The organism is Allobosea sp. 01N443 (assembly GCF_056399325.1).
The window spans coordinates 1-57,671 of the sequence record NZ_JBFTRC010000010.1 but is presented as its reverse complement, the minus strand read 5'-3'; the positions used below and the strand labels follow the sequence as shown (position 1 = coordinate 57,671).

Here is a 57,671-nt window from a genome sequence, read left to right as displayed (position 1 = left end):
GCTTCTGGATGGTGCGCGGTGAAGCGCGTCTTGCGAGCCGGACTGATTCTGGTGCTTGGAGTTTTTGCGATGGCGGCGATGGGGCAGAACGGACAGGCGAGCCTCCTCGACGCGGCCGCCGCCGGCAGGACTGCCGAGGTCTCCCGGCTGATCGCGGCCGGGGCCGATCTCGAGGCTCGCGATGCGCAGGGGCGCTCGCCGTTGTTGCTCGCTGTGGCCGGCAATCATGTAGCGATCGCCAAGGCGCTGCTCGCGGCGGGCGCCAACATCAATGCGCAGGCCGCCAATCGCGACACGCCCTGGCTGCTCGCCGGTGCCGCCGGTCGCGCCGAGATCGTCGCTGCGATGATCCCGCTGAAGCCCGACCTGGCGATCCGCAACCGCTATGGCGGCAACGCCCTGATCCCGGCCTGCGAGCGCGCCCATGTCGAGACGGTCAAGCTGCTCCTGGGCAGCGGCATCGACCTGGACCACGTCAACGATCTCGGTTGGACCTGCCTGCTCGAGATCGTCATCCTGGGCGATGGCGGGCCACGGCATCAGGAGGTTGCAAAGCTTGTGCTCGAGGCAGGCGCCGATCCGAGTCTGGCCGACAAGGATGGTGTCTCGCCGCTGGCCCATGCCCGCCAGCGCGGGCAGCGGGCCGTCGCGGCCTTGATCGAGAAGGCCGGCGGCCGCTGAACGATTCCAGCCAGCGGGCCATGACCTGCTCGCTGGCGTGAAGGTCGTTCGCTTCGGGTTGCCCCGGACCGAGACTGCTCTGTCGCTCGATCAGGTGGACCGCCAGCCCGCGCTCCATGACGTCGCCGGCCCCGAATTTCGCAGTGGCCGGGAGGCCGCTCAAGCATCCCGATTTGGCATCGACGCATTCTGGCGTTACCTCTGCCGCCAAAGCGACCCAGGTGCGCTCCAGACCACAAGGCCAAAGACATGACCGACACGCTCCCCGATCGTCTCTCCGTCAACCCGGACAGCCCCTTTTACGACGCCGAGGTGCTGGCGAAGGATATCGGCATCCGCTTCAAGGGCACTGAGAAGACCAATGTCGAGGAGTATTGCGTCAGCGAAGGCTGGATCAAGGTGGCGGCCGGCGCCGCCAAGGACCGCTTCGGCCGGCCGATGACGATCACGCTCAAGGGGCCGGTCGAGCCTTACTATCGCAAGGCGGAGTAAGGCTCAGGGCTTCACGGACGCCGCGACAGCGCCCAGCTGAAGCTGAGGACGGCGAATAGCCCGAGCCCGGCGCGGATGGCGTGAAGCTCGCCCCAGCGCTGAATGAGATGGCGGCTCGCGGCGCTGGCTTGCGCCGCGGCCATGGCCTGCAGTTCCGTGTTGATCGGTGCGATGACCAGTAGCGTGAACGGCAGATTGGCCAGGATCGCGAACATTCCGACCAGCCAGGCGGGGTTACGGGTGGAGCGCCAGGAGAGACCGGCGCAGAGCGTCGTGATCACGACCAGCGTCGCCTGCATCCGCGTCGCCGGGCCGATGGCCGCTTGCCATTGCCGCAGAAGCGCCCCGTCGTCGAGCGACAGCCGCGCCGGCTGCTCGGCCGCGAGGATGTAGATCGCTGCGCCACTGAACAGCGCCGCCAGTGCCAATGTGATCGGTCCCATGCGCCGGGCGATCGCGGATTGCAAAATGAGGTCGGTCCCTTGGGGCATCGTCACCTCCCGATTTTGAATAGCATGCTATATATCATTGCATAGTATGCTGTTCAACTGGTATCTCGACCCGGCGGGGGGATGCGATCGTGACGACCTTCAAGACTCATTCGGCCGGCTATCTCGCCAACCACATGGCGCGGCTTTTCGCCAAGGCCCTGGCTGAATCCATCCGGCCGCTCGGGCTTGCGCCGGCGCAGTTCATGGTCCTGCTCGAGCTCTGGCGAGAAGATGGCGTCACCCAGAAGCACCTGGTCGAGCGGCTCGATGTCGAGCAGGCGACGATGGCCAGCACGCTTGCGCGCATGGAGCGCGACGGTCTGATCGAGCGCAGGCCCGACGCCGCCGATGCCCGCGCCCGTATCATTCATCTGACAGGGCGGGCCCGGGAACTGGAGCAGTCTGCGCTTGCGGAGGCGCGGCAGGTCAACCGGCGGGCGCTGGCCGGCTTCCCTGAGGAGGAGGCGGAGCAACTGCTCGCCGGCATGCGCCGCATCATTTCCTCACTCTCCGGCAAACCGGCCAAGCCCGATCTGCCGGTCAGCCCCAATCCGCTGGATTAGGCGAGTGACTTGAAGAAGAAGGTCGAGCCGCAATCGCTGCCATCGGGCATCAGCGCATAGCGCGGGATGGTGCCGATCTCGGTCCAGCCGAGCCGGTTATAGAGCCGCCGCGCCGGGCCGGCCTCGTCCGTGTCGAGGCAGAGCAGCGTCCGTCCGGCCGCCGACGCCTCGGCCTCCGCTGCCAGCATCAGCGCTTCACCGATACCCTGCCGGCGCGCGGAGGAATGCACCAGGACCTTGGCAATATCGGCGCGGTGCGGCTGGTTTGGCTTGCCGGCGGGGTGGACCTGCGCGGTGCCGACGATCTCGTCGCCCTGCCGCGCGACCAGAAGCAGGATCTGTCCTGCTTCGACGCCGGCCGCGACACCTGTCCAATAGGCCTTGAAATCGGCCTCGGTATTCTCCGCCATGAAGCCGACAGAGGCGCCGTTCGCGACGGAATCCCGAAGGATACCGGTAAGCGCAGGGATGGCGTTGCGCGCGCCAGTGGCATTGAGACGCGTGATCGAGGCCGTATCAACGAGCTGCGTCGTCATCGGGGTCTTTCCTGGGATAGGCCGTCTGCCGTCATCAGCACGACGGCATAGCGGGCCGGCTCCGAGCCGGGATTGTGATAGGTGATCGGCCCGTCGAGCAGCATGTGGATGCAGTCGCCGCTCCGCAGTCGATGGCTGGCGCCGCCAAAGCTGAGCTCGATCTCTCCGGCGAGCAGCCAGACCTGCTGGTCGAGGCGGTGCAGCATGCGCGGTMCGTCGAGCAGGACGCGTGCTCCGGGGGGCAGCGTCACGTCGACGATTTCGACAGGTGAGCCGATGCCCGACGGCGAGACATTGCGCCGCACATAGCCGCTGCCAGGGTCGAGCCAGACCGGCTGGTCGGCCAGGCGCGCGACCGGGCCGACATGGCGCTCCTCATGGAACAGCGATGACAAGGTCACGCCGAGCCCGGCGGTCAGCCGGTCCAGCAACGCCGCGGTCGGGCTCGATTCGCCCCGTTCGATTCGCGAGATCATCGCGCGGCTGACGCCGGTGCGCTCGGCAAGCACGTCGAGCGTCAGATCGCGCCGTTGGCGCGCTGACTTCAGGCGCGTCGCGAGGCGCCTGTCGATGTCTCTCTCGGGAGGATTCTCCATTTTAGTAGAGGAAATCTAATATAATGGAATGTCAAGCGCCTGCCATGCTTCAGAGAAGCAAGGCGCCTGCCACAAACCCTTGGCCCCGTGCGGCTTCACTGCTATTGCGCGCCCATGAGCACGCGCAGTTTCGACAACATCCGCAATTTCTCGATTGTGGCCCATATCGACCACGGCAAGTCGACCCTTGCCGACCGGCTGATCCAGCAGACCGGCACGGTCGCGGCCCGCGACATGAGCGAGCAGATCCTCGACTCGATGGATATCGAGAAGGAGCGCGGCATCACCATCAAGGCACAGACCGTCCGGCTCGATTATCGTGCCCAGGACGGCAAGGATTACATCCTCAACCTGATGGACACGCCCGGTCACGTCGACTTCGCTTATGAGGTCTCCCGTTCGCTGGCTGCCTGCGAAGGCTCGCTGCTGGTTGTCGACGCCTCTCAGGGGGTCGAGGCGCAGACACTCGCCAACGTCTATCAGGCGCTCGACGCGGGCCACGAGATCGTCACGGTCCTCAACAAGATCGACCTGCCGGCAGCCGAGCCCGAGCGTATCAAGCAGCAGATCGAGGACGTGATCGGCCTTGATGCCTCGGAAGCCGTGCCGATTTCGGCCAAGACCGGTCTCAACATCGAAGGCGTGCTGGAAGCGATCGTCCAGAAACTGCCGGCGCCTAAGGGCAATCTCGAAGCGCCGCTGAAGGCGCTGCTGGTCGATTCCTGGTACGACGCCTATCTCGGCGTCGTCGTGCTCGTGCGCATCATCGACGGCGTGCTCAAGAAGGGCATGACCATCCGCATGATGCGGGCGAACGCCGCCTATGGCGTCGACCGCGTCGGCGTTTTCAAGCCGAAGATGCTGGAAGTGAAGGAACTCGGCCCCGGCGAGGTCGGCTTCTTCACCGCCTCGATCAAGGAAGTCGCCGATACCGCCGTCGGCGACACCATCACCGACGATCGCAAGCCGGTCGCCGAGGCGCTGCCGGGCTTCAAGCCGGTGCAGCCGGTGGTGTTCTGCGGCATTTTCCCGGTCGATGCGGCCGATTTCGAGGTGCTCCGCTCGGCGATGTCGAAGCTGCGTCTGAACGACGCCTCGTTCTCCTACGAGATGGAGACCTCGGCAGCGCTCGGCTTCGGTTTCCGCTGCGGCTTCCTCGGACTGCTGCATCTCGAGATCATCCAGGAGCGGCTCGAGCGCGAGTTCAACCTCAACCTGATCTCGACCGCGCCGTCCGTGGTCTATCATCTCAGGCTGCGGGACGGGACGACGCTCGAGTTGCACAATCCGGCGGACATGCCGGATGTGATGAAGATCGAGGCGATCGAGGAACCCTGGATCCGCGCCACTATCTTCACGCCGGACGAATATCTCGGCTCGGTGCTGAAGCTCTGCCAGGATCGCCGCGGCCTGCAGATCGACCTGAGCTATGTCGGCTCGCGGGCCAAGGTCGTCTATGACCTGCCGCTGAACGAGGTAGTGTTCGATTTCTACGACCGTTTGAAGTCGATCTCGAAGGGCTACGCCTCCTTCGACTACGCCATCACCGACTATCGCGAGGGTGACCTCGTGCGCATGTCGATCCTGGTCAATGCCGAGCCGGTCGACGCGCTCTCGATGCTGGTCCACCGGACCCGCGCCGAGGCTCGCGGTCGCGCCATGTGCGAGAAGCTCAAGGAACTGATCCCGCCGCACATGTTCCAGATTCCGGTCCAGGCCGCGATCGGCGGCAAGATCATTGCTCGCGAGACCATCCGGGCGCTGCGCAAGGACGTGAYCGCCAAGTGCTATGGCGGCGACGCCACCCGCAAGCGCAAGCTTCTGGAGAAGCAGAAGGAAGGCAAGAAGAAGATGCGGCAGTTCGGCAAGGTCGAGATCCCGCAGGAAGCCTTCATCGCTGCGCTAAAGATGGATTCCTGAGCGGAGCTCAGGTTCCGCTCTCCCTCGCTAAGGTCATCCCGGGGCTGGCTTCGTGCGCCCGGGATGACGCGAGCCCAGCCGGTCCGACTACGCCAGAACGGCCTGACGCGTCTCGGCGTCGATCAGGAAGGCTGCAACCGCTGCAACCAGCAGCAGGGCTGCGAACAGGGCGATCGCAGTGGCAAAACTCTGCGCAATCACGAGCGCCACCGCCGATGGCGCGAGCAGGCCGCCGAGCCGCGCCATGGCGCCGGCAACCCCCATGCCCGTGCCGCGGAGTTCCGTCGGATAGAGCTCGGGCGTAAAGGCGTAGAGTGCACCCCAGGTGCCGAGCAGCGCAAAGCTCATCAGCAGGATCGACGCGCCGATCACTGTTGCGCTGCCAGCGCCGACAAACAGGGCGCAGCCTGCCGCGCTGAGCAGCAGGAAGCCGATCAGGGTCGGACGCCGGCCCCATGTCTCGACGCCATAGGCGGCCAGCGCATAGCCAGGCAGCTGGGCCAGCGCGACGATGACGAGGAAGCCATAGCCACGGACGAAGCCGAACCCTTCGCCGGCGAGCTTGGCCGGCATCCAGGTGAAGACGCCGTAATAGGACACCGAGACAAGGAACCAGATTCCGAGAATCAGCAGGGTGCGCCGGCGCAGATCAGGCGCGAGCAATCCGGAAGACGTCGCGGCCGGGGGCAGGGTGATCGCCGAATCGGACGAGAGTTCCGCTTTCCCGTTGGTGCGCAGCATCTGGTTGAGCACGCGCTTGGCATCGTCCGCTCGCCCTTCCTTCAGCAGGTACAGGGGTGATTCCGGCACCCAGAAGCGCAGCCAGATGCCGATCAGCGCGGGCAGCGCCGTCGCAGCAAAAATCCAGCGCCACGCGTCAGCGATCCCGGCGATGCTTGCTGCCCAGGCGGCCAGGGCGACTGCGATCGTGCCGACCGCCCAGAAACCCTCCAGCATGACCAGCCAAYGCCCGCGGTTCTTCGGCGGCAGGAATTCCGCCATCATCGCGTAATCGACGGGCAACGTGCCGCCGACTGCGATGCCGGTCAGGAAGCGTAGCGCGAGAAGGGCTGCGAAGGACGGGGCGAAGACCGAGAGCAGCCCGAATACCGCATCGCAGGCGACCGTGATCAGGAGCACGCGACGGCGGCCATAGCGATCGGCGAGGCGCCCAAACAACGCGGCGCCGATCAACATGCCGAGGAAGAACAGCGTTCCGGTCTGCAGGGCCTGTGGCACGCTGAGCCCGAAGGTCGCAGCGATGGAGGCGGCGGTGAAACCGACCGCCAGCACCTGCATGGCATCAGCCGCCCAGACGAGGCCGAAGATGCCGAGCAGCCGACGCTGGAACGGGCCGGTGCCGGCGGTGGACAGAACGCTCTCGACAGGAATGCTCATGGCGTGGCGAACTTTCTCCGAGGCGCCTTCTGGCCGTTCTGGTCTTCGTAGCGTGGTACGTTCGGGACGGGCTCGGCGCTAGATCTGGACGCCGAGACCACGCAGTGTCGCCCGCAGGTCGATCGGCTCGACGAAATGCACGGCTTGCATGCCGACATGACGCGCGCTCTCGATATTCTTGGCGCTGTCGTCGATGAAGACGCAGGAACCTGCGGTGAGGCCGTAGCGCTCCAGCAGCACGTGATAGATCGCAGGATCCGGCTTGATCAGCCGTTCATGTGCCGAGACCACGACGCCGTCGAACGAACCGAGGAAAGGAAAGCGGACAACGCTCTCGTCCCATTTCTCGCGCGAGAAATTGGTGATCGCATAGACCTTCTCGCCCCTGGCCTTCAGGTCCGTGAGGACCTCGACGCTTTCTGCGATCTCGCCGGTTACCGTCTCGTGCCAGCGCTCGTCGAAGGCCCTGATCTCACGCTCCCATTCGGGATGAGCGGAGACGCGTTCGGCGACGGCGTCGGCCCAGCTCGGTAAAGATGGCGCGGATCCCAGCGGATCAGGACGTTGCCGACATCGAAAACGACGGTGGGGCTAGTCGAAGGCATGGCCGGTCCATTCTGAATACGGGGCAGATCGCAGAAGGCTCACGTCCTTGTGTGCAGACGTGCGAGACAGAGGCAAGGCCTCTCGCGTATTCGGGACATGCGATGGTGGAGATCGGCATGAAGGCATGGTTGCCGTGGCTGGACCGGCAGGGGCGCTTCTCGGGGCTGCGCGCTGCGACATTTGCGCTCTTACTGGTGCCGGCGCTCTGGCTCGCCTTCGACGCCTGGACCGGCCAGCTCGGTTCGAAGCCCTGGACGCGGGCGGTGCATGATACCGGCACCTGGGCGCTCAGGCTGCTGCTGGTTACCCTTGCCGTCTCGCCGCTGCGCCGGCTTCTCGACTGGGGCAAGCTCATCGGCATCCGCCGCATGCTGGGCCTCTCCGTGCTGGCTTATGYGCTCGCCCATCTCGCGCTTTACTGCATCGATCTCGGTTTCGACGCCGGGCTGATCGTTTCTGAAATCGTCAAACGGTTCTATCTCGTCGTCGGCATCACGGGGCTGACCGGTCTGGTCGCACTCGGTGCAACCTCGACCGACGGCATGATCCGCAGGCTGGGTTCCGCCCGCTGGCAACTGCTGCATAACCTCGTCTATGCCATCGCTGCCCTGGGGCTGCTGCACTTTGCCCTGCAGTCGAAGATCGACGTCACCCAGCCGGCGCTGATGACCGGGCTCTTCTGCCTTCTGATGCTTTACCGGCTGCTGCCGCGATCCGGCGTGACGCTCGATACGCCCCGGCTGGTCCTGACGGCGCTTGCGGCCGGCCTTCTGACTGCGCTTTGCGAGACGGCCTGGTATGCGTTGGCGACCGGTGCCTCGGCCTGGCTGGTGTTCCAGGCCAATGCCGATGTCGTCGTCTATGGTGATCTCGAGGCCCTCAGGCCCGGGCATTGGGTCGCGCTGGCCGGGCTTCTCGTCGCCTTCGCCCATTACTGGCGTGCGCCTGCGGCGCGGCAGGTCGAGCGGCGTGCGCGTCGCAGGGAAGGGCTTTCCGCGCAAACGGGTGCCTAAGAGCAAATCATTCCAAACTGATGGTTGGCAGCCCGCGGGCGAGGCTCTAACCCTATGGCATGCCTGACGATCCGAACGCCCAACCCACCGCCGACGTAGCCGCAGCCGATGTTGCCGCGACGGGGGATGGGGCGGTCGATGAGGGGCTGTCTTCGCCATTCGTGCCTCTGCGCCAGCCGATCTTCCGGGCTGTGTGGTTCGCGAGCCTTGCCTCCAATTTCGGCGGGATGATCCAGTCGGTCGGCGCAGCCTGGCTGATGACCTCGATCGCCAGTTCTGCCGACATGGTTGCGCTGGTGCAGGCCTCGACGACCTTGCCGATCATGATGTTCTCGCTGGCGGCGGGGGCGATCTCCGACAATTTCGACCGGCGCAAGATCATGCTGACGGCGCAGGGCTTCATGTTCACGGTCTCCGTGGCTCTCGCCGTCTCGGCCTGGTTCGGCGTAATCACCCCGTGGCTGCTGCTCGGCCTGACTTTCCTGATTGGCTGCGGCACGGCCTTGAACGGGCCCGCCTGGCAATCCTCGGTCGGCGAGATGGTGCCGCGTCGCGATCTGCCGGCCGCGATCACACTGAACAGCGTCGGTTTCAACATTGCCCGCAGCGTCGGGCCGGCGCTGGGCGGCTTCATCGTTGCGGCGGCGGGCGTCGTCGCCTCCTTCACGGTGAATGCACTGAGCTATATCGGGCTCGTCACCGTACTCGCGCGCTGGAACCCTCCAAAGATCGAGCGCGTGCTGCCACGCGAGACGCTCGGCATCGCGATGAGCGCCGGCATCCGCTATGTCGCGATGTCGCCAAATATCCGCTCGGTGCTGCTGCGTGGTGCGGCCTTCGGATTCGGCGCCATTGCGGTTCAGGCGCTGCTGCCGCTGGTGGCGCGCGATCTCGTCAAGGGCGGGCCTTTGACCTTCGGCCTGCTGCTCGGTGCTTTCGGTGCGGGAGCGGTCGGGGGAGCCCTTCTGAGCGCGCGGGTACGTCGCGCGCTCACGACAGAGACGCTGGTGCGCGCCTCCTTTGCCGCCTTCTCGGCTGCGGTCATCCTGGCGGGGCTGAGCGTCTATACCGTGACGACCATGGCGGCCCTGCTCATCGCCGGAGCGAGCTGGGTCCTTGCACTCTCGACCTTCAACGCGACCGTGCAGCTTTCGGCGCCGCGCTGGGTCGTCGGCCGGGCGCTTGCGCTCTACCAGATGGCGACCTTCGGTGGGATGGCGCTCGGCAGCTGGGTCTGGGGTTACATCGCCCTGCATTTCGGCACCGACCGTGCCCTGTACTGTGCGGGTGCTGTTCTGCTTGTCGGAGCCGCACTGGGCCTGCGCTATGCGCTGCCGCCGCTCGAGCAGCTCAATCTCGACCCGCTCAGCCGCTGGCAGGTTCCGAAAGTGGCCGTCGACATCGAGCCACGCAGCGGCCCGATCATCGTCACCATCGAGTATATCATTCGCGAGGAGGACATCGTCCCCTTCCTGAATGTGATGGCCGAGCGCCGCCGCATCCGCCGCCGCGACGGTGCCAGGCACTGGGCCTTGCTGCGCGACCTGACCGATCCGCAGCTCTGGATCGAGCGCTATGACAGCCCGACCTGGGTCGAATATATCCGCCAGAACCAGCGCGTCACCCAGGCAGATGCCATGATCGGTGACAGGGTAAGGGCCCTGCATCAGGGGCCCAACCCGCCCGTGGTGCACCGCGTCATCGAACGACAGACCGGCTCGCTGCCCTTCGCCCAGCCACAGCCCGTGCCGGATGCGGCGACGCCTGCGACCGATCCCAGGATCGGCTAGGGCACGGGGTTCGCCTGTCCTTACAGCCAGCCGAAACGCTTGAAGCGCATGTAGAGCGCGGTGCAGAACGCCGCGATGAGCCCGAGCACGACGAAATAGCCGTACTGGGTCTTGAGTTCCGGCATGTGCTCGAAGTTCATGCCATAGATCCCGGCAACCGCGGTCGGGACCGCGAGGATGGCTGCCCAGGCCGCGAGCTGCCTGGTGATGACGCCCTGGCGCTGCTGTTCCAGCAGATGACTCGCCTCGAAGACGGAGGTCAGGATGTCGCGGAGGCTCCCGACCATGGCTTCGGCACGCCGCGCATGGTCCCAGACGTCATTGAAATAGGGCTTCGCCTCGGCATCGATGCAGGGCAGATCGAGATGCACCAGCTTGCGGCAGAGCTCGGACATCGGTCCGAGCACCCGCTGGAAGCGGATGAGCTGGCGGCGCAGTCCGAAGATGCGTGGCACGTCGACGCGGCCGAACTCGCTGGCGAGCATCTCCCGCTCCATCTCCAGGACGTCCTCCTCGATCGTCTCCACAATCGGGAAATAGCCGTCGACGATGAAGTCCAGCACGCCGTGCAGGACATAATCGACGCCGTAGCGCATCTGGGCGGTCGCGGCCTCGAGTTGGCTGCGCAGCTCCGTATGGGCCCGTGCGGAGCCGTGGCGAACCGTGATGATGTGGTGCTTGCCGACGAAGATCGCCGTCTCGCCATACGCGATCTGGTCATCCTCGAGATGCGCCGTGCGCGCCACGATGAAGAGTTGGTCGCCATAGATGTCGACCTTGGGCATCTGATGCGCCTTGAGCGCATCCTCGACCGCAAGTGGATGCAGGCCGTAGCTGCTCTGGAGCGTGCGCAACTCCTCTTCGGAGGGTTCCAGCAGGCCGATCCAGACGAAATCGGATTGGTCCTGGGCACAGGTCGAAGGCTGGTCGAGCGCAACGGTCCCGACACGCTTCCCATCGACATAGTGACAGGCGGCAATGACACTCACGGCAGGCACGCTCCTGGCATCTCGGKGCCGGTCGAAAACACCCGGTCACCCCATAGCGGCGCTTGCAGGCTAGCACGGCAGCGCCGGAAAAGCCGCGGCGCCACATGGCAGGCCGCGATGGACAGCGCCTTCAGTCGGAACTGCTGGGATCCCAGTTCTCGACGGGCCTTCCGATCAGCCGAACACCCACAGACCCGCCAAACCCGCTGCGCCGACGATGATGCGCCACCAGGCGAAGAGCGCGAAGCCACGGCGCGAGACGTAGTCGAGGAAGGTCTTGACCACGAGGAGCGCCGCGAAGAAGGCCGCGACGAAGCCGACCACGATCAGCATCGTGTCGTCGAAGGTCAGGGTCTTGTAATTCTTAAGGAGGTCATAGGCGAAGGCGCCCGCCATGGTCGGCATGGCGAGGAAGAACGAGAACTCCGCCGCCGCGCGTTTGCTCGCGCCGAGCAGCATGGCGCCGACAATCGTCGAACCCGAACGGGAGACGCCCGGAATCATCGCCAGGCACTGGATGAAGCCGATCTTGAGATACATCGGCAGCGGGAAGGTGGTGGCGTCGGTGTGCTTCACCTCCAGCTCGAGCTCGTCGACGACGAGCAGCACGAGCCCGCCCGCGATCAGGGCGCAGCAGACCAGGAACGGGTTGAACAGCACGCCCTTGATGAAGCCATGCAGCAAGGCGCCGATCACCGCTGCCGGCAGGAAGGCGACGAGCACGCCGATCACGAAGCGCCGTGCCGCCGGATCGGTCCGCAGCCGCAGCGCGATGTCGAGTAGCCGCCGGAAATAGACCAGCAGGATGGCAAGGATCGCGCCGAGCTGGATCAGGACCTCGAAGGTCTTGCCGTTCGATTCAAAGCCGAGAAAGTGACCGAGCAGCAGGAGATGGCCAGTGGAGGAGACCGGCAGGAACTCGGTCAGACCCTCGACGATGCCGAGCACGATCGCTTCGAACAGGTTTTGCATGGCTGTTTCCCAGGAAGCCTCAGATCGCCGCCGCGGCAGAGGTAAACCGTACCCCTCTATGGAACCAAGCTCTTTGCCAATTGGTTACCACTTCGCCAAGCCAATGCCGTGGATTCGTGGCTTCCCATGGGCAGCGGGTTGTGAGGGGGCGTAGCCGAGACTATAGCAAATGTGCGGCGCATAGCCCGATGCCTCCCCCCTTCGACAGCCCTGCTTCGGCCGCATCCATCTGTTTCAAGAGTGCAATGGCGTCCCTTCATCATTATCCGTTATGCCCGCATTCGCGCTTCATCCGGCTCGTCCTTGGCGAGTTCGGGCAGGAGGCGGAGCTGATCGAGGAGCGTGTCTGGGAGCGCCGGCGCGAGTTTCTGGAACTCAACACAGCTGGCACGACACCGGTTTTTCGCGAGGAGAACGGCTTTGCCGTCCCGGGCGCCGGACCGATCTCGGAGTATCTCGACGAGACCCGCGGGCTGGCGCTGGGCCCCCGGCGCCTGTTGCCGGAGGGGATGGCAGAGCGCGTCGAGGTTCGTCGCCTGCTCGACTGGTTCAACCTCAAATTCGATAGCGAGATCACCAACCCGCTGGTGCTCGAGAAGGTCATGAAGCGCTTCATGAGCCGGGATGAGGGCGGTGGCCCGCCGGAAATGAGCGCCATCCGCGCCGCCCGCGCCAATGTGCGCTATCATTTGCGCTATATCGCCTGGCTGACGGCCAAACGGAACTGGCTCGCAGGCAGTGCGCTGAGCTATGCCGATCTCGCCGCGGCCGCGCATCTCTCTTGCGTCGACTATCTCGGCGATGTGCCCTGGGAAGAGGACGAGGCCGCGCGCGCATGGTACGCGAGGATCAAATCCCGGCCGAGCTTCCGGCCGCTGTTGAGCGACCGGGTGCCGGGCATGGCGCCGAGCGCCCATTACGACAATCTGGACTTCTGAACGGCGAGAAGCTCAAGCGCGCGGTGCTGGAGCGCGCGAGCGCCGAAGGCTTCGTGGTCGCTCGCATCGCCTCCGCCAGTGCGATCCCCGAGGCGCCCGAACGGCTGAGCGCCTGGCTGGCGGCCGGACACCATGGCGATATGGATTGGCTGACCGAGCGCAGGGACGAACGCGCTGATCCGCGCCGGCTCTGGAGCGAGGTGCGCAGCGTCGTGATGCTCGGTGTGAGCTATGCGGGCGAGGGCGATCCGCTCGCCATCCTCGGTCAACCCGACAAGGCTGCGATTTCGCTCTATGCCCGCAGGCGCGACTATCACGATGTCATCAAGGGCCGGCTGAAGAGCGTCGCCGGGTTGCTGGCGGCTCGCGGCGGCGCAGATGTGAAGGTCTTCGTCGATACCGCGCCGGTGATGGAGAAGCCGCTGGCGCAGGCCGCGGGGCTTGGTTGGCAGGGCAAGCATACCGTACTGGTCTCGCGCGAACACGGCTCCTGGCTCTTTCTCGGCGCGATCTACACAACGGCCGAACTACCGGTCGATGGGCCGGAGCGCGACCATTGCGGTTCCTGCCGGCGTTGTCTCGATATCTGTCCGACCGACGCCTTCCCCGCGCCCTATCAGCTCGATGCGCGCCGCTGCATCGCCTATCTCACCATCGAGCATCAGGGCCATATCGACGCCGCCTTGCGGCCCGGCATCGGCAACCGCGTCTTCGGTTGCGATGATTGCCTGGCCGTATGTCCCTGGAACAAGTTCGCCGAGGCGGCGCACGAGACCCGGCTTGCGCTGAAGGACGAGCTTGAGGCATTGCCCCTGGCCGATCTCGCGGCGCTCGACGACCCATCCTTCCGCCAGCTCTTTGCCGGCACGCCGGTCAAGCGCACCGGCCGCGATCGCTTCATCCGCAATGTGCTGATCGCCATCGGCAATAGCGGCCGGCCGGATCTTGCCGCGAGCGCCGAGCGGCTGATTGCGGACGCTTCGCCGCTGGTGCGCGCCATGGCCGCCTGGGCCTTGATCAGGCTCGCGCCCGAGCGCGCGCGCGGCCTTGCCGAAGCCGCGCTGTCTGGCGAAGCAGATCCTGACGTCCGCCAGGAATGGCTTGCCTTTCTCTCCGCCCCGGAACCCGTCGCATGAAGCTTGTCATTCTTGGTCTCGGCTACTCCGCCGGGTTTTTCGCGCGTGCAGCGCAAGCGGAGGGCTGGGAGGTCACCGGTACGGTCCGATCGGCCGAGAAGGCGGGGCGTCTTAGTCGCGAGGGCTTGCATACGCTGGTCTATGACGGTTTTGCGGTATCGCGCCCCTTGGCCCAGGCCGTTGCCGAGGCTGACGCGGTCCTCGTCTCGGTCCAGCCCGATGACGAGGGCGATCCGGTTCTGAACGGACTCGGCGAGGCGCTGGCTGCTGCGCCGAACCTGCGCTGGATCGGCTATCTCTCGACCATTGGAGTTTACGGCGACCACGGCGGTGCCTGGATCGATGAAGGGGCCGAATGCCGGCCGACGAGCCGACGCTCGAAGCAGCGCCTCGAAATCGACGAAGCCTGGCTTGCCCTGGGCGAGCGCAGTGGCAAGCCGGTGCAGATATTCCGGCTCTCCGGCATTTACGGTCCCGGGCGCAATGCCATCACCAAGCTCCGCGCCGGCACCGCCAACCGCCTGATCAAGCCTGGCCAGGTCTTCAATCGCATCCATGTCGACGATATCGCCGGCATCCTGCTGGCTTCGCTGGCCAGGCCGCGAGCGGGCGCGGTCTACAACGTCACCGACAACGAGCCGGCCCCGCCACAGGACGTGATCACGCTTGCCGCCGAACTGACGGGTCTGACTCCGCCCCCCGAAGTGCCGTTCGATCCGGCAAAGCTCTCGCCCATGGCTGCGAGCTTCTACGGGGAGAACAAGCGGGTCTCGAACGCCCTGGTGACGCGCGAACTGCGCTATGAGCTGCGCTACCCCACTTACAGGGAGGCGCTGCGGGCGCTGGCGTCAGCAGGCGAGTGAGCGTTGCTCAAGCCGCGTAGCGCTGCCCTTCGTCGCCGAGATAGTCGAGATAGCGCCTGTCGATCGCCGAGACCGGCACGATGACCAGCACATCGGTGGTGCCGAACTGCTTGTCGACGACCGCACCGGAGCCGAAGCGGGCGCCGAGCCGGAGGTAGCCCTTGATCAGCGGCGGCAGCAGCTTCAGCGCCGCCTTGGCATCGACCTCTTCGATCGGCAGCCGGTCCATCGCAATATGACGCTCCGGGCGCGCCGTGGCGGACCACTCGCCCTCGGCGCGGGCATGGTGATGCAGGAAGCTCAATGGCAGCGCCAGCGCATCCGGGTCGGTGCCGTCAAAACTCGCGCAGCCGAACATCGCATCGATGCGATGGTGCCGGACATAGGCCCAGATGCCGTGCCAGAGCAGTTCCACCGTCTTCTTGGTGCGATAGGGCTTGAGCACGCAGGAGCGGCCGAGTTCGAGGAAGCGCAGGCCGCGGTGGCGTTCGATCATTCCAGAAAGATCGAATTCCGATTGGGAGTAGAAGCCGCCAAGCCGCAGAGCCGACCCTTCGCGCATCAAGCGATAGGTGCCGACGACCTTCGGTTTCAGACCGCCGAACCGGCCGCGCGCCGCATGGTCGATGACGAGGAGATGGTCGCACGCCGCGTCATAGCGATCCGCATCGCGGCGGAACATGCGGGCGACGACATCCGGCTTTGCGGACATCTCCTGGTAGAACACCCGATAGCGCAGTCGCTGCGCGCGCCAGATCTCGCGCGGGCCGCGCGCCAGCCGCACTTCCAGAGAGYCGGAGCGGCSGAGCGTTTCGCCCAGGTGATCCTGCTTCCGACTGAGGCGGCGCATGGTGTCGCCGGTGATCAGCATGAGTGGGGAGAAGCGCGACAAGAGAGGGTGGCCCGCTGGCAGCTGATTTGCCGGCTGTCGTAGGCCGCGCAACATGTCGAAGGCCATTGTCCGTCTCGTCCCTGTGCCGTCGAATCTGCAGTTCGCCAGGCTAGTACCGATGTTCCTACGGGATCGCGACAGAACTGCGTCAGAGTTGTGACTGTCCGTCAAGCGCGGAGTGTGACGCGCGGCGTTCCGGTGACACGCGCGATCCAGGCGCGAAGCGCCTCTCGGGCCAGTGGTTTAGCCAGGCAATCATTCATTCCGGCGGCCAGCGCGGCTTGCCGATCCTCCTCGGCGACATTGGCGGTGACCGCGACAATGGGTAGCAAATTTGGCCGCCCGAGCGAGGCCTCCAGGGCGCGAATCCGACGAGCGGCTTCCAATCCGTCAAGCTCAGGCATCCGGATGTCGAGCAGAATGAGATCGAAGGGCGCGCGCTTGCCCGTGAGCCCGGCCTCGATGAGAGCGACCGCTTCACGCCCGTCCCGAGCCCAGACGGCCGTGCAGCCGAGGCGTTCAAGGGTCCGTGTCACGAGCAGACCGTTGATATCGTTATCCTCCGCGATCAACACCGTCAGTTGAGGCGGACCGGGGTCCTTGGCCTGGATCGGGGTCACCCCCCGGGGCGGCAGAGTCTCCTGCCGCGGCCGGGCAGGCGGTGCAAGCCGCTCATAGAGCGAGCGGGCGCGGACCGGCTTGACGAGAAAGCCGGTGAACCCGCCAGCGAGCGGTGAACCGAATTGGCGGCGCTCAAAGGGAGACATCAGGATCAGGCACTCGCCGACACCGGCCTGCCGGGCGGCAGCAGCGACGGCGCGCGCTTCATCGACCCCGATGGCCTGGTCGATCAGGGCGGCATCGAAGCGCCGCGCGCCCGCGAGCAGCGCGAGCGCTTCTGTCACATTCCGGGCGCGCATGATCGATGCGCCGGCGATCTCCATGGTCTCAGCGAGATAGTCCGGTCCGAACGGCGCGGCAGATGCGATCAAGATCAGCTTGCCGCGCCACTCCGGCAGTACCGTAACCCGCACCCCCGCGCCGCCCTCCGGAAGCGGCAATGTAACGCGGAAGATCGCGCCCGATCCCGGCGCATTTTCTGCCGTGACCGAGCCACCCATCAAGGTCACGAGCCGGCGCACGATCGCGAGCCCGAGACCGGTGCCGTCATGACGACGGGCCGCAGAGCTGTCGGCCTGTTCGAATTCCTCGAAGATCGCCTGCAATCGCCCTGGCGGAACGCCTGGACCGGTATCGGAAACGCTGATGGCGATGGCGTCGCCCGCGCGGGCGACGCGAATGCCGACACCGCCGCTCWCGGTGAACTTGATCGCATTGCCGACGAGGTTGAGCAGGATCTGGCGCAGCCGGTCGCGGTCTCCGATCCAGTGCGAGGCGAGATCCGGTGCGAGGAAGGTCGCAATCTCGAGCCCCTTGGCCTGGGCTCGTGGCGCCATCAATTCGCTGACCGTCTCGACCAACTGGCCGAGATCGAAGCGCTCTTCGGCGAGTTCGAGTCTGCCCGCTTCGACCTTGGCGAAGTCGAGAATGTCGTCGACGAGGCCGAGCAGGGCTTCGCCCGACGTCCTGAGTGCCCGGACATAGGTGGTCTGCTCAGGGTCGAGCCTGGTGTCGTTCAGGAGGTCGGCCATGCCGAGAATCCCGTTGAGCGGCGTCCGGAACTCGTGGCTGACGGTTGCAAGGAACCGCGACTTTGCCTCGTTGGCGCTCTCGGCGCGGCTGCGCGCCTCTTCCAGCGCCTGCTCGCCGGCGATCCGGGCGGAGATATCGCGGCCGACACGCTGCAGCACGGTCTTGCCGAGGGCGACCGGCACGATGGTCTCGACCCAGGAGATCCAGCGCTCGCCTCCCTCGGGCGAAGCGATGCATTCGTCGAAGATCCGCGTGCCGTCGGTCAGTGCCTGCGCAGGTCGGCTCTCGATGACGCGCGGTGCCGTGCGGCTGCCGATGATCTCGGCCTCGGTCGCTCCGAGAAGCGCCGCATAGGCGGCATTGGCGTAGACGATGCTGCTTTCGTTCCGGCGGACGATCAGATCGCCCTGGGCCTCGATCAGGCTGCGATAGCGCTCTTCGCTATCTGCTAACGCCCAGAGACGATCGGTCAGCTTCTCCAGATCCTGGGTCATGTCCAGCGCTTGCTCCACGACGCGGTTGCGTGCGCGTAGCTGCATCACGGCGGCGACGCCGGCCAGAACGGTCAGCAGGCTGGCGAGAACAGCCCAGACCACTGGGAAAGATGGAAGCTCCATGATGCCAGCCTAGTATTCGTCCCCTTGAGAAAGCGTTCGCGCGCGAACGCTGCTTTCGCGATCGTTTGAATGAATTTGTTAACCTGGCGGCACGGATGCCGCACGCTCCGACATCAGGCGGCCTGCGCCACCTGATCGATGCGTGAACGGTAGGATAGCGCCTCCGCGAGATGGACCCGGCCGATCTTCATCTCGCCGTCGAGATCGGCAAGTGTGCGCGCGACTTTCAGAACACGATGGTAGCCGCGCGCTGTCAGCCTCAGGGCCTCGGCGGCGTCGCGCAGGAGCGAAATGCCGGCATTGTCCGGCCGGGCGATCTGGTCGAGCACGGGCGCCGGGCACGCGGCGTTGGTCGCGATCTCGGAGAGGCCGAGCGCCTCGAAGCGCGCCGTCTGCACCTGGCGCGCCACGGCGACCCGGGCCGCGACCTCCGCCGAGCCTTCGCTGTCGGCCGGCAGAAACAGGTCCGTTGCGGTTACGGCCGGCACATCGATGACGATGTCGATGCGGTCGAGCATCGGACCTGAGATCCGGGTCTGATACTGGGCCATGCAACGCTCGTTCGGCTGCCGCCGGCAGGCATAGCCCGGTTCGGTTGCCTTGCCGCATCGGCACGGGTTCATTGCGGCGACAAGCTGGAATCGCGCGGGGTAGATGGCGCGGTGGTTGGCGCGCGAGATCAGCACCTCGCCGGTCTCCATCGGCTGGCGCAGCGCGTCGAGGGCCTGAGCCTGGAACTCCGGCAATTCATCGAGGAAAAGCACGCCGTGATGGGCGAGCGAAACCTCGCCGGGCTTGGCCTGCAGGCCGCCACCGACGAGTGCCGCCATCGAGGCCGAGTGATGCGGCGCGCGAAAGGGGCGGCGATCGGTCAGCGCTCCCTCGGCGAGATGCCCGGCGACGGAATGCACCATCGAGACCTCGAGCAGTTCGCGCGGCGAAAGCGGCGGCAGGATCGAGGGCAGGCGGCTCGCCAGCATCGACTTGCCGGCACCGGGAGGCCCGTTCATCAGGAGATTATGGCCGCCGGCGGCGGCGATCTCCAGCACGCGGCGCGCGCTTTCCTGGCCGCGAATATCGGCGAGATCGGGCAGGGGCCCGGATTGCCGGGCCACGGACGGCACTGGCCGGGCCATCACCTGCGTACCCTTGAAATGGTTCGCGAGCTGGATCAGCGAGCGCGGATTAAGGATATCGACATCGGCGGCAGCCCAGGCGGCCTCCGGGCCGCAGGCGGCGGGGCAGATAAGCCCTTGTCCGCGGGCATAGGCGGCCATCGCTGCTGGCAGGACGCCTGCGACGGAGGTGATGGAGCCGTCGAGCGCAAGTTCGCCGAGGACTGTATAGCCGGCGAGCGCATCGGCAGGGATCGCGCCGATGGCGGCCATGACCGCTAGTGCGATCGGGAGATCGTAATGGCTGCTTTTGACCTTTTCGCAATCCGGTATGCGAAGAGCCATAACTAACTGCTCCAGCCTCTCGTTGGATCTCTCAGCAGTTAGGGGTGTGCGCGGGCTGGCACGGCGCGCCCTCAATAGCGCCGTAGCCGTGCCAGCCCGTGTGCAGCCCGGATCCAGTGGATCTTAGATTCTTCATTCGTACCCCTACGCGCGCGGAGAGTTAGAGATCTCCCGGCATCTTGGGTGTGGTCTAGGCTCAAAGTTTGGATCCTCCCTGCCTCGACGCGAGATCGACCTCGCAGTTGGGCTCGCAGGTTTCGGGCGGCCGTGCCGCTATCCAGGTAACGATCGCGCGCTTTGACATCGCTCCCCGCCCGAGCCGACCGTGCGCGTCAAAGCAATGAACGTCAGTTGGTTAATCCGCTCCGTTGGCTTCAGTCGCTTCTGGTTTCACCAGCTCAAGGAAATTTACACCGAGTGCATTTGCTAGTTCGGATAACGTGCCAATCGTGGGATTTCGCATCCCATTTTCTAGCCCGCTAAGGTATTGCTGACTAAAGCCGGAGAGCCGCTCAACGTCCTCTTGAGTGAGCCCTTTCTCGCGGCGGATACGGGCGAAATTTCGTCCCACCGTTTTGCGCATGTCCATGCACGCGACAATCGGGATTTCCGTCCTTCGAGTTTATCTACTATAGTATGTTAATTGGCTTCTTTTAGTTTAACGAGAAAGCAATGCAGTGAAGGTTTTCGTTCGAAAGGCACCCAGATTCCCGGACCTCAGCCTCGAAGTCGGGATAGCGCGCGTTCCAGGCTACCGGCATCTTTTCGATCTGACAGTTAGGGCGTGGGGAGATGTTCGCATTCGCGACGCCTGGCAATCGGAGTTCGACCGGTGGTGTGCGATTCACGGCCAATGTCCCGTGTTCGTTCGCGGAAATGTTCGGACGGAGCGCACTCAAGCCAAAGTCGTGTTGGCTGGCGACCTTCCAGTCGTCGACTTTGTTACACAATGGGTGGGGCTCGAAGCACTCGAAATCGGGGGCGAACGGGAATCTAGGATCTCACAACTCGAGACGCAGATCGCGATCCTGAGAAAGCAGAATGCTGAGCTAACTCGCTTCGTGAGCCGGACGCAGCCACCTCGATCCGTAAGTGGCGGAGGCTGACATGAGGCGGCCTATCAATTTTGCGCGTGGGCGTATGGAAGTTGAATTACTGATTTCGCCACCTGCCCTCTCGTTCCCCGCAAAGCTGGAATGTGATCATGCGCGCGCCACGCAGCCTTGAGGAGTGGCGACGCTTACGCTTTCCGAGCCTTGGAGATTTTTTGCGGGTAGCCGATCGTTGGCGACTGTCGGAGGATGATCAGGTTCGCATTCTTCGGTGCAGTTCCGTTGAGCAGTTGCGACGCTGGCTCGCGATCAATCAGACCAATGAGGCGTTGGTTATGAGCAGCGATACAGGGGAACGGATTGCTGCCGTCGTCGGAGCGGCCGAGGCTGCAGGATATCTTTACACCTCCGAGGACGAACCACTCTGGCTCCGTGGTYCAATCACGGGACAACCGTATCAAGGCCAGACGCCCTTGAACATCATGAAGGAGGGTTCCGTCGAGGACATCATGAACGTCCGTCGGTATCTCATGGGCCTCACCCAGGGCGGCCCTGGCCCAAATGACGTCGATCGGGATTTCACTCCCTACACCGACGATAACTTGAAGTGGGAGTGACGGGTTCCGATGTGGGAAATCCAGGCAATCTGCTTCGATGCGTTTGGGACGCTTGTTGAAATAGGAGACAAGCGTCGTCCATTCCGAAAGCTGATGAACGAAAAGGGGACGGATCACCGTGCTGTCGATGCTCTAACCCGCCCGTTGAGCCTTAGAGAGGTTGCCAAAGAACTCGCCATCGTCATCGGCGAGGCGCGTTTGCGGGAACTGGAACTCGATCTTGATGCCGAGCGGGCTTCTATCCAGTTGCGCCCCGGAATGGCGGTGTTTTGGGCAGCGCTCCGACGGGCGGACTTGCGCATCGGAGTCTGCTCGAATCTGGCCCAGCCTTATGCTGAACCGCTGCTAGCTATCCTCCCAGGCATTCCTGACGCGCTCGTCCTTTCGTTTGAGGTCGGCTTCATCAAGCCACAGCCCGAAATCTTTCATTGCGTCTGCGAGGAACTCGGCCTTCGCGCCGAGCAGATCTTGTTCATCGGTGACACCCCAGAAGCAGATATCCTGGGGCCGAGGACCGTCGGCATGCACGCCATGACTATCGATGCGTTCGAAGCAGCCGTGAACGGACGTGAAGAGCGCCGGATATCCGCTGAGGAAGTGCGGTCGCCTGAGATTCATCAGTTGCTCGAGCGGGTGCGCGAGTGCGTCTGCTCGTGATCTCGGACCTTCATCTGGAGTTCGGGCCATTTGAGTTCCCGACGCCCATGCCAGAATTCGAAGTGGCCGTTTTTGCTGGCGATATTGGTCAGCCTATTGTCGATGCGATTGAGTGGATGGCCGGCCAGAGGGAGGGCGGTCCTCTAATGGGGCGCCCTGTCGTCTACGTCGCAGGAAACCACGAGTTTTACCGCAGCGAGATGAAGTCGAACCTGGCCGAGGCCGGAAGGGTCTCCGACGACGCCGGCATTCACTTTTTGCATCGACGAGCGGTCACCATCAATGGCGTCCGTTTCATTGGTTGCACGCTTTGGACCGACTATCGACTGCTCGGAACTCCCAAACCCTCTATGATCACGGCTGGCCAGGAACTGAATGACCATCGCCTGATCCGGTATCGCGAGGAGAGCGGACACTTCAGTCGCTTCATGCCATGGCACGCGGCGGCAGAGCACCGGCTCGATCTCGCGTTCATTCGCGGCGAACTGGCAACTTCGCATGACGGGCCGACCGTCGTGGTGACGCACCATGCGCCACACCCGCAATCCGTTCAGCCGAGGCACCAGGGCAGCGCACTGTCGCCGGCCTTCGTGTCAGACCTCAGTCCTGTGATCGAACAGTTTCAGCCTGAGCTTTGGATCCATGGCCATGACCATGGATCGCACGATTATCGGATCGGCAAGACGCGCATTTTTGCAAATCAGGCTGGCTACCCAAACCTTCACCGGGATCGCGAGAACAGAGGGTTCGATCCGCGCTGCGTCATTTGCGTCGATGGAGCGGGGAAATGAGCGGCTACGATGAAGTTCGTTGTGAGATGCCGATGCTCGCCTCCGACCTCGAGGCCGAAGCGGTTTTTCACACGCGAGCATTCATTGCGGTCTTCGGGGAGCAGGATTTCATCGGCTCGGCAAGTTTCTAGTTGAAGCGCGTGACGAAGTACTCGCGGAAGGCCGTTGCGTCCTTTGCGTCGAGGAAACTCACGCGCATGCACCTGCGCTCAGGCTGCATCAATATGCGGGCTTTATGCGAAATCTCGTGGTCACCCAGCCATATTCCGATGTCGAACAGGCGCTCGTTCAGCGTGATCGGTTCGAGGGGAAGGTCGATCGAGAATGTCCCCGCGATGCCGTCACGGGTAGTCGCGGCGATCCCGGATTTCTGCATGTCGCCCTCCTGCCGCTCAGGATGAGGTTGTATAGATTAGTCCTCTCTGCAGGATCTGTTCAATCGCGAAGCCCAGGCCGCGTAAGGCGTATTCTTGGTCAAGTGTCGATTGAAGTCCGGAGCGCCGTCGTCCCACCAGACAGGGCCCCGCTCACCAAGGGCAACCTTGGCTGCTTCGACGGCGGCGCGGGCGACATGGGGTTCGCCGCTTCCGCGTTTGACGTCCTTCACAGCACGGCGAGCATCTATCAGCTCGGTGACAAGCTCGTGACGGCGCGCAGCCGGAAGGGCGGGATTTGTTGCTCGCCACAGCCTGCCAGCGACCATGAAATATCTGCCGTCCGGTGTTGTCGGATGATCGCGCCGGTCGCTCAATCCGGATACTCGCGAGCGAGCCGATCATAAGCGTCCTCGGCAGCGGCGTCGCCCGCCATGGCATTTTCGATTTCATTCTCGTCGACGAGCACCCCGCCGAAATGTGCGACGAAGGCGCGCGCCAAGCCCCGGTCTTCGAATGCGATGCGGACCGTCTCTGAACCGGGGAAACGGTCGAGAACGCGGAACCCGATTTGCCAGTCGCCACACCAACTCTCGATTCTGCGCAGGCGTTCCGGTGCAGCGACGGGGTCCAATTTCATTTCGACCTGATGACTGAAGCCTGGCATCACGCCCTCCCTACGACCGGCACCTCGTCGAGCCGCGTCGTGTAACGCGGCGAACGCATCTCGAACTTCGTGACCCACGCCTTCTGCTGGCGGGCGATGCCGGCCGCTGCAGGGTACACAACGCCACGACCGTGTTGCTTGTTGCACGCGTCCAGCGCTTCCATGAGCCGGCCGCTCTTCTTGCGATCGAGGGCGCCGATCAGGGCTCGCTGCGACATCTCGGGCGCCACCAGGTCGACCGTCATCAAGCCGGCCTTGGCGTAGCGGTAACCCGGCTTCCAGATCCGCCGCGCTCCCCATTTGGCGGCGCGGACGAGGACGAGGGTGTCGTTGCTCGCCTCGGGAAAGTCGACCGTGGTCGAAACCGAGCGGGAAGGGCCGCTGTCGAACGGCGATGTGTGGAAGAAGACAGTGACGTGATCCGTCGCCAATCCATGGTGCCGGAGCTTCTCGCCCAGGCGGGTGGCATGGGCGGCGATCGCCTCCTGCATCATCTCGAGGCTTTCGACCCGGCCGGAAAACGACCTGGTCACGGCACAGCCTTTTCGCGTGGGGGCGACGCTATCCAGATCGAGGCAGGGCTGGCCGCGCAGTTCCTGGATAATCCGCTCGCCAACGACGGTCAGCGACTTGCGAGCACGCTTGGGATCGAGGGCGGCGACATCGGCTGCCGTCTTGCAGCCGAAAGCGCCCAGCTTGGTCTGGCTGGCACGGCCGATACCCCAGACGTCCTCCAGCGGCATCAGCGACAGCCATTCCCGACGCGCTTCCTCACTCGTCAGGTCGCAGGTGCCGCCGAGCTGAGGCGTGGTCTTCGCAATCTTGTTTGCGAGCTTCGCCAGTGTTTTCGTTGGGCCGATGCCGACGCAGGTGGGGACACCGGTCCATTTCGAAACCGTGGAGCGCAGGTCGTGGCCCAGTTCCTCACGATGCTCAGGCGCCACCGGGGTCAGGTCGAGGAAGCTCTCGTCGATCGAGTAGATCTCGATATCGGGGGAGAACCGCTCATAGACGGTGTTCATCCGGCGGCTCATGTCGCCGTAGAGCGAATAATTCGACGAGAAGACGACGACGCCCTCGCGTTTGCACAGGTCGCGGATCTGGAACATCGGCGCGCCTATCTTGATGCCGAGCGCCTTTGCCTCAGCCGTCYTGGCGACTGCGCAGCCGTCATTGTTCGACAGCACGATCACCGGTCGGCGTCGCAATTTCGGGTCGAACACGCGCTCGCAGGAGCAGTAGAAGCTGTTCCCGTCGATCAGGGCGAACGAGCGCTTCATCGCCGGAAGCGCCGCACCGCGTTGGTGACCACGCCGAAGATATCGATTTCGGCGTCTGGACCGGGGTCGTAGTCGGGGTAGCGCCGGTTGCCGAACGCGAGACTTGAACGGCCGCCGGCGATCTTGAAAACCTTGACGCTGCGCTCGCCGTTGACGTCGACCACGACGGCATCGCCATCCCGCGGGACCAGGCTGCGGTCGACCGTGATCAAGCTGCCGTCGAAAATTCCGACGTCGATCGCGCTGTCGCCGGCGACGGTCATGATGTAGGTCGCGGGAGCGTTTTTGATCAGCGCCCGCGACAGGTCGATCGGTGTGTCGAGGTAGTCGTCGGCCGGCGAAGGAAAACCCGCGCGCACGGCCTTCAGGTAGACCGGAAGAAAGATCGGCGGTCCGAGGTCGGCGGGGGACATGTGCATCGCGATGCGCTCCGATGGTTGGAACATAACAAGAACATCAGAAGCCCAACTCGAGTCAATAAGGGGAATTCGTGGCCCGCCGCTCATCACCCATCCCGACCGCTGCGCTCGTCCTACGAAGAGCCGTCAGCGGTGCGCCAGTAGCAGACGTTGGGGTCTCGCCAGGAAGCGGGCATTCCTGTTTTCAGCCGCCGGCCCCCCATTTTAACCCACGCTGAGACTGCTGGCGCCCGCCTCTGGTGTCATGGTTGAAAGAGTCGTGCCAGAGCATCAAAATGCACCAGAAATATGCGAATCGTCCAATTTGGCTTATAGTTCGCACTTCCCTCAGAAGTCCTTTGCGTCGCGGTCGTTGTAGGAGTCGTTGAGGCCAACTGAAGCTTTTGGATGCGCAGATCATGTTTGGTCACGAACGCTTGCAAGCCGTGCGAAGGCTCGTTGCCGAATACGTCCGAAGCCCTTCGCTTCGTCATCTCCGCGAACCAAGCTCAGTTGATCGCCTTGCCGAGCAGATTGTTAAGGTTGTTGACCGGGAGCCAACCGTTTGGCGCAAATGGGAAGGGCAACGCGAGGACGTTCTGCGGGCTGCTGCCCCGTGTTGGATACCCTCGGAAGACCTGCGCAGTTTTCTGAACGATCTGCCGGGGCCGAAGCTCACCTCGACCGACCTTGCTCAGCGACTTAGGGCGATCCACGAGGAGCCATATAGTTCGTATCCTGACGAGGCGCTGCGGGAAGAATGTCTCGCGCTCTACGCTCGCGAACGAGCCGCTGGAACCGAGCTGCCAGCGATCATCGGGGCCTTGCAAGAATTTGTTGAAACAGAAACAGAGCGGCTCCGTCTTGCTTCGGTGGCGGCTTGGCGCCAGCGCCAAAAGGAGGAGCTGGAAGCGCTCCAGCAACGCTTCATCGCTGGGGCTGATTGCAAGTGGGTAGCTGTCGGCACCTCAAAAGACGTGTTTTCTCGCAAGAACGGCCGAGCCTATCGACTGTCGCCGACTAAAAACAAGCGATGGGACCTGTTCCGTATTCAAGCAGCTGAGGACCCCGGCAAGCTCATCGGCACTTATGGTTCTAGAGGCGAGGCAAACAAAGCACTTGCGAAGCTGGCTTACGATTCTGAGCCTCGCTGGTAGACAGGTAGTTGCGCCGGCCTTGCGATATCGGCTCGTGAACCTCTCGCGCAATTTGAAAGTGGATGCCGGGCATCTTTAAATGCTCGCCGCAACTGCGAGGGCAGGCCCGCTATCTGGCTGGCTCAGCTAAAGGCGAAGTGTCCACTTCTCGTGGGTCTAACACGGAGTGAATATTTCCCGGAGAATGGTTGAGCGGGGGGTGTATCCACTTCACGCCAGGATCGGAAGTTAGGGCATCGCAGAGAACTGGCCATTCATCTGCCGCAGAGAAGGGTCCGGAGGGCAACGCGAGATAGATGTYGGCAGCGTTCGCTCATTGTGGTCGATGTCAGGCACAGCCGAAGCCGGCTGCTGCGATCGTTAGACCGCCTAAGCTCAACTCGACTAACTGAGCCCAGCCTCCGTCATTCGATCTCCCTCAGCTCCACCAGGCAAATCGCGCAAGCGATTGATCTCCCAATGAAATCTTCGATCTACGTGGAGCCGGCCCTAGGTTGTTTGTCGGTTACACGCGGTCTGCAGCGAGCAGTTACGGACGAATAGCCGCGCCACGAACTCGATCAGAACGTGATCCTGATCAAATTCGATGTGCGGCCGGAGCCCGAGCTGTCTGTCAGCACCGGCCCGGATGAACAACCTTCATAGCTTCGACAGCTAGCCAACGTTCAGCATTGCAATTGCAGATCGCGAGATTGAATGCTTTAGCAGTAGCGGGCTTGGGGTAGGCGCTGACGGGCGCCGCTTGCCTCAAGAGTAGCATAACGTCCGCCTGAATAGCGTCTGCAATCCAGCGCAAACCCGGACTTCACCAGTTCCGCGCCAATGTCCCTTCCGTCGGGCGTTGTGCAGACCCCGACGACGCGGTCATGCGTTCGCGTACCGTCGAGCCGACAGCTGAGTTGTTGCCCCCCTATAATGCCAATGATGGCGGCCCGGGCTCGCCGCCCTTCGGCGGAACCGAGTTCTGGCGCATCAATGCCGTTCAAACGCAGGGGGTGGCCGTTCACGACAATAGTATCACCGTCACGAACATGATCGACGAAACCGACGAGGGTGCGGCCATTGGGAAAGGTAGAGCGCGCGGTCGTGACCGGACTAGCTGCTGCCGGTTTGGCGCGCCTGGCGATGGCGCCGATCCGGCCATAGGCTCGGTCGAAATGGGCATTACCATCTTGAAACGCAGTCGCCACCGCTTGCCGAGTGAACTTCGCGAAATTGGGGCAGTAGGGCATCGCCAGTTCAAGCGTAGCCGCCAGATTGTTGCGGGTTTCGCGAAACAGGGCGCGCATCGGCTTGACCAACGGCTCGGTATCAACGATCCGCTCGCTGGCATCGCCGTTGCGCTCAAGGATTTCCGCGATCGCGTTGGTCTCGCGGATCAACGCTTTCATCTGCTGCACCGCGTTATCGAATTCTCCGATCTCTGCGAGCAGACGCGGCGCGACCGGGCCGCAGGTGCCGACGATGCCCTTCACTGCGACGTCCGTCTTGGCCGGGGAGGTCTTGTCGAGAACCGACGTTTGCGCGTTGTCCTTCGCCAGATTGTCGCGCTTTGCGATGGTGATACCCGAAGCGGCGGCAAGTGCCACAGTGCCGAAGAATGCAAGCTTGAGTAACGGCTTCATTTGGCCTCTTCCGGTGCGGAACCGGACATTTTCACGCGCCCGTTCATTACGTGGCTGGGGTCATATGGGCAGAGCGCGCGGCCATGCCGACCCCGACAATTGCTGGCGCCCTCCACGCTGAAATAGGTTGCCGCGGCATTCGCCACTTGTTATTTTCTGCCAAAGAATTGTGCGTCCCAGACATGTGCGGGGAGTTCGACGGCTTTGCCACGCGACCTGGTCTCCCTTCCGACGACCCGAGCGGGTATCTCGCGATTGGTCGTCAGTCGCTTGGCCAGCGCCGGCGTGCAGGTTGCGCCACTCCTGCGGGACGTTGGCCTGAGCGAGGAGATGCTCGCCGATCACGATCAAAGAGTGTCTTCCCGGCGTCAGGTCGCATTCTTGGACCGCGCCGCGACCGCGCTTGACGATGACTGCCTCGGCTTCACCCTGGCGCAAGAATTCGAACCCCGGGCGCTCGGGCTGCTGTTCTACGTGATGGCGTCATCGCAAACGCTCGGCGAGGCATTGCACCGCATTGCCCGGTACAGTTCGATCACCAATGAAGCGCTGGTCTTCAGCGTTGCGGAGGGAAGCGCGCTCACCATTCGGCTAACCTATGCCGGCCTTTCTCGCCATTCCGACAGGCATCAGGCCGAGTTCTGCATTTTTGGAGCAATCCGGATCTGCCGCATCCTGACTGGATCGAACCTTGTCCCGCAGAAGATCTCGATCGCGCACCACCGATCGGGAGATAACTCTGCGATGACACGGTTTGCCGGAACGAAAGTGGAGTTCGGCGCCGAGAGCGATGCCTTCGTTCTGCACGCTGACGCGCGCGAACGCCCTCTTGTGAATGCCGACCCTTACCTCAATGAACTCATGCTGACTGATTGCGAGGCGGCATTGTCATCCCGCGCCACCAATGGGAGCCCCCTTCGGATCAGTGTCGAGAACGCGATCGCTCCGCTGCTGCCTCACGGCAAAGTTCGCGCGGACGTCATCGCCCGTCAGCTTGGCTTGAGCGAACGGACGTTCGCGCGAAGGCTCGCCGAGGAGGGCTTGAGCTTCTCGGAAATCCTCCAGCAGATGCGGCGCGATTTGGCTGTGCGCTATCTTAGCGACGGCAACCTCCATGTCTCGAAGATTGCCTGGCTACTGGGATTTCACGAGGTCAGCGCGTTCTCGCACGCATTCAAGCAATGGACCGGGCTGGCACCGAGCCAGATGCGTATTGCCGGCGTTCAGAATTGAGCGATGTCGGTTCGCCAGGCCGGAGAGCCGAATGGCGCGCCAGGGCACCGGAACACGTGCCGCGCCCTCGCAATCCTGCTTCGACGTAAACGGAACTAGATCGCCTAGATGCTAGACGCCCCGACCGCAATCCGGTGCTGAAGGCCAAGCCGGGCCATACGCTGGCCGAGAGCAACCGAGCATTGGCGGAGAGCGCGATGCTGAGATTGAGCCTGTCCTGCGTGAACTGTCGCACCTGTTGTCCGCAGAAGGCAGAAGGTCGCAGGCGAGCTGAAACGTATACGCCCGCGTGCACGTGGGGCGGAATGAATGAGGATTGCGCTGCGGCTGCCGAAGGCAGAGGCGAACAAGTCTTTGGCAGAAAATAACAAGCATCTGGTGCAGCGGCAACGTACTTCGGGGAGGTCAAATCCGCGATCGCGCCCGGTCACGCCTTAAGGAAAGGCCCCGGACGCGAGAAATGGAGCCTGTTGATTATCGGGGGATCGTTCCAGCCGACGCTGAATGTGACCGAAGTCAGCTATTTCGTCCCCGTCGGCGTCCGACTGGATAGCTGTTGACACTGCTGTGGATTCACTCGTTTTAACCTTAAGATTTTGGTCACAGCCATGCGCTCAGGGGTCGTTGCTTTGGAATCGCTGCGGAATGTTGGCCTCGTCGTTAAGGACTTCGTCCTCAGCGTAGCAGCGCTTCTTAGGGACGAGGCGTCGCCAGGACTCGTGACACTCCTGCTGTTACTGGCATTGCTCGTGTGCGTACTCCTGTTCATGGCGCTGATTTCGCGCCGAAAAGCGGCGCTTCACTGGTTGAGCAAAGAGGTTGTTGCTGGACTGCAGGTCGGTCCGTCGGGGCAATCGTTTATTGGCCTCGACAATGCCATCAACAGTTCCGCGACTAGTCGTTCCCGGCAGCTGGTAGCAACGGCGTGGAAAGAATACCGGGAGACTCTCGTTGCGCATGAAGAAGGGGATCAGGTAACCCTAAGAAATTCGGTTCGACCCCAAACATTTTTTAATATCGAGGATCTTCACTTCGCGCCCGGGTTCTGGCGAGTCGTTCCTGGTCTCTTCGTCACGATCGGCCTGTTTCTGACTTTCCTTGGTTTGATTTCTGCGCTCAACTCGATGGCGGCCCCTGCGACTTCAGGGCCAGCGGCGCTCAACATCGATATCAACGCACTTCTGACGATCGCATCTGCGAAGTTCATCATGTCCCTGACCGGGCTGCTGTGCTCGATTCTATTCACGATTGTCCTCCGAATCGGCATCGGCAGAATCGATGGGGCGATCCATGGGCTCTGTGGAAAAATCGAGCAACGCCTCACTTTCATCAGCCTGGAAGAGCTTGCGGTCGAACAACTGGCCGCGACCCGGGAACAGCGTGAGCACTTCCGAAAAATCGGCTTCGAGCTTGTCGCGGAACTGGGGCGGCCGCTGCGCGAGGAATTGCCTACGGCCATATCGAGTTCCATCAGTTCAGCGATGACGCCGCTGCTGCAGCAGGTCGGACAGATCGGCGCAGACGGTATGGGTACGATGGTGAGGGACCTTTCATCGCGGTTCTCAGACGATGTCGGCAAGGCGTTGTCGCAGGCCAGCGACAGGCTTGTCTTGGCGGGGGATAAAATATCCGAACTGTCGGGTCGTATGGATCAGAGCTCGGGCCGCATGGGAACCGAGATGGATGCGGCGGTTACTCGACTGGCACAGACCGTGGATGATCTTCGTCAGGCGATGGGAGCGACCGCCGCGACAGCAAGTGGTGCATTGACGCAGGGCGCTGAGCAGCTTCTGGCGGTCATGAATGAGACCTTGCAGGGTATTCGCGACAATACCGGCGAAGGTGCGCGAGCCATCAGCTCGGCCGCTAGTGAAATGCGCCAGGCGGCCGAGGGCTTCCGGACGGAACTCGAAGAGGCCGCCAGTACCGGATCCGGCGCTGCTCGCGATCAAATGGCCGCTGCGAGCGCTGCGGCGAGCAGCGCGATAGACGTCGCAGGGCGGGGCATTCTCGATGCATTCGGACGTAATGCAGCCGACATCGCGACGGCGACGGAGGCTTTTTCGGCAAAGGCGTCGGCAAATCTCCTCGCCCCGCTAGATGCGATCTCACAAAGGCTCGGGGGCATGGTCGATGGTCTCTCCGAGGGCACGACGAACCTGCGGCGCCTGTCGGACGGTGTGCGCGCTGGAGCGGAGGCGACGGAGCAGGCAGCAAGCCAATTCCGAGCGGCCTCGGAGGGGCTCGCCGACGCTGCTGCTCCCATCCGCGCGACCACGGCGAGTATCGAAAGCTCGATCAAGCAATTGGCCGACTCCACGCGCAATGTCTCCGAAACGGTAATTCGCTCGGCAGAAGCGACAGCTAAGAATGCGGCATCGGCTCTAGCGAGTGCAGAGCAGATCCTCGGCAACGAAGCCAACGCCATCCAGGCTTCGCTTGCCGGTGTCACGGCCATGCTGGAAAAACTCCAAGGGCAGGGCGATCGCCTCGACGACATGGACGAGAAACTCGGCAAGGCGTTCGAGACTTATGCCGCGCATGTCGCTGCCGCCGTCGAGGGTATGTTCGGCCACGTACGAGATCTTCAGTCGGCCTTGAATCCGGCGCTCGACACTCTGCAAGCAGTGGTCGAGCAGGCTGAGCAGTTCGCTCCTGAATCCAGGAGGCGTTGATGCGCGTGAGCTCTAGAAGGCGTCATCACGAAGACGAAGAAGAATCCGCCTTCGTCTCGATGACCGATCTGACGGTAAGCTTTCTCTTCATCATCATGATTCTGCTGGCCTACTCGGCTTCCCGTATTTCGAAAGAAGAAACCGTCCCCAAGAAAGACTATGACGTTATCGTTCTTGAAAAAAGTGAGTTGGAGGGCGAGCTTGCTCAGGTAAGGCATGATTATGACGTCATCGTTTGGAAAAAAGTGGAGTTGGAGGACGAACTTGCTCATGTAAGCCATGACTATGATGTCCTCGTTCGGGAAAAAAGGAAGTTGGAGGTCGAGCTTACTCTTGTAAGGCAGCTAGCCCGTGACCAGGGGCAGCGCATTACGGATCTTGAAAGCGAGATCGCCCGCCTGAAAGAGCAGCTCCAACAGAAAAACCCGCTCGAAAACTACATGTCTCAGGTCGCAGATTTGCGGCGTCAGGTTCTTGCTAAATTACAAAGACAGATTCAGATCGATTTTCCCGATTTGCAGGTCGTCATTAGTGAAGAAATGGATGCTTTGCGTTTCAAGGGGGACGGCTTGTTCAAAAGTGCGCAATTCGAGCTCGAGATGGATAAGCGACGAATTGTTGAACGTCTTGCGATGCGGCTGAACGAATTGCTGCCCTGTTATACGCTCGGTTCCAGTGCGGCTTGGCGATTGGACTGCAATGGGGCCGGCGCCATTATCGAGGCAGTGCAAATCGAGGGGCACACCGACTCCAAGGGGACGGAGAACGACAACATGACCCTGGCTACCAACCGGGCCAATGCGACGTTCTTTGCGATGAAGAACCGTGAGCCCGAGTTGCTACGTCATCTCAACTCGCGCCAGCAGCCGGTCATGTCGGTTGCCGGATATGGCGCCATGCGGCCTATTGCGAGCAACGCGACTGAGGATGGCCGCGCGACCAACCGTAGGATCGACCTACGGATCATAATGTATACGCCACAGTCATCCGACGAGATTGAGATCATTCGAAATCGATTGCGCTCGGGCGTTGCAGCGGCATCATCCCGATGAGCCTCAGGTCACTGCTGAAGCAGTCCCCACGGTTCGATGCGCCGGCCTTGCCGGGATTGAACAGCCTCCGCGGGGCGGCAAGCCGCATCTTGGCACGATGGCCGGATGTCGTCGCCGAGCCTCCTGAGAATGACCGCGACAGGCTGGTCGGCGAGATGCGGCGGCGTCTGGAAGCTGATGATTGGGGCAATTTGCCGATCTCGTACGTGACTGCAGCCGCACGTGCTCTTTTTGATTCCGTCCGTCGTAGCCGTCCTGATCTCGAGGGTGTGAGGAATTTCTATTTCGAGGAACTTCGCGTTTCGACACGCAGGAGCTTTCTCAATGCGATGGCCTCCATTTATGTCGGCAGCTATGTCCCTGACGCGCTGCATACGCGCGCACTTGCTGAAGCGCTGCGCTTCTCACGCTCACGCCTCGGCCCGCGTTGGGCGAAGCTGGAGGACGCAGTGCCTGAGTGGCTTGACCCAGTCGATGCACCGGGCGCTATCGCCGCCTGCATGGTCGGGGTGGATGATGCCTGGAGTGAATTGAAAACCATTGGCTTTAGCTCGCCTCACGCGCCGGGGTTGATGGACCATGCCCATCTTTCCTACGTCACTCGGCTCGGTCCCAAGCTGCGCCAACGAAGCGAGTTAGAGCGCCTGTTTGGCTGGCTTCGACCCGAACGACAGGCGGCACGCATGTCTGGCGCGGCAGAGGCGATCAGCGCCGTGCTCGATCATTGGCGCGACGGTGATCCCGAGGACGAGGACCAGCGTTACATCACAGAGACGCTCGTCGGATGCTATGGCGACCCGCGTGTGTCTGGTGGCGGCGCCTGGGCGGGCGTCGCCGCTCCGTACCAGGCGGTAATCCTGCGCTGGCTCACCAAGGAAAACATCCTCTTCTTTCTCGACGTCGTCTCGGAGGTCGAGACAAGTCATATGTGGGAGCCACGCCGCGAGTTCTGGCTCTCCCTGTACGACCAGGGACGCATCAAAAACGCCTGGGTCGCCTTCAGCTCTGAGGCCGCTCGGCATGCCCGCCGGCGAGCAGCCGCCCGAAGTGGGCAGAACACGCTGAGTTTCGGATTGCAGACGGCAGGAGGCTCCCGAGTGAACACGTCTCTGCTGATCCTCGAGATCGGCAACAAGATCCTGGTCGAAGGCTCGCACAGTTACAAGATTCACCTATTCCGGGCTGGTGTTCCCAAGACGCCGCCGCTCTATCTGCCCAGATACGACTGCGAGGTGATACGCCTCACGGCTGGGGCAGAGGCAAAATCGCACAACGGCAACTGGCAGGGCTGGGTCCTGGAACGCATCTGAACGAGGCGCGCACTTGAATTTCGATTTCGTATCGTCGCCCGAAACCATCACGCTGATGTTGCGGCCGGACAAGACCGGACTCCTGAGCCGGTTATTTAGCAATACCGCGCCTCGCGATCTCGAGCGCCTGCCGCCGCAGGAACGCGACCTGCTGCTGGCGCTGGGCGACCTGCGTGCGCTCGGCGACGAGATGCCCGGCTCGCTTCGGATCGGCCGCCGCGAAATCGTCATGTCGCACCGGCTTGCGGCCTCCCTGGAGGCAGAAAGTGCGGCGGCACTTGGACTTCCTCCGCTGGTCGATTTGACGCTGAGGACCGACGTGGAGGGCGTACTGGGCTCTCCGTCCTTCCGCCTGCGCTACGAATGGCATCGTCATGGTCAGCGTCAGATTGTTGAGCGCCAGGGAGCAATCCTACGGACTTCGACAGGTCCGCGCCGGCTGCCTCTATGGGTGATGGAAGCGGTTCAGGTCGCCGATGACTTCACTCGTGGAGTTGGAGACGCCGCACATTGGGAAGCTCTCGCGCGGTTTCGCCAGGCCCTCGACCCTGGCGTGACTGTGACAGGGGCGACACCGGCGGCAAGAATTTCAATGACCGACTTCTTGTCAGGTCTGGAGGTCCGCCTTGCCGATCGTTTTTCCATTGCACCGGCTGAGACAGGTGACGATTTCGAGGTGGTGCCGTTCTCGAGCCGCGCCATCAGGGAGTCAGGTTTTGCCGACGACGAGGCTGGCGTCCCGGAAGCTTGCGGCGAACTTGAGGGTGAAGCCCTGCGCGTATTCCAGTCGCGATTGCGAGAGCGTGGAGCGATACCGGCTTTTCGCTTGGCCCCCGGTAGTTTCCTCGTAATCGACCGCTCGGCCAAGCCAGTGCTCGAGACGATGGTGCGAATGCAGAAGGCGCCCGCCGCCGAGCGAGCCGCTTTTGTTCGAAACCCGCGCCCGAAAATCACCGAAGCGGTCGAGGCAGCCCTGCGTGCGGCCGGTCGGTTGGACGGGCTGTCGCCCGAGTCCGAAGAAGAAGCGATTGAGGCTGCTGCCGGACCGGCATTTGTTGAGACCAGGGAATTTTCCGAACGAGTTATCGGCATCAAGGTCTTCGAGAGATCTCTCGAGATATCATTGGATGGCAGCACGACGTGGCTGCCTGAAGGCTTTGCGAAGAAGCTGTCAGAGCATCTCGACCAGCTTCCTTCGTCCGAGCTGACATCGCTGCGGGAGCAAGTGGCCGGTGCCATCGCTGCGGGAGACGAAAAACTACCCCTCGCCGACATGGAGCTACCCGCGCGACCCGAAACACTCAACCTGATCGATCACAAGATCTCTTCTCGAGACCCTGACGAAGTCACCGACGGTCACTCGGAGCGTCGCGTGTCGGGCCCAGTGGTCCTCGACACGCTCGACAATATCAACGAATTGCGCTGGCACGCAAAACTGCGACCCAGGGAGGCGGCGATAAGAGCCATGCCGCCTTCGTTCATCCGCACTCCTCTGAAGGAGCACCAAATTGAGAGCGTTGCCTGGCAGATCGCCGCGTGGAAGGCAGGACTACCGGGCATTTTGAATGCCGATGAGCAAGGCCTGGGAAAAACGCTTCAGACGATCGCGTTCCTGGCTTGGCTCAAGGAACACATGGCGAAAGCAGCCAGYGGCGAGCGAGGACCCGTTCTCGTCGTCGCACCGACGTCGCTTTTGCAAAACTGGGAGCAGGAGGTCGATCGGCATCTAGAGAAGCCAGGCTTAGGTCATCTCATCCGGCTTTATGGAGGCAGCACGCAGAGTAGACGGTTTCACGGGGCCTCGGGGCGGGACACCGACGCGGGCGAGATCAAGCTTGACCTGGAGTTTCTGAAGGAGGCGATTGCCGAGGGCCGGGGTCATCGCTTCTGGTTGCTGACGACCTATACGACGCTGTGCAACTATCAGCATTCCTTCCAGCGCATTCGGTTTTCGGCCGCCGTCTTCGACGAAATTCAGGCTCTCAAGAACCCCGGTAGCTTGCGCGCATTGTCAGGGCGCGCAGTGAACGCCGACTTTCGCATCGGACTTACGGGAACGCCAATCGAGAACAGCGTAGAGGATCTTTGGGCGATCATGGACAACCTCGCCGGAGGTGCGCTTGGTACGCTGCCCGACTATCGTGAACGGTTTGGTGCGCCCGATAGCAATAACATGAAGCAGCTTCATGAGAGGGTGTTCAAGCCGTCCGACTTGGCCCCGCCGCTTGCCCTGCGTCGACTAAAGCAAGACGTTGCGCGCGAGCTACCGCCTAAGCAGCGCCGTCTGCATCCCCGCTTGATGCCGGCGCTTCAAGAAACCACTTATGAGGATGCAAAGCTAAAGCTGGCGACAGGTGGCTTGGGCGCAGCCCTGAAAGCACTCCATCACATTCGAAGCGTCTCGGTTCACCCCGTTCTGCACGACGGCGATTCCCATGGGGGGTTCATCGAAGCTTCTGGTCGGCTGCAGGCAACTTTCGAGATTCTCCGTAGGATCGCAGAGAAGCGCGAGCGCGCGCTTGTCTTCATTGAACATCGCCAGATGCAGTTTCGCTTCATCGAGCTCGTGCGTTCTGAATTCGGGTTGGAGCGAGTCGACCTCATCAATGGCGACACTCCGATCCCGCAGCGCCAAGCAATTGTGAACCGATTTCAAAGGCATCTTGAGAACGAGGGAGGCTTCGATCTGCTCGTGCTCGGCCCCAAGGCGGCCGGCACGGGACTGACTTTGACGGCGGCGACACACGTCATTCATCTTTCGCGCTGGTGGAATCCAGCAGTCGAGGAGCAGTGTAACGACCGGACGCACCGGATTGGTCAAACAAGCGCCGTAACGGTGCATATTCCGATGGCGATCCATAGCGGCTATCGCGAACACTCGTTCGACTGCCTATTGCAGAGCCTGATGCAGCGGAAGAGAAATTTGGCGAGCGCAGCACTTTGGCCGATGGGCGATACTGCCGGAGACGTCGGCGAGTTGCAGCGCATCTTGCTTTCGGGAGAAGCTACGACTGGCGCCGACGCACTTCGCTCGGCGATGGACGCAATGTTCAAACGGGATCGCTTCGATCCTCCCGTTTTTGACGCGGACGGGTCCGTGGAGGTTCCGTGAACGTTGCGTGTCGTCTTATTGCTCCGTCAGGAGCGTCTAAGAAGTGCCTCTGGCATCCAGCGAGATCGGCGCCAGGGCCACGAAATCGAGGCCTTTGCAGACCTTCATCGCGTGGTCGTAGTACGCCGCTCTAGCTGGCGCCCAGGCCAACCATCCACTAACAATCGACTCGGACCTCTCGGCGGAGGCGAATCAGGGTTGCTTTCGATCCCAAAGAAGCGAGTCGGAGTAGCGGATTGCCAGAGAACAAAAACCCCCACGTTTACCGAATGGCACGGTTTCTGCCGTTCGACCCTTCTCATGACCAGATCTATGAAGAGTACCAAGTCGCAAACGACTCGCTGAATCTCGACACCGTCGCATATCGCTACGTGCTTGATGCCGCCGAATCCGGCGCTCACGTCGTTGTTTTGACCGGTGACGCAGGCCACGGAAAAACCCATCTGTGCCGAAGAGTAATCGAGAGCCTCCTCGGCTATGATGAGGAGGAGGCAAGAAAACTCATTAACGAGGCTTGCGACGGTAGGAAGGTCATAAAGCCAAAAGACGGCAGATCTGGCGACCGCGCCGTGCGCATCTTCAAGGACTTCTCCGAATTTGCTCCTGAGATCGCGGCCACCCTCGTCGAAGCGTCGAGCAGCGGCGAGGCAGTGACCATCATCTGCGCTAACGAAGGACGGCTCCGAGCCGTTCTGTCGTCGAGCAAGGCCGGACCGCATTGCGCGGAATTGCTCAAGAGTTTCGGGTCATCCTTCGATGACGGAAAAGCCAGTCACGATGGACGCATCCACATTGTCAACTTGAACCATCAGTCTACGGCGGCGGGCAGTGACGGACAGTCTCTAGGAGACCGCGCCCTTCGCGACTGGACCTCTGGTGTGCGGTGGAGGAGCTGCCACGATTGCGACGCTCGTGCTGCCTGCCCGATCAGCCGTAACAGAGAAATGCTTTCTGAACGTGCCGACGAGGGAGTGGCGGCGATAAGAAAGGAAAAGCTGCGACTTCTGTTCGCGACGCTGGAGCGGATAGGCTACGTGATAACCATCCGCGACATGTTGATGGCGTTCGCATATTTGCTAACCGGCGGGCTGAAGTGTGAAGACGTCCACAGGATGAGGCGGCGCCGCAAGCAGGGCTGGCAGCAGGCTTACGCGTTCTACAACCTAGCATTCGCGGCACCCGATACGCTTTCGAAGGAACAGCTAAAACGCCTGCCTTTGATGCAACAACTTCCCAAACTTGACCCGGGAAGGCGGGCAATCAGGGAAATTGACGAGCGCATAGTCAATCAGCAGGGGATCTTTGCTCACGGCCAATTGGACCTACAGTTTCGGGCACCTTCAACATCATCAGATGATCTCATCGATGCGGCGGATGGAATTGATGAAATCATTGGAGATCCCCGCAACAAAAAGCAGAGGGCAGACGAAGCCGAAAACGTCACGCGCGTAGTGAGGTCGCTCAGGCGCCGAGCCTATATCGACGGCATCGGCGACGCCCTCGACATGACCCACCTTGGCTTCTCTTATGGTGCTGATTTTCTTGCCATCATCCATGACCAGATGGACGTACCCGAACGCACTCTTCTCAAGAAGAGAGTGATCGCCGGACTGCACCACATTCAGGGGCTCCAGTTCTCGGAACAAACACCCACGCTGCACCTTGTCGATCCGGCCTTCGGAAGATCGATGTCGGGAACAGCGATTCTGGCYGCGAGGATCAAGCCAGCAAATGTCGACCTGATGAGACTTTCCGAGAAATGGGGGAGCAGTGACGAGGTAATCCATCATGTAAAGGAAAGCGTCGACTGGATCGACCGCCATGTGGTCCTGCGAATTGTTGATCAACAGGGCGGAGCGCATGATCTGCTGCTCGACCTGATGACGTTCGACTGCGTTCTAAGGGCCGCGGCGGGCCACGTGCCGACCAAGTTCTACGAGCACGACATCCGACGCGTCGTCAGCTTCCTTGGCCGCATTGCGCAGTCGGCCCACGCAAGCTCGGATCAGATCAATCTTATTAGGGGCGGTCGATCCCAGACCATCTCCATTGACGGCAGCACCATTCAGGTCGGTGCCGGAGCCTGAACAAGGAATAGGCCGGACAATGCAAGATGTCTCGGACGAGAAGATCCGAAAGGGGCCCGACGTCTCCCGCGAGCTGTTCGGGGGTGTCCTCGATTTCGATGCCTCAGGACACTACCCGGGCCTTGAGCTGTTGAACTTCGTCTACTGCGGTGAGGGCGGGGATCCGCTTCCTACCAGTGATGTGGTGAAGATCACCCGCCGGTCGCACGATTTCGGACGACGGCTGGTCTGGGATGCCAGCTTCAAGGATGACCCGCGACGGCACAATGTGCTCCTCGACGACATGGCCGCGGAAGAGACTTTGCGAGAGCTGCTCCGTTGTCTTCAGTTGGAAATCCCCAATGGAACCAAGGAACCCAAGTGGTCGAGGGCGCACTTCTTCCCATACACACCATCGCTCATTCACTGGGATGCACGGGAGAGATACGGAGAGATCCGCCTTGAGCGCCTCTACCTTCGCGGTGGAGGAGCTCTGGCCTTCAAGATCCTGAGGTCCGTCCCAGACCCAGCACGTCTCGAACGCATCAGAGACGGCTTCAAGCGACTTTATGCGGCGACTTCAGGGAGCCCATTGGAAATCCTAGCCGATTTCATCAACAAACAGAGCAAGACAGACGCGCACCCTAGCATCGATGATATCGAAAAGGCCACGCGCGCGAGTGTCGATGATTTCGAAGATGTCTACTGCAACGGCATCCTCAACATTCTCGAGCAGGAGGACGCGACCTCTGTTGCAAAGATACGGGCAGTGATGGGGTGGACCGCACTCTGGCTCGTTCTCATGCAGAACCGGCGCGCGAGAAAAAGCCTCGACCTCGATGAAAGCCCGATCATCTGTGACTGCGGGGCGGGCAGTCCGCAGTTGCGGCGAGTATCCCAACGCTGTTTGCAGGAGGTTCTCGGCAACATTGTCAACGCGGTCGTCAAGGCGGAGCCAAAGATCGCGAATGCCCAGCGAAACAAGATCCGCAGCTTTTTCTGGGCTACGGCCGCGGCAAATGGATTCCTGAATGCCTGGCGGGGACGAAAGCACTTCACGCTTTCTGTTGATGCCCTCGAGATGATCGTGCTGGCGACAATTCCGAGAGGTACGGAGATGCCATTCGAGAGGTTCGCGACAGAAGTTCTTTATGACTATCTCGGCATTGCGGTTGGTCGTGGCGCCGCCGAGGCTTCGGGCTTGGTGAATTCAATCGACGCCAGCATTTTCGAAGAAAACGAGACGCAATTGGCGCTTCAAATGATCGCTTCCGGACTGGCAACCCAATATTCCGATGCAACTAGAATGGTTAGGCCAAGATCAGATTCTTGATCGGATACAAAAATGAACGAAATTKAGAAATTAATTGCCAGTACAGCTTTCGAAATTGTTGCCAGAAGCTTCTCTGCCGGCGATGAATCTGACCGAAATTCGTTCAGATTGAAGAATCTTACGAGAGGCGAGTCGCTTGWGTTCCTTCGCACGTGGCAGGTTCAAAGCGCCGGTCACGGCCTCGAGCGTGTCCGGCTTCTCGTTGCAAGCGACTCCCATGAGGAATTCCCGAGTGAGTTCAGGGCGGACCCCGACCATTCCATCACGTACTATCGGAATAACAATGAACACGGCCTCGTTTACATCGAGACGAAGGTCGAGAGCGATGAGCAGGGCCTAAAGAACCTCTTCACCCTTCGAGACGTGAACTTTCTCGACGGCACGTTCGACGAGGAAGGGGAGTTCCTGGTTCCCGAGGAAATGGTCAGACAGGCGCTACGCATCGCAGGCTCTCCAAACCCTCAGGCCAACGAGTTCCTGCGTGACCGCCTCGTGGAGGTTCTCCGAGAACTCAACGCCGCGGACATGACTGTTCCCGTAAGGAAGTTCGCAGGCTTCCTATCGGCTGCAGCGCAGGATGTCGTTTCCGGCTTCGGTGTTTATTCGCCTGAGGAAACAAATGCCTTGGTCGGCAGATGTCTTGTCCATCTCGATATGTTCCCCGACGAGCAATGGCGTCAGAGTTCCGGACGCTTGGCGCGGCGCCTCTCTTTGAACCTCTTGAGATCGGAACTTGCTGCATCGCCGTCGTCGGACCTTGATGCCGAGAAGACCGCGCAGGACTGCTTCAGAACTAAGTTTGTGGACGAACAAGGCGAACCCTATCGGCCCGATGAGCAGACCCGTTGGCGGGAGGAATGCTCCAAATGCTGCCTAGATCCTACGCGCCAAAGGCGACAAAGGATTCCCTATCGGATCTTCGAGCAAATCTTCAGCAAGGACGTGAAAGGCCTCCCCCTCGGACGGCGCGTGGCCGAGGAGATCATGGACAGCGCTCGCGCGAGAAAGCCGGAGTTTGATGAACTCGCGGTGGAGGTCGGCTTGGGCAACCGATCTGGCGACGACGCTCGCAAGTTTCTCGAATGCGAGCCGGCGGACGCCAGCTTGTTGCCGTTGAAAGACCTGCTGTCGAAGCAGACGCTCCGGATGGTCGAGAAACTTGCTGCGCCTGCCGTGGAGAGGATCCAGAACCCGCTGATCAAGCTTTCACAGGTTGCCCGAGATTTTCGCGAAGACAATAACCTCGAGGATGGCGTTTTCAGGATCGAGCTTCGAGCCGGCGCAGGTGCCAACGATCAACATGCGCCCGCGATTGGACTGTTTGCGTTCCTCTACGGAGGATCTCTGATCGAAGTTCGAAATTCACTGGCAGATGGGATTGGCTCCGTTTTCCTAGATGTCGATGAGCGCCTGACGAGGCAAAGCCCCGTCCCGCCGCTCAAGAGGGAAATGGATCCTGACGCCGAGAACTCCAATACCACCTCATCGGAGGAGGACGAGGGAACGGCTTGGCTGCCTGTTCCACTCGAGTTCATTCTTGTGAATGCCGAAGATGGCACGGAGCTCGACAGCGGAATTGCGGTCGAGTGGTTACCTGAGGACCTGCCCTATCTCGCGCTGTTCTGGATATCCGTTTGCGGGGAGGATAGAGGCGATGTGACTGCTGAGCTCCACGCTCCCTCAAACCGGCGCGGCGAGGCATGGATCGAGGAAGTGGCTCATCGCGTTCTCTCTTTTGAGAATGGTAAAGCGCGACCAATTCGTGAGGAGGTTCTCAAGCACCCCATAATTAACCGGCTGGTGGCGATTCGCTCGGGGTTCAGAGATGAGGCGGAAAAGGCTGGCCTATCCTCTGAGCTGCTGAACAACGTATTTGATCAGTGGTCAGCTCTGCTAGCAGAGGCGCGCAGAGCCTTTGTCCCGGACGGTGAGGTCCCGGTCGGCATGATAGAGTTCCTGAATGCCGATTGCGTGCAGGGTTTCGACGGCGACCGCGTGCTCATGCTTCAGTCACACCCACTGAAGCTTAGGTGGATTGCGGCCTACCTTGCGAAGTCATCACAGCTTGCGGCGGGTGCGATCGAAGGATTTCTGCTGCTAAACGAGCAGAATGAGAGCCTGTATCTGAATTGGATCCAGGGGCTTTCGCCGCATCAGCAGCCTTCGATACACACGGCCGCAGACGGGCATGTTCTCTTTGCGGACGGCGAAAGAGGGTGGACCGAGACCTTCCAGAGAGCCGCCTCGTCGGGGGGCACTGCATCTGGGGACAGGATTCACTCAAGCCTCGTGGCGGAAATTGTCCGCCAGATAACAGCATACCTCCACGCTCATCCATACAAGGCTGACGGACTGAGAACACTTATTGTAACCGGCGGTGCCAGCGCACTTCCAGCCGACATTGTCCAAGGGGTTCGGCAAGGTGAATTCAAGGACCTGGCGATGACGATCGAGCTCGTCGCGCCGAAGAGTTGCTGGGATGAAGCGGCTCGCCAGTTCGAATTGGTGGACACCGACAACCGGCTCTCAGGAGAGGGAGCTTTGTTTCCACCCGTGCAGCTCAATCTTCATGATTTCGAAAAGGTCAAGATAGACGCAGACGAGGAACTGGGACGACTTGTCTGCGACCTTGCGATTGTTCCGCAGTTTCTTGACGATCACATCAGCACGGATGCGAAGACCGAGGACGAGTCAACGTCTATCGGGAAGTTTGATCCTCTTCTCGATGATCCGACTTACATCGCTTCGGGAGCCGGCGCCGCGGCCCTGTGGGTGTCGTTGAGACCCAAGATGTCCGATACGGCCCTTTCGGACTGGTCGACCTTGGTGGTCAGGCACGAACGTCGGAACCCTGTTGCCGCGGATCGCCCTGAAGCGACTGACTTCATCGACATTCGCATCAATTTTCACAACACCGCACGCTTCTTCGGGGCCCTTCATAAGCGTTCGCACTGGGTGATCACAGTCGAACGTCACATTACGAGAGAGCAGATTGAAAGGCTCGAATCCCGTCCGGAAGTGCTTTCACTGCGTGATGGTGTCGGACCGGGCGGTTTGTTCACCCTGATAGTGTCGTCTAACGCCGGGAAGCAGTTCGTAATCGATCGCCTCACAAGGAAACTGAAGCGGATTGCCGTTCTGATAGGGAGACAGGAGCTTGCGGAGCAGCAGGCGCAACAGTTTGCTCAGAAGATCTACGACGAGGCGAGGCAGATCTCGCCGCGGCTGACCCTCGACGCGCTCGGAATATCGCGGGTGACCGAGGAAATTCTTGGATTGAGCATAGCCCGGCAGATCGCTGACCACCAGTTCTCAGCCTCTGTAAAGGAGGGCTTCATCGCCTGGATCTCCCTCGATGAGCATCCGGAATGGTTCGCATCGGCAAACTCGATGCGTGCGGACATGATCAGGCTGGCGGTGAGTCTTGGGGACGATGGTCTTTCGGTCGACCTGCTCATACTGGAAAGCAAGTTAAGACGCTCCGGTTACGAGGCCCATGGGGCGGAGCAGGTGCGCAAGACCCTGCAAATGTTCAATGCTGTCTTCCCGCAGGATCCTGAACAGGATCCCATGGATGGTGAGCTCTGGAGAGACACGCTCCTCTCGGCAGTCGACACCGTCAGTGAAAACGCTGTCTTGATTCCGCTTTATACAACCTCAGGACGAATGCCGCGACGCTCCCGAGTGTCCGAGAAAATCAGAAACCTCTTTAGGGAGGGCGACTTCGCGTCGGTGAACATCGCAGGGCTGTATTCCATTTGCGAGTACTCCCACCCTCGAGAAATGACCATCGAGGCGTACGACGCAGACCCACGCGTTCAGATTGTAAAGACCGGAGGAAGCGCGCTGCTCGACAGGCTCGCTGATCCTTCGGTTCTCAAACCGACCGGAGCGGGCGATGGATCAGCGCTAGGGAAAGACGCGGAGACGGAACCGTCAACTCTGTCAATGACGGAGGACGATGTGGAATCTCCCATCGATGTCCCAACGCCCCCCGTACCTCCTTCAGAAGATGAAACCGTTGATGCCGAAGTCGCCGAGGATCAACCCATACCCGAGGCCGAAGAAACTGATGTCGGCAGCGGCCGTGGCCATTTGGGCAAGGCGGAGCTTGATCATAGGTATCAAATAATACTGGATACTTTCGGCCAGTACGGCATCAGCGTCAACAAAGCCGAGCCCGGAGTTGAGCACGCCATCGAAGGTCCGGCATCGATCCTCTTCCGGCTTCTGCCCGGCAGGGGCGTCGAGCCGAAGAAGCTGATTGAGAAAAGCGATGCCCTGAAACTTGCGCTCAAGCTAAATGCGTCGCAGGAAATCCGCTTCGCCATCGACGAGGGCTACATGACCATCGATGTCCCGAAGCTGGACAGAGACCGATACTTCGTCGATGCAGCCGATCTCTGGTCTCGCTGGAAGCGACCGGAGTTCGGTTTGAAGGTCCCCTTGGGGGAGGATCGCTTTGGCAAGGTAGTTGAGATCGACTTCAGTTCGTCAAATTCCCCGCATCTTCTTATCGGCGGTACCACGGGGAGCGGTAAATCCGAGGCCCTGAACACAATCCTCGGCGGACTGACAGAACATTATTCTCCGGACGAGGTTCGACTGCAGCTTATCGATCCGAAGGGGACAGAGCTTCAACATCTCTCGGATTCCGAACATGTTGATGGCGAGATAGGCTGGGACGAGGAGGATGCGATAGAAATACTATTGCGTGCCGTCGAGGAAATGCAGGCCCGCTATGCTAGGTTCAAGAGCTCCAACGTCAGAACACTTGGGGACTATAACGCCCAAGCACCTGTGGGCGAACGACTTCCGAGGTGGGTCATTGTTCTCGATGAGTATGCAGACCTGACATCGGACCCGGATGCGAAAAGGACGATCGAAGCACATCTGAGGCGCCTTGCTCAGAAGGCTCGTGCAGCTGGAATCCACGTCATTATTGCCACTCAGAAGCCGGATTCTACTGTTATCAGTACAAATTTGAGGTCAAACCTTCCCGCACAGCTTGCCTTGCGAGTAAAGAGCTCTACTGAGAGCCGGGTCATCATGGATGATCCAGGAGCGGAGTCTCTGACCGGAAAGGGGGACGCGTTCTTCAAAGAAAGCGGTATTTTGACCCGGGTTCAGTGCGCCAAGGTCTGACATGCCAGTCAATCTTCAAGCGAGAACGGTCCTCAGCAACGCTGCGATTTGCCGTGCAAGAAATGGGGGGACGGCGTTTCCCACTTGGACGTATTGCTGTGTGCGGTTGCCGAGGAACAGGTAGTCGTCGGGGAAAGTCTGCAGCCGGGCAGCCTCGCGCACGGTCAGACTGCGGCACTGAATCGGGTCGGGATGAATGAAGTAATGGCCATCCTTCGAGATGTGACTCGTGACTGTGGTCGAAGCCTCGCCGGCCAGCTGGACGCGGAAGCGGTCATTGAAGACGCCGCTGTGCCAGTTCCGGTGATCCGGACTGAGAGCCAATGGAAAATCGGCCGCCTTCGGGCTGTAGCGGTGCACGCTCCCGAATACCGCGGCGAACAGATAACGTCCAAGATCCGACGTCATGTGCACGCGTGTTTCGTGCTGGGCAATTGCGCGCAGATCGGGCCGCTCGATCCAACGCAGCAGCTCATCGTCCGAAGCGCCGTAGCTCTCGGGCAGGCATGACACTGCCCGAAGCGACGGCGAACCATCCCTCAGTCGCTTTGAAATGGTCAAGAACGCCTCACCGAGCGGGCTGTCCTTCTCCTTGTAGATGCCGGCCAGCTGCTTTGCTGCGTCAGTGACCTCGGTCCGCCAGGCAGCCGCATAGTCTAAGCCACGGCTGATGCCGCTGCGCAGGGCCGGCATCGTACCGATAGCGTCGCTTACCGTCCGCTTCTTTCCGGAGACGGCGATCTCGGCTTCAGTGGTCTTGCCCACGATATCGGACCGGATGCCGACAATGATCACTCGGTGGCGTCGCTGCGGGACTCCGAATTCCTCGGAGCAGACGATGAAGTCCGCCGGCTTCGCCGCCTCTCTAAGGCTGGCCTTTCCATTCTTTACCCGGATCGCGTGCAGTTCGTAGTGATGACCGCGACCTGTGCCGAGCGAAGACAGATCGTCCATTAGCATCTCGAATACAAGGCGGCTTTCAACTGTCGATGAAAGCATCCCCTTGACGTTTTCCATCACGAACACTGCGGGCCGAAGCCTGTCGAGCACCCGGATATACTCGCGGAACAGGTAGTGCCGCGCATCCTCTTCGGGCACGTAGCCGACCTTGCCTCTAGCCCGAGCGCGCCCCACCAAGGAGTAGGCTTGGCAGGGCGGTCCCCCGATCAGGATCATGTCGTCGGACTTCTTCTTCAGCTTGCCGATGGCACTATCGATCGCGCTCGCAGCGGCCTCGGTGCCGAGTTCCAGCGCGCGAGCTTCGTCGGCGGCAAGGCGCCATGCGTCCGCGTCGACAGCCGACCAGTCCGGTTCTGGGATCAGTCCTGCATGGAAGTCGATGAACTCACAGGGCAGGGTGTCGTGCCGAGCCCGGTATTCTCGGAGAAACGCGCGCAGCGTCAAAGTTCGGTGGGCCGATGCCTCCTTCTCGACCGAAATACCGATCCGGAATGGCGCAGGTCCGTCCTCGCCAAGAGACGCGAAACCCTCGCCGAGTCCGCCCGGACCGGCAAACAGATCGACAATGCCGAAAGCGGAAGGCAAATCAGGCTCCTAACGAATTTCATTCTGGCGGTGTATACGAGTTTCCGAGACGAAAACCAGGGCGCTTGTGGCAGACATCGTGGACCAGCAGACCCGTTCCCGGATGATGTCGGGAATACGGGGAAAGAACACGAATCCCGAACTGGTTGTTAGGCGGGCGTTGCACGCGCACGGCTTCCGCTTCCGGCTTCATTCCATGAAGGTTCACGGGCGGCCAGACCTCGTTCTTCCGAGACATCGCGCAGTTGTCTTCGTGCACGGCTGTTTTTGGCATCGCCACGCGGGCTGTCGTTACGCGACCAGCCCGTCGACCCGTTCCGAATTTTGGCAGGCAAAATTCGAAGCAAACGTCGCGCGGGACCGCGCTGTTCGTGGGGCGCTTTTGAAAGATGGTTGGCGTGTGGCAACTGTGTGGGAATGCGGTCTGCGGAAGCCGGATCGAGTGGCCTTCTCGACCGCACTCCTGTCGGCTTGGCTACGTTCGGACGAACGTGAGATCGAGATCGGCGATTTGTCGGCCGACAGCGCCATTGAGATCGCCCCTTGACGTGAACGGCGGCGCGGCAGGCAATTGACCGGTAAGCCCCGACCATCCACCACGTCGTTGCCCGCCATCCGCATCGCACGACGTGGATGCTCGGCCCCAATGGTTCACAAGGTCGAGCAACTTCGTCCGGAATGACGCCGGAGCCTTCCTGCCTCAGGTCACCCGCGGCTCGAACACCACTTCGCGATCGCCCGGCCATTTCAGCCGGTAGGCGACCTTGATCTCCTTCTCCGAGCCGGGAGTGAGGTCGAAGGTCCAGGCCGAGACGCTGCGCTTGGCGGCGACCGTACGCGCTTGCATTCGTACGTCGGCGAGGCATTCTATGCCATTCATAACGTAACAATCGACTCCCATGCATGGGCGGTCCAATCCGGGAACGGCCCGAATGCCCGTCTGACACGGTCCTACGATGACAATATCGAGCGCGTTAAATGCGTTGCTGAGGTCCGACGAGGATTTGGCTGATGAGTATTCTAGGATCGAGCATGTCGTAGTTGACGAAGCTTAGGAGATCGTCGGCCGCCGGGGGCCGCTCAGGATTTTCTCGCTGGAGGCGCAAATGCTGTCACTGCGTACTATCTACAGATGCACCTGGATATCGCATCCAGGTATGGCATTATCTCGAACGAAGCCGGGACATGTGCTGGCATCATGACAGCGAGATTCTTGAACTATATTGGATAAATATCATCTGACTCTGGCGGCATGACTTACAAGACACCGGATCGACTAGAAAAATTGTTCATCGATTGGTTTGGCTCCTGAATATAGTATTCTTGGTACCTTGAATGACCCATGGGCATCGTCCGGACTTGTGCTGACACCTTGAATTGCAGCATTCCCCTTTTACAGAATTGACCGGACTTAGCGCTCATGCAGGATAAATCACAGGACAGAAGTGTCGTCGCCTGCCGCCTCGCCGAGGACCTGATCGGACCGCGTGCCCACAACGAGGAACTGACGGCGCGTCCATCCGACGTCTATCTCACTGGCATCCTCTGGCCCCAGCGCACGGCAATGGCGGGGGAAGATGACGATCGCCTCGGAACCGCGGGCGCCGGCTCGGGTGAGGAGAGCAACGGCGAGAGCGATGCGGTCAGAACTGGGTCGATTCAGAAGCCGTCCGTGGCAGGCATATCGTTCAGCGCTGCATGCAACCGCACACCACAAGTGCGGGTCATCTGCAGCTTCGCCACCTACCGGCTCAAAAAGCGTGACGACCTCGACGTCTGGGTTCGACAGCCACACCGGGTCGAGATTGCAGGTCTCGACCTGCCGCCCGGCCCGACGCGCGAGATTGCGCTTGCGGAACAAGGTGAAGGGCTGCCCAACGTCTCACTCAGCGTCCGATGCATCAATGCCGGTGGTGCCGTTCTAGTCACCCTTTCGCTCGTGAATTCGGTAGTTCCAGAGCAGGACCGAAACGAGATCGAGGCCGCGTCGCTCTTCCAGACGGCGCTTCGCATCGAACCGTGCGAGGGGACTCTGCTGATACCGAAGCCTCCCCGTCGCTCGACGTCGATGCGTCAAGGGGGGACCGGGGGGACCGCCTCAGTCAGCGACGAGGAAAGCGGGGCAGTACTTTACAGGAACGTAGCGGAGTTCGCTATCGGTCACGTATGCTCGGCCGAGTGGGAGTCCGTGAGCCAACCAGGCGGAGTGCGCCCCAGTGCACGATGGGTCGGGACAACCTGGCTCCCGTCAGCCATCGTCGAGGGCGTCGATCCGAACGGTCATGCCTTCTTTTCCGAGCTTGGCAATGAGAGCGGGTCGTTCGATCCGCTCTCTGCGGAGGAGCTAGCCTTCGCCGATACGGCGACCCTACAGCAGGGACTGGAGCTATTCTGCGACGCCTACGACCGCTGGGTACAAGTGCAGCGGAAACGACTCGACGACGTGACGGACGTGAGTCCCGAGCTGAGGTACGTCGTTGAGGCTCATCTCGCCCGGTGCGAGGAGGCGCTCGGGCGTATGCGGGCATCAGCCGTCGAACTCGGCGCCAATCCACGGCTTCGGCGAGCCTTCCAGCTGGCAAACCTCTCCATGCGCCTGCAGCACTCGTGGGACAGCTCCAAGAGCCGCTACGGTCCACTGCGCTGGCGGCCGTTCCAGCTGGGATTTCTGCTCCTAAGTGCACCATCGTCGGTGGCCCGCGATCACGAGCACCGAGGGGTCATGGACCTTCTCTGGTTCCCCACCGGTGGGGGCAAGACTGAAGCATACCTTGCTCTGATCGCGTGCATCGCCGTGTATCGCCGCCTCTCGGATGATCCGAACGACCACAGCGGTGTCTGCGCCCTGATGCGCTATACGCTTCGCCTGCTCACGACCCAGCAGTTTGCACGGTCCGCCGCAATGATCGTGGCTCTGGAGGCCATACGCACCGGCCGGGTGGCGTCTCCAGACGGCTTGCCGCTTCGAGGTGACGGGCCGTTCTCGATCGGCCTGTGGGTTGGCGGAGACGCCACTCCCAACAAGCGCGCAGATGCATTCGCTTCCCTTCGTGGCTCTTCGGAGGTTGCGTCACCAAAGCAGCTCGCCCGCTGCCCCGCCTGTGGCGAAAAACTGAAATGGTCGATGGCGAGCGCCACCTCACCCGTTGACGCCGAATGCACGAACAGCACGTGCAAGATGTATGGAATCCTGCCTGTCTTCACTATAGACGAGGATGTCTACGACAACCGGCCGACGTTGCTCATCGGAACGGCCGACAAGTTCGCGCAGATCGTCCGCGAGAAGAGAACCAACAGCCTGTTCGGTGTTTCGGATGGCTCTCCGCCTGACCTGATAATCCAGGACGAGCTGCACCTTATCTCCGGTCCCCTCGGCACGATCGCAGGGGCATATGAGGCCGCATTCGACCTGATGTTCGCCGCGCGTGGACATCGGGCAAAGGTCATCGGCTCGACGGCAACGATCCGCAGAGCATCGGAGCAGGTACTAGCCCTGTTTGATCGCGAAGCATTCCAGTTCCCCCCGCCGGCGATCGATCATGACGACTCCGGTTTTGCGGTTCGTGATCGGCGGCCTAAGGCGGTGGGAAGACGCTATCTCGGCGTCACGACGGCCGGTCGATCGGCAAAGTTCACCCTGCAGGCCGTCGCAGGCTCCCTGCTGCAAACGGCTTTCGGGGCATTCAGCGACGATGTTCGCCGGGACGCCTACTGGACGCTCGTCGGGTACTTCAATTCGCTTCGCGAGCTTGGCGGCGCGCTCGTCCTCATGCAGGACGACGTCACCGACAGCATCGCGCTCTATGCTGACGCGCGCTCCGAAGAGCGACGACCCCTCAGCAACGTCGAGGAGTTGACCTCCAGAAGGACACAAGAAGAAATCCGCGAGATGCTCGACCTCCTCGACATCAAGGTCGGCTCCCCGGGCGCAGTCGATACGGTGCTCGCGACGAACATGGTCAGCGTCGGCGTGGACATTTCCCGACTGGGACTGATGCTGGTCAACGGGCAACCCAAGACCATCGCCGAGTACATCCAGTCCACCAGCCGTGTCGGGCGGGGGGATGTGAGCGGACTTGTGGTCTCGGTCCTCAACAACGCCAAGGCGCGCGACCGTTCGCATTTCGAGGCGTTCTGCAGCTGGCACCGCACCCTCTACAGGGATGTGGAAGCAACCAGCGTTACTCCCTTCGCATCACGGGCTCGCGACAGGGCACTGCATGCAGCACTGGTGGCCGCGGTACGCCATCTTGTTCCCGACATGCTGGACTCTCCGCGGATGGAAGATGACGCAGAAGACAAGGCGATGGACCTCATCGACTTGATCGTCGAGCGTGCGAAGCGCATCGATCCCGAAGAGACCGCCGTCCGGGAAGAGCTTGAACGCCGTCTCGACACTTGGAGAGCAAGGTCCCCGGCGGTCTACTGGAGCGACTACAAGGGAGGGAAATCCCTTCTCCAGAGTGCCGAACGCGCTGCCGCCCGCCGGGCTGCCGGCCGCGACACAGGCGCCGCGTGGCCGACCCTCAACTCCATGCGAACCGTCGAGGCCGGAACCCCGTTTCGGATGGCCCCTGTCCTCAGGGCGAAGGATGATACGCATGAAGAATGATCTTCAGGATCTGCGTCGCAGCGCAGTCGTTTCGACATTTGGCCCTGGCTCCGTGGTGGATTTCAGGGCGGGTGGAGGAGCCGTTTCGGGTATCGCTGCAGGGCTCGAGGAATGGGACCGCTCCTTTCCTCCGGCTGGTCTGGCCCACCCTCAGGTCATCCGAGAGACACGCCTGCAGAAGAAGCTTGGCGTGAAGGGCTTCCGGACACCTCCTGTCACAGTCGAGCGGGGGAAGGACGACGATCCGGATACCCGGCGGCTCGTCGCCGTGCGTTTCCCGAAATGGCTGCAATGTCCAAGCTGCGATGTCATCAAGCCGGAACGGCGATGGAAGAACGATCCAGGCAAGGCCTATCGATACTGCCCGACCTGCACGGAAAAATCCCATGGCGAAAGCAAGGTCTTTGTCATCCCCGTACGCTTCGTCATGGCTTGCAAGCATGGCCACGTCGACGAATTTCCCTGGGACTGGTGGGTAGGTCATAAGTCGGATTGCCCGGTTTCGCAGCGTGAGAACACGGAGCGTCATCCCGGCCTAATCCTGCGGTCCGAGAAACCCGGCCTTGCCGGTCTCATCCTCAGTTGTCAGAAGTGCGGCGCGCGCCGGTCGATGGACGGCGTATTCTCGAAGAAGACGTGGGAACGTGGTCCGAAATGCCGGGGGCATCGACCGTGGCTGGCTGATGGCGAAGAAACTTGCGGCAGGGAGCAGTATGCCGTTCAGCGAGGCGCGTCCAACCTGTACTTCGCGGTTACGGAGTCAGCCCTCAGCATTCCGCCTTGGTCCGACCGTCTCCAGGAAGTTCTGGGTGATTGGTGGAGTTCACTCACAAACCTCGACGACCCAACGAAGCTGGAGGAGTACATCGGCTTCCTGGCAAAGGGTGATCTAGAGAGCATCCTGAAGGAGCTGGAAATGTCACCCGCGGAACTGGCGGAGGCGATCCGGGCCCGCCTCACGTCATACGGACAGCTGCGAACCGACGACCTGCGTCCGGCAGAATATCGACAGTTCGTCACCGAACCTGGTCGCAGTCGGACGCCGGACATCGACTTCGAAACCCGTAGAGAAGCAGTATCCCCGGAGATAGCTCCATGGATATCCCGGGTGGTACGGGCTGTGCGCCTTCGTGAGGTCCGTGCCATCAAGGGGTTCACCCGGATCAATCCGCCCGGCGATCCGGACTCGCCCGAGGTGGCACGGCTCTCCAAGGATCCGCTTGAATGGCTCCCAGCGATCGAGGTTCGCGGCGAAGGCATCTTCCTCGCACTGAATGAGGAGCGGCTGTCGAACTGGGAAAGCAGACCGGATGTCATTGCACGCGTCTCCCAGTGCCAGATTCGACACCAGGCGGACTGGAGGGAACGCTATGGCGAGGACGGCAAGCCGCCTAAAGCGATAATCCCACGCTACATGCTCTGCCACACCCTCGCGCACGCGCTCATGCGCCAACTCACGCTGGAGTGCGGATATTCCTCAGCGTCCCTTCAGGAGAGGATCTATGCCGGAACTGACGAAGAGCAGATGGCCGGGCTTCTGATCTATACCGCAACACCGGACTCGGACGGAACGCTCGGCGGCCTCGAACGGCAAGGAAAGGCGGCTCGCATCGAGGGCGTCCTTCAACGTGCGATCGACGCGATCGAGTGGTGCTCCTCCGATCCGCTCTGCATCACGGACATGATGGGAGCGATCAACAGCTACTCGCATTCGGTTTGCCACGCCTGCTGCCTTGCTCCCGAGACGTCCTGCGAAGCCTTCAACACCTTCCTCGACCGCGCGCTGCTGACCGGAGACGGGACAGGTTCGGGCCTTGGATACTTCGAAGACATGCTTCGGAGAAGCTGATGGCAGTGCTCTGGCCAAGGAAACTCCCCCGTTCGGTACTGGATGATCCGAGGCGCCGGGCAGAGGTCCGTGTATATGATCGCCTCGCCGAAGTTCTCGACGACACCTTTCATGTCTTCTACTCGAGTCCCTGGCTGGGCACCGACAGGCTGGGAAACGAGAAGGATGGCGAATGCGACTTCCTGATCGCGCACCCCGACCACGGCATCCTCGCGATCGAAGTCAAGGGGGGGAAAGAAATCACGTTCGACCCGAGGGACGGTCAGTGGCGCAGCACGGATCACGGTGGTTTCGTCCACAAGATCAAGGATCCGGTGGCGCAGGCGCGAAGCGCAAAGCATGAAATCCTCAAACGACTCAACGGGTCAACGAGGTGGCCGAAGCGCTTCATTCATGCCGCCCATGGGGCGATCTTTCCAAGTACCGGCTCTCCACCCGGCCATCTCGGAGCTGATCGCCCGGCCTCGATCTTCTGTTGTTCGCGCCAGTTTCAGCAGGGACTTCGCGGATGGCTAGACGACCGGCTGAAGGCAGGGCGACGGCCAGGCAATTGCGAAGCTTTGGGTGATGATGGCATCGCAGCACTTGAAAGACTGCTGGCACACCCCTTCACGCTCAGCTTCCGGATCGGTGCCGCTATCGCGGAAGCCGACACGGAGTTCCGCGTCCTTGAACCGTCTCAGTACCATGTCCTAGACGCGATCGCCGATATCACACGGGCGCTCATCCGTGGTGGCGCAGGAACCGGCAAGTCCGTGCTGGCGATCGAGGAAGCACTTAGGTCTGCCGCGGCTGGAAGGAAGACCCTCCTGACTTGTCACAGCCGACCTCTCGCAACCAACCTCGAGCGGAATCTGAAGGACGTCGAAAACCTTACGGTAGCCGGGTTTCACGCGCTGTGCGGGCTCATCTCACGTCAGGCGRGCGTCCAAACGCCTTCCAACATCAGTGAACGGGAACTCTATGAAGGCGCGCTGCCGAATGCGCTCTACCGCGCGATGGAGATACAGCCCGCACTCAGGTGGGACACGATCATTATCGATGAAGGCCAGGACTTCAGCGCCAACTGGTGGATCGCGATCGATGCCTGCCTGAGCCACGGTGGACAACTCCGTGTATTCATGGACAGCAACCAGAGGGTCTACGAGAGCGCGGGGAATGGCGTTCATGATCTGAGCGTCGTTCCGGTTCGGCTTTCCCGAAATCTCCGCAACACGAAGAACATCCATAATGCCGCTTCTGTGCATTATTCGGGCCCTGAGATAATCGCGGACGGGCCCGATGGTCTAGAGGTCTCATGGATCAATGCCGAGAATCCTGATGCAAAGGTCGACGCGGCATACAGGGAGCTTCGAAGGCTCGTGTTCCACGAGGAAGTGGCCCCTGGTGACATAGCCGTGCTTGTCAACGGACCAGCCGTCCGGACGAGCTTTCTCGAAAGAAGCAGCGGGACCAGCGTTCCGCTTACAGATGCCGAAACCATGGCGCTCGAAGACGTGGTCGTGGATACCGTGCGGCGGTTCAAGGGTCTGGAACGACCGGCAATAATCATGATTGTCAGCGGCGACGAAATGGAGCGCCGCGAACTGGCCTATGTCGCGTTCTCGAGAGCGCGGGCCTATCTCTGCGTTGTGTCGTCCCGAGGCGAAGCCAAGTGGCTGTCGGAAGGGTTGCGCGACAACTGAGCGCACTCCTGTGTGTTTCGGCATGCAAGTTTGGCTCTGACTCACTTTTGATGGAATTCTGGATTCGGTTGGCGTTGATTTCACATGAGGAATCAATGCCATGCGCCAAGCCCTCCGGCCGTCGACCCTGGTTCCACGCAGCTTCGTTGTGAACGACGCCGTCATTGACGATGCAGGCTTGCGGATCTCTGTCCGTGCGGCAGGCGAGGTGAGCCCGTGTCCGGGATGCGGAACCAGCTCGCAGCGGGTCCACAGCCGATATCATCGGCGCCTGGCGGACCTGCCAATGGCGGGTCGGCCGGTTCGGCTCCTGGTCATAGCCCGGCGGTTCCATTGCGATGCTGTCCGATGCGGCCGCCGCATTTTCACAGAGCGTTTTGACAAGACCGTGCTGGTTCCTTGGGCGCGGCGGACGGCACGGCTCGATCATATTGTCCATCACCTCGGGCTCGCTCTCGGCGGGCGGCCGGCAGCGAGCTTCGCCCGAAGGCTGATGCTGCCTGTGAGCAATGACACGCTATTACGTGTCGTGCGAAGGCGCGGCAGCCTGCGCTTCGTCCCGCCGACCGTGATCGGGATCGATGACTGGGCCTGGCGCCGCAACCAACGCTACGGGACGATCATCTGCGATCTGGAACGGCGCAAGACGATCGCCCTGCTGCCGGACCGCGAGCCGGCGACGGCGCAAGCCTGGCTCTCGGACCAGCCGCAGATCGGCATCGTCGCGCGCGATCGGGGCGGCGGCTACGCCGTGGCGGCCGCMAAGGCGCTGCCGCAGGCCACGCAGGTTGCCGATCGCTGGCATCTGATGGAGAACGCCAGCCGGGCCTTCCTGGACGCCGTCCGCAAATCCATGCGGCAGATCCGGGCCGCGATCGGCGCCGCCACGATCAATCCCGACCTGCTCACCGCTGCCGAGCGGATCCAATATGAGGGATATCTGCGCCGGGAGGACGCCAATGCTGTCATTCTCGGATTGGCCAAGGATGGAGTGCCGATCAAGGAGATCGTGCGCCGCACGGGGCACAGTCGCGGCCTGGTTCGCAAGGTGTTGCGGGGCCAGCGGTCCGATGTCTTCCGCGTTCGGGAGACTTCTCTGGAACTGCACCTGCAGTGGCTCGACGAACAATGGGCGGCGGGACAACGCAACGGCGCGGCATTGYGGCGGCGCCTCAAAAAGCGTGGATTCCGTGGCTGCCTTCGCGTTGTGAGCGAATGGGCCGCACGCCGCCGCCAGGCGGAGAAGATCGATGGCGGCACCTTGAGCCGCGTGCCCTCGGCACGAACCGTGGCACGCTTGCTGACCATCGGCCGGGACGGCCTGTCCAAGTCCGAGACCGTCACGGTCGCAGCGATCGAGGGCGGCGTGCCACTGCTGGTGGAGGCGCGAGAGATCATCGCCGCCTTCCAGGCCATGATCCGGAAGAAATCCCTCGTCGACCTCGAGCCATGGCTGAAGCGGGCGGGCGCGAGCCTGGTCGCATCGTTCGCCAACGGTATCGTCAAGGATCAGGCGGCGGTGCGCGCCGCGAKCACGTCACCCTGGTCCAACGGCCAGACCGAGGGCCAGATCACCAAGCTCAAGCTGGTGAAGCGGCAGATGTACGGCAGGGGGAAGCTCGACATCCTCCAGGCCCGCATCATCGGCGCCACGTAGCGCGCCACCAAAATTGCGTCAGAGCCAAASTTGCACACGATGACGTAATTGCTGCCGCTGAGCCCCTGCCTTCAGAGTGACAGAGGGCAGGCAGCGGCGCCGGCCTGAGCACGGGATGGTCATCATGAAACAGTATGTCGGGCTGGACGTATCGCAGAAAGAGACCAGCGTTT

46 protein-coding genes (1 of these 46 running past the window's edge) are annotated in these 57,671 nt (G+C 61.7%); 28 read left to right on the top strand and 18 right to left on the bottom strand.

The features are described 5' to 3' along the window. The 3 genes from hrcA to AC1DRP_RS04875 all read left to right on the top strand — a co-directional run. Positions 1 to 22, top strand: the 3' end of a protein-coding gene (gene hrcA, locus AC1DRP_RS04885; protein WP_441490437.1) for a heat-inducible transcriptional repressor HrcA. 1,061 nt of this gene lie to the left of the window's left edge; 22 of the gene's 1,083 nt are visible here — the last part of the coding sequence; the start codon falls outside the window, past its left edge; it ends in the stop codon at positions 20 to 22. Continuing rightward, positions 19 to 681 carry an ankyrin repeat domain-containing protein gene (locus tag AC1DRP_RS04880; RefSeq protein ID WP_441506309.1) on the top strand — a complete coding sequence of 221 codons (663 nt, stop codon included), beginning with the start codon at positions 19 to 21 and terminating at the stop codon, positions 679 to 681. The genes hrcA and AC1DRP_RS04880 overlap by 4 nt, the downstream gene beginning before the upstream one ends. Positions 682 to 930: 249 nt before the next feature. After that, entirely contained in the window at positions 931 to 1,173 is a 243-nt protein-coding gene (locus AC1DRP_RS04875; protein ID WP_069877953.1) for a DUF3297 family protein, read from the top strand. Positions 1,174 to 1,184: 11 nt separating this feature from the next. Here AC1DRP_RS04875 and AC1DRP_RS04870 read toward each other — a convergent pair whose 3' ends face one another. After that, on the bottom strand, positions 1,185 to 1,664 hold the full coding sequence (locus AC1DRP_RS04870; protein ID WP_441506308.1) for an anthrone oxygenase family protein: 480 nt from the start codon (positions 1,662 to 1,664) through the stop codon (positions 1,185 to 1,187). Positions 1,665 to 1,753: 89 nt separating this feature from the next. Here AC1DRP_RS04870 and AC1DRP_RS04865 point away from each other — a divergent pair, with 89 nt between their 5' ends. Further along, positions 1,754 to 2,227, top strand: a complete 474-nt coding sequence (locus tag AC1DRP_RS04865; RefSeq protein ID WP_441506307.1) for a MarR family winged helix-turn-helix transcriptional regulator — start codon at positions 1,754 to 1,756, stop codon at positions 2,225 to 2,227. On the opposite strand, the gene AC1DRP_RS04860 is transcribed toward AC1DRP_RS04865, so the two are convergent. Continuing rightward, complete coding sequence (locus tag AC1DRP_RS04860) at positions 2,224 to 2,763, bottom strand: N-acetyltransferase family protein (RefSeq protein WP_476767923.1); 540 nt, start codon at positions 2,761 to 2,763, stop codon at positions 2,224 to 2,226. The two genes, AC1DRP_RS04865 and AC1DRP_RS04860, sit on opposite strands and share 4 nt — an antisense overlap. Continuing rightward, the gene (locus tag AC1DRP_RS04855; RefSeq protein WP_476767922.1) at positions 2,760 to 3,359 is read right to left on the bottom strand and encodes a helix-turn-helix domain-containing protein; all 600 of its coding nucleotides are present in this window, start codon (positions 3,357 to 3,359) and stop codon (positions 2,760 to 2,762) included. The genes AC1DRP_RS04860 and AC1DRP_RS04855 overlap by 4 nt, the downstream gene beginning before the upstream one ends. A gap of 114 nt (positions 3,360 to 3,473) precedes the next feature. On the opposite strand from AC1DRP_RS04855, the gene lepA reads away from it, so the two are divergent. Continuing rightward, complete coding sequence (gene lepA / locus AC1DRP_RS04850; protein ID WP_476767921.1) at positions 3,474 to 5,279, top strand: translation elongation factor 4; 1,806 nt, start codon at positions 3,474 to 3,476, stop codon at positions 5,277 to 5,279. A gap of 87 nt (positions 5,280 to 5,366) precedes the next feature. On the opposite strand, the gene AC1DRP_RS04845 is transcribed toward lepA, so the two are convergent. Both AC1DRP_RS04845 and AC1DRP_RS04840 read right to left on the bottom strand, forming a co-directional pair. Next, positions 5,367 to 6,677, bottom strand: coding sequence for an MFS transporter (locus tag AC1DRP_RS04845; protein ID WP_476767920.1), 1,311 nt, complete (start codon positions 6,675 to 6,677; stop codon positions 5,367 to 5,369). A 78-nt stretch (positions 6,678 to 6,755) separates the two neighbouring features. Next, positions 6,756 to 7,148, bottom strand: coding sequence for an HAD-IA family hydrolase (locus AC1DRP_RS04840; RefSeq protein ID WP_476767956.1), 393 nt, complete (start codon positions 7,146 to 7,148; stop codon positions 6,756 to 6,758). Positions 7,149 to 7,399: 251 nt separating this feature from the next. Here AC1DRP_RS04840 and AC1DRP_RS04835 point away from each other — a divergent pair, with 251 nt between their 5' ends. Both AC1DRP_RS04835 and AC1DRP_RS04830 read left to right on the top strand, forming a co-directional pair. Next, positions 7,400 to 8,296, top strand: coding sequence for a protein-methionine-sulfoxide reductase heme-binding subunit MsrQ (locus AC1DRP_RS04835; protein WP_476767919.1), 897 nt, complete (start codon positions 7,400 to 7,402; stop codon positions 8,294 to 8,296). 59 nt (positions 8,297 to 8,355) lie between these two features. Beyond that, positions 8,356 to 10,086 (top strand): MFS transporter, encoded by a 1,731-nt coding sequence (locus AC1DRP_RS04830; RefSeq protein WP_441506300.1) that lies wholly within the window; start codon positions 8,356 to 8,358, stop codon positions 10,084 to 10,086. A gap of 20 nt (positions 10,087 to 10,106) precedes the next feature. Here AC1DRP_RS04830 and corA read toward each other — a convergent pair whose 3' ends face one another. Next, a complete protein-coding gene (corA, locus tag AC1DRP_RS04825; protein ID WP_441490426.1) occupies positions 10,107 to 11,075 on the bottom strand; it encodes a magnesium/cobalt transporter CorA in 969 nt (322 codons plus the stop codon). A gap of 174 nt (positions 11,076 to 11,249) precedes the next feature. Next, a complete protein-coding gene (locus tag AC1DRP_RS04820; protein ID WP_113518344.1) occupies positions 11,250 to 12,047 on the bottom strand; it encodes an undecaprenyl-diphosphate phosphatase in 798 nt (265 codons plus the stop codon). A gap of 245 nt (positions 12,048 to 12,292) precedes the next feature. Here AC1DRP_RS04820 and AC1DRP_RS04815 point away from each other — a divergent pair, with 245 nt between their 5' ends. From AC1DRP_RS04815 to AC1DRP_RS04805, 3 genes are read left to right on the top strand one after another with little or no spacing between them, the layout of a single operon-like run. After that, entirely contained in the window at positions 12,293 to 12,985 is a 693-nt protein-coding gene (locus AC1DRP_RS04815; RefSeq protein ID WP_441506299.1) for a glutathione S-transferase family protein, read from the top strand. Then, the gene (gene queG, locus AC1DRP_RS04810; RefSeq protein ID WP_441506298.1) at positions 12,883 to 14,121 is read left to right on the top strand and encodes a tRNA epoxyqueuosine(34) reductase QueG; all 1,239 of its coding nucleotides are present in this window, start codon (positions 12,883 to 12,885) and stop codon (positions 14,119 to 14,121) included. The genes AC1DRP_RS04815 and queG overlap by 103 nt, the downstream gene beginning before the upstream one ends. Beyond that, the gene (locus AC1DRP_RS04805; RefSeq protein ID WP_476767918.1) at positions 14,118 to 14,984 is read left to right on the top strand and encodes an SDR family oxidoreductase; all 867 of its coding nucleotides are present in this window, start codon (positions 14,118 to 14,120) and stop codon (positions 14,982 to 14,984) included. Before queG ends, AC1DRP_RS04805 begins: the two co-directional genes overlap by 4 nt. Before the next feature lie 7 nt (positions 14,985 to 14,991). Here the strand turns inward: AC1DRP_RS04805 and olsB are convergent, their stop codons facing one another. The 4 genes from olsB to AC1DRP_RS04785 form a co-directional block, all read right to left on the bottom strand. Next, entirely contained in the window at positions 14,992 to 15,855 is an 864-nt protein-coding gene (olsB, locus tag AC1DRP_RS04800; RefSeq protein ID WP_476767955.1) for a l-ornithine N(alpha)-acyltransferase, read from the bottom strand. 188 nt (positions 15,856 to 16,043) lie between these two features. Next, positions 16,044 to 18,146: an ATP-binding protein gene (locus AC1DRP_RS04795; RefSeq protein WP_476767917.1), complete on the bottom strand. Its 2,103-nt coding sequence runs from the start codon at positions 18,144 to 18,146 to the stop codon at positions 16,044 to 16,046. Between the two features lie 113 nt (positions 18,147 to 18,259). Beyond that, positions 18,260 to 19,606 (bottom strand): YifB family Mg chelatase-like AAA ATPase, encoded by a 1,347-nt coding sequence (locus AC1DRP_RS04790; protein WP_476767916.1) that lies wholly within the window; start codon positions 19,604 to 19,606, stop codon positions 18,260 to 18,262. A 355-nt stretch (positions 19,607 to 19,961) separates the two neighbouring features. Beyond that, positions 19,962 to 20,195 (bottom strand): helix-turn-helix domain-containing protein, encoded by a 234-nt coding sequence (locus tag AC1DRP_RS04785; protein WP_476767915.1) that lies wholly within the window; start codon positions 20,193 to 20,195, stop codon positions 19,962 to 19,964. Between the two features lie 615 nt (positions 20,196 to 20,810). Between AC1DRP_RS04785 and AC1DRP_RS04780 the strand changes: the two genes are divergently transcribed. The 4 genes from AC1DRP_RS04780 to AC1DRP_RS04765 are packed head-to-tail and all read left to right on the top strand — an operon-like array spanning position 20,811 to position 22,854. Further along, positions 20,811 to 21,275 carry a hypothetical protein gene (locus AC1DRP_RS04780; RefSeq protein ID WP_476767914.1) on the top strand — a complete coding sequence of 155 codons (465 nt, stop codon included), beginning with the start codon at positions 20,811 to 20,813 and terminating at the stop codon, positions 21,273 to 21,275. A gap of 9 nt (positions 21,276 to 21,284) precedes the next feature. Continuing rightward, on the top strand, positions 21,285 to 21,932 hold the full coding sequence (locus AC1DRP_RS04775) for an HAD family hydrolase (RefSeq protein ID WP_476767913.1): 648 nt from the start codon (positions 21,285 to 21,287) through the stop codon (positions 21,930 to 21,932). Further along, positions 21,917 to 22,723 (top strand): metallophosphoesterase, encoded by an 807-nt coding sequence (locus AC1DRP_RS04770; protein ID WP_476767912.1) that lies wholly within the window; start codon positions 21,917 to 21,919, stop codon positions 22,721 to 22,723. Before AC1DRP_RS04775 ends, AC1DRP_RS04770 begins: the two co-directional genes overlap by 16 nt. Continuing rightward, positions 22,720 to 22,854 carry a hypothetical protein gene (locus AC1DRP_RS04765; RefSeq protein ID WP_476767911.1) on the top strand — a complete coding sequence of 45 codons (135 nt, stop codon included), beginning with the start codon at positions 22,720 to 22,722 and terminating at the stop codon, positions 22,852 to 22,854. Before AC1DRP_RS04770 ends, AC1DRP_RS04765 begins: the two co-directional genes overlap by 4 nt. On the opposite strand, the gene AC1DRP_RS04760 is transcribed toward AC1DRP_RS04765, so the two are convergent. The 4 genes from AC1DRP_RS04760 to AC1DRP_RS04745 form a co-directional block, all read right to left on the bottom strand. After that, on the bottom strand, positions 22,851 to 23,099 hold the full coding sequence (locus AC1DRP_RS04760; RefSeq protein ID WP_476767910.1) for an RNA-binding protein: 249 nt from the start codon (positions 23,097 to 23,099) through the stop codon (positions 22,851 to 22,853). The genes AC1DRP_RS04765 and AC1DRP_RS04760 overlap by 4 nt on opposite strands. 371 nt (positions 23,100 to 23,470) lie before the next feature. Next, positions 23,471 to 23,767 carry a hypothetical protein gene (locus AC1DRP_RS04755; RefSeq protein WP_476767909.1) on the bottom strand — a complete coding sequence of 99 codons (297 nt, stop codon included), beginning with the start codon at positions 23,765 to 23,767 and terminating at the stop codon, positions 23,471 to 23,473. Continuing rightward, a complete protein-coding gene (locus AC1DRP_RS04750) occupies positions 23,764 to 25,044 on the bottom strand; it encodes a Y-family DNA polymerase (RefSeq protein ID WP_476767908.1) in 1,281 nt (426 codons plus the stop codon). The genes AC1DRP_RS04755 and AC1DRP_RS04750 overlap by 4 nt, the downstream gene beginning before the upstream one ends. After that, entirely contained in the window at positions 25,041 to 25,457 is a 417-nt protein-coding gene (locus AC1DRP_RS04745) for a LexA family protein (protein WP_476767907.1), read from the bottom strand. The genes AC1DRP_RS04750 and AC1DRP_RS04745 overlap by 4 nt, the downstream gene beginning before the upstream one ends. 404 nt (positions 25,458 to 25,861) lie before the next feature. Here AC1DRP_RS04745 and AC1DRP_RS04740 point away from each other — a divergent pair, with 404 nt between their 5' ends. After that, positions 25,862 to 26,599: a hypothetical protein gene (locus tag AC1DRP_RS04740; RefSeq protein WP_476767906.1), complete on the top strand. Its 738-nt coding sequence runs from the start codon at positions 25,862 to 25,864 to the stop codon at positions 26,597 to 26,599. A 701-nt stretch (positions 26,600 to 27,300) separates the two neighbouring features. On the opposite strand, the gene AC1DRP_RS04735 is transcribed toward AC1DRP_RS04740, so the two are convergent. After that, the gene (locus AC1DRP_RS04735) at positions 27,301 to 28,224 is read right to left on the bottom strand and encodes a thermonuclease family protein (protein WP_476767905.1); all 924 of its coding nucleotides are present in this window, start codon (positions 28,222 to 28,224) and stop codon (positions 27,301 to 27,303) included. Between the two features lie 285 nt (positions 28,225 to 28,509). On the opposite strand from AC1DRP_RS04735, the gene AC1DRP_RS04730 reads away from it, so the two are divergent. From AC1DRP_RS04730 to AC1DRP_RS04695, 8 genes are all read left to right on the top strand, one after another. Then, positions 28,510 to 29,457 (top strand): AraC family transcriptional regulator, encoded by a 948-nt coding sequence (locus AC1DRP_RS04730; RefSeq protein ID WP_476767954.1) that lies wholly within the window; start codon positions 28,510 to 28,512, stop codon positions 29,455 to 29,457. 719 nt (positions 29,458 to 30,176) lie between these two features. Further along, entirely contained in the window at positions 30,177 to 32,132 is a 1,956-nt protein-coding gene (locus AC1DRP_RS04725; RefSeq protein WP_476767904.1) for a hypothetical protein, read from the top strand. After that, positions 32,132 to 33,184: an OmpA family protein gene (locus tag AC1DRP_RS04720; RefSeq protein WP_476767903.1), complete on the top strand. Its 1,053-nt coding sequence runs from the start codon at positions 32,132 to 32,134 to the stop codon at positions 33,182 to 33,184. The genes AC1DRP_RS04725 and AC1DRP_RS04720 overlap by 1 nt, the downstream gene beginning before the upstream one ends. After that, entirely contained in the window at positions 33,181 to 34,494 is a 1,314-nt protein-coding gene (locus AC1DRP_RS04715; protein ID WP_476767902.1) for an EH signature domain-containing protein, read from the top strand. Before AC1DRP_RS04720 ends, AC1DRP_RS04715 begins: the two co-directional genes overlap by 4 nt. Before the next feature lie 13 nt (positions 34,495 to 34,507). After that, positions 34,508 to 37,606, top strand: coding sequence for a DEAD/DEAH box helicase (locus AC1DRP_RS04710; protein WP_476767901.1), 3,099 nt, complete (start codon positions 34,508 to 34,510; stop codon positions 37,604 to 37,606). A 269-nt stretch (positions 37,607 to 37,875) separates the two neighbouring features. Beyond that, entirely contained in the window at positions 37,876 to 39,693 is a 1,818-nt protein-coding gene (locus AC1DRP_RS04705) for a hypothetical protein (protein WP_476767900.1), read from the top strand. Between the two features lie 19 nt (positions 39,694 to 39,712). After that, a complete protein-coding gene (locus AC1DRP_RS04700) occupies positions 39,713 to 41,005 on the top strand; it encodes a hypothetical protein (RefSeq protein WP_476767899.1) in 1,293 nt (430 codons plus the stop codon). Positions 41,006 to 41,017: 12 nt separating this feature from the next. Next, positions 41,018 to 46,150: an FtsK/SpoIIIE domain-containing protein gene (locus tag AC1DRP_RS04695; protein WP_476767898.1), complete on the top strand. Its 5,133-nt coding sequence runs from the start codon at positions 41,018 to 41,020 to the stop codon at positions 46,148 to 46,150. A 15-nt stretch (positions 46,151 to 46,165) separates the two neighbouring features. On the opposite strand, the gene AC1DRP_RS04690 is transcribed toward AC1DRP_RS04695, so the two are convergent. Then, positions 46,166 to 47,695, bottom strand: coding sequence for a DNA cytosine methyltransferase (locus tag AC1DRP_RS04690; protein WP_476767897.1), 1,530 nt, complete (start codon positions 47,693 to 47,695; stop codon positions 46,166 to 46,168). A gap of 79 nt (positions 47,696 to 47,774) precedes the next feature. Between AC1DRP_RS04690 and AC1DRP_RS04685 the strand changes: the two genes are divergently transcribed. Continuing rightward, complete coding sequence (locus AC1DRP_RS04685) at positions 47,775 to 48,242, top strand: very short patch repair endonuclease (protein WP_476767896.1); 468 nt, start codon at positions 47,775 to 47,777, stop codon at positions 48,240 to 48,242. 153 nt (positions 48,243 to 48,395) lie between these two features. Here the strand turns inward: AC1DRP_RS04685 and AC1DRP_RS04680 are convergent, their stop codons facing one another. Further along, complete coding sequence (locus AC1DRP_RS04680; RefSeq protein ID WP_476767895.1) at positions 48,396 to 48,542, bottom strand: hypothetical protein; 147 nt, start codon at positions 48,540 to 48,542, stop codon at positions 48,396 to 48,398. Between the two features lie 573 nt (positions 48,543 to 49,115). On the opposite strand from AC1DRP_RS04680, the gene AC1DRP_RS04675 reads away from it, so the two are divergent. From AC1DRP_RS04675 to AC1DRP_RS04660, 4 genes are all read left to right on the top strand, one after another. Continuing rightward, a complete protein-coding gene (locus tag AC1DRP_RS04675; RefSeq protein ID WP_476767894.1) occupies positions 49,116 to 52,307 on the top strand; it encodes a helicase-related protein in 3,192 nt (1,063 codons plus the stop codon). Beyond that, entirely contained in the window at positions 52,297 to 54,156 is a 1,860-nt protein-coding gene (drmB, locus tag AC1DRP_RS04670; protein ID WP_476767893.1) for a DrmB family protein, read from the top strand. The genes AC1DRP_RS04675 and drmB overlap by 11 nt, the downstream gene beginning before the upstream one ends. Continuing rightward, a complete protein-coding gene (locus AC1DRP_RS04665; protein ID WP_476767892.1) occupies positions 54,156 to 55,841 on the top strand; it encodes a nuclease-related domain-containing DEAD/DEAH box helicase in 1,686 nt (561 codons plus the stop codon). Before drmB ends, AC1DRP_RS04665 begins: the two co-directional genes overlap by 1 nt. A gap of 100 nt (positions 55,842 to 55,941) precedes the next feature. Further along, a complete protein-coding gene (locus AC1DRP_RS04660) occupies positions 55,942 to 57,498 on the top strand; it encodes an ISL3 family transposase (RefSeq protein ID WP_476767891.1) in 1,557 nt (518 codons plus the stop codon). The last annotated feature ends 173 nt before the right edge of the window (positions 57,499 to 57,671 follow it).

What these genes read in the sequence shown, in the direction of transcription:
- AC1DRP_RS04790 (WP_476767916.1), bottom strand. Translation starts at nt 19,606, where the DNA reads ATGGCTCTTCGCATACCGGATTGCGAAAAGGTCAAAAGCAGCCATTAC.
- AC1DRP_RS04675 (WP_476767894.1), top strand. Translation starts at nt 49,116, where the DNA reads ATGCAGGATAAATCACAGGACAGAAGTGTCGTCGCCTGCCGCCTCGCC.
- AC1DRP_RS04785 (WP_476767915.1), bottom strand. Translation starts at nt 20,195, where the DNA reads ATGGACATGCGCAAAACGGTGGGACGAAATTTCGCCCGTATCCGCCGC.
- AC1DRP_RS04775 (WP_476767913.1), top strand. Translation starts at nt 21,285, where the DNA reads ATGTGGGAAATCCAGGCAATCTGCTTCGATGCGTTTGGGACGCTTGTT.
- AC1DRP_RS04680 (WP_476767895.1), bottom strand. Translation starts at nt 48,542, where the DNA reads ATGCAAGCGCGTACGGTCGCCGCCAAGCGCAGCGTCTCGGCCTGGACC.
- AC1DRP_RS04815 (WP_441506299.1), top strand. Translation starts at nt 12,293, where the DNA reads ATGGCGTCCCTTCATCATTATCCGTTATGCCCGCATTCGCGCTTCATC.
- AC1DRP_RS04735 (WP_476767905.1), bottom strand. Translation starts at nt 28,224, where the DNA reads ATGAAGCCGTTACTCAAGCTTGCATTCTTCGGCACTGTGGCACTTGCC.
- AC1DRP_RS04860 (WP_476767923.1), bottom strand. Translation starts at nt 2,763, where the DNA reads ATGACGACGCAGCTCGTTGATACGGCCTCGATCACGCGTCTCAATGCC.
- AC1DRP_RS04720 (WP_476767903.1), top strand. Translation starts at nt 32,132, where the DNA reads ATGCGCGTGAGCTCTAGAAGGCGTCATCACGAAGACGAAGAAGAATCC.
- AC1DRP_RS04765 (WP_476767911.1), top strand. Translation starts at nt 22,720, where the DNA reads ATGAGCGGCTACGATGAAGTTCGTTGTGAGATGCCGATGCTCGCCTCC.
- AC1DRP_RS04820 (WP_113518344.1), bottom strand. Translation starts at nt 12,047, where the DNA reads ATGCAAAACCTGTTCGAAGCGATCGTGCTCGGCATCGTCGAGGGTCTG.
- AC1DRP_RS04875 (WP_069877953.1), top strand. Translation starts at nt 931, where the DNA reads ATGACCGACACGCTCCCCGATCGTCTCTCCGTCAACCCGGACAGCCCC.
- queG (WP_441506298.1), top strand. Translation starts at nt 12,883, where the DNA reads ATGGTACGCGAGGATCAAATCCCGGCCGAGCTTCCGGCCGCTGTTGAG.
- AC1DRP_RS04740 (WP_476767906.1), top strand. Translation starts at nt 25,862, where the DNA reads ATGTTTGGTCACGAACGCTTGCAAGCCGTGCGAAGGCTCGTTGCCGAA.
- drmB (WP_476767893.1), top strand. Translation starts at nt 52,297, where the DNA reads ATGAAGAATGATCTTCAGGATCTGCGTCGCAGCGCAGTCGTTTCGACA.
- AC1DRP_RS04700 (WP_476767899.1), top strand. Translation starts at nt 39,713, where the DNA reads ATGCAAGATGTCTCGGACGAGAAGATCCGAAAGGGGCCCGACGTCTCC.
- AC1DRP_RS04760 (WP_476767910.1), bottom strand. Translation starts at nt 23,099, where the DNA reads ATGCAGAAATCCGGGATCGCCGCGACTACCCGTGACGGCATCGCGGGG.
- AC1DRP_RS04745 (WP_476767907.1), bottom strand. Translation starts at nt 25,457, where the DNA reads ATGTCCCCCGCCGACCTCGGACCGCCGATCTTTCTTCCGGTCTACCTG.
- AC1DRP_RS04830 (WP_441506300.1), top strand. Translation starts at nt 8,356, where the DNA reads ATGCCTGACGATCCGAACGCCCAACCCACCGCCGACGTAGCCGCAGCC.
- AC1DRP_RS04715 (WP_476767902.1), top strand. Translation starts at nt 33,181, where the DNA reads ATGAGCCTCAGGTCACTGCTGAAGCAGTCCCCACGGTTCGATGCGCCG.
- AC1DRP_RS04870 (WP_441506308.1), bottom strand. Translation starts at nt 1,664, where the DNA reads ATGCCCCAAGGGACCGACCTCATTTTGCAATCCGCGATCGCCCGGCGC.
- AC1DRP_RS04805 (WP_476767918.1), top strand. Translation starts at nt 14,118, where the DNA reads ATGAAGCTTGTCATTCTTGGTCTCGGCTACTCCGCCGGGTTTTTCGCG.